Origin of the sequence: Rhodococcus aetherivorans, from assembly GCF_011058165.1 — a bacterium.
GTDB classification, from domain to species: Bacteria; Actinomycetota; Actinomycetes; order Mycobacteriales; family Mycobacteriaceae; genus Rhodococcus; species Rhodococcus aetherivorans.
In genome coordinates this window covers 1-50340 of sequence record NZ_JAALEG010000041.1, presented here as the reverse complement: position 1 = coordinate 50340, position 50340 = coordinate 1, and the positions used below count along the sequence as shown (strand labels likewise).

At 72.1% G+C, this 50340-nt stretch carries 53 protein-coding genes, 2 pseudogenes and 1 riboswitch; of the genes and pseudogenes, 32 read left to right on the top strand and 23 right to left on the bottom strand.

The window, feature by feature from the left end:
* Positions 1-957, top strand: a 957-nt coding sequence (locus tag G6039_RS17080; RefSeq protein WP_164528088.1) for a S1C family serine protease, incomplete at its 5' end; no start/stop codon positions are given.
* A gap of 109 nt (positions 958-1066) precedes the next feature.
* Here G6039_RS17080 and G6039_RS17075 read toward each other — a convergent pair.
* A complete protein-coding gene (locus tag G6039_RS17075; protein ID WP_006936055.1) occupies positions 1067-1573 on the bottom strand; it encodes a pyridoxamine 5'-phosphate oxidase family protein in 507 nt (168 codons plus the stop codon).
* A 148-nt stretch (positions 1574-1721) separates the two neighbouring features.
* The gene (locus G6039_RS17070) at positions 1722-2546 is read right to left on the bottom strand and encodes an aldo/keto reductase (protein WP_029541875.1); all 825 of its coding nucleotides are present in this window, start codon (positions 2544-2546) and stop codon (positions 1722-1724) included.
* A gap of 86 nt (positions 2547-2632) precedes the next feature.
* On the opposite strand from G6039_RS17070, the gene G6039_RS17065 reads away from it, so the two are divergent.
* From G6039_RS17065 to G6039_RS17030, 8 genes are all read left to right on the top strand, one after another.
* Positions 2633-4270 carry an ABC-F family ATP-binding cassette domain-containing protein gene (locus G6039_RS17065; RefSeq protein WP_043797771.1) on the top strand — a complete coding sequence of 546 codons (1638 nt, stop codon included), beginning with the start codon at positions 2633-2635 and terminating at the stop codon, positions 4268-4270.
* Complete coding sequence (locus G6039_RS17060; protein WP_006936062.1) at positions 4267-4641, top strand: RNA-binding S4 domain-containing protein; 375 nt, start codon at positions 4267-4269, stop codon at positions 4639-4641. The genes G6039_RS17065 and G6039_RS17060 overlap by 4 nt, the downstream gene beginning before the upstream one ends.
* Before the next feature lie 101 nt (positions 4642-4742).
* Positions 4743-5033: a helix-turn-helix transcriptional regulator gene (locus tag G6039_RS17055; RefSeq protein ID WP_029541869.1), complete on the top strand. Its 291-nt coding sequence runs from the start codon at positions 4743-4745 to the stop codon at positions 5031-5033.
* Entirely contained in the window at positions 5030-5575 is a 546-nt protein-coding gene (locus G6039_RS17050; RefSeq protein WP_006936065.1) for a hypothetical protein, read from the top strand. The genes G6039_RS17055 and G6039_RS17050 overlap by 4 nt, the downstream gene beginning before the upstream one ends.
* Positions 5576-5607: 32 nt before the next feature.
* A complete protein-coding gene (locus G6039_RS17045) occupies positions 5608-6498 on the top strand; it encodes an ABC transporter ATP-binding protein (RefSeq protein WP_006936067.1) in 891 nt (296 codons plus the stop codon).
* Entirely contained in the window at positions 6495-7685 is a 1191-nt protein-coding gene (locus tag G6039_RS17040) for an ABC transporter permease (protein WP_029541861.1), read from the top strand. Before G6039_RS17045 ends, G6039_RS17040 begins: the two co-directional genes overlap by 4 nt.
* Before the next feature lie 61 nt (positions 7686-7746).
* On the top strand, positions 7747-9249 hold the full coding sequence (locus G6039_RS17035; RefSeq protein WP_029541857.1) for a carboxyl transferase domain-containing protein: 1503 nt from the start codon (positions 7747-7749) through the stop codon (positions 9247-9249).
* A gap of 127 nt (positions 9250-9376) precedes the next feature.
* Entirely contained in the window at positions 9377-11269 is a 1893-nt protein-coding gene (locus G6039_RS17030) for a propionyl-CoA synthetase (RefSeq protein WP_006936070.1), read from the top strand.
* Between the two features lie 91 nt (positions 11270-11360).
* On the opposite strand, the gene G6039_RS17025 is transcribed toward G6039_RS17030, so the two are convergent.
* Both G6039_RS17025 and G6039_RS17020 read right to left on the bottom strand, forming a co-directional pair.
* Complete coding sequence (locus G6039_RS17025; protein ID WP_006936071.1) at positions 11361-11666, bottom strand: DUF3618 domain-containing protein; 306 nt, start codon at positions 11664-11666, stop codon at positions 11361-11363.
* Positions 11663-13216 (bottom strand): YhjD/YihY/BrkB family envelope integrity protein, encoded by a 1554-nt coding sequence (locus G6039_RS17020; protein ID WP_006936072.1) that lies wholly within the window; start codon positions 13214-13216, stop codon positions 11663-11665. Before G6039_RS17020 ends, G6039_RS17025 begins: the two co-directional genes overlap by 4 nt.
* Positions 13217-13299: 83 nt before the next feature.
* On the opposite strand from G6039_RS17020, the gene G6039_RS17015 reads away from it, so the two are divergent.
* Together G6039_RS17015 and G6039_RS17010 are read left to right on the top strand one after the other, a co-directional pair.
* Entirely contained in the window at positions 13300-13794 is a 495-nt protein-coding gene (locus G6039_RS17015) for a flavin reductase family protein (protein ID WP_006936074.1), read from the top strand.
* 37 nt (positions 13795-13831) lie between these two features.
* Complete coding sequence (locus G6039_RS17010; protein WP_029541854.1) at positions 13832-14587, top strand: pyrimidine reductase family protein; 756 nt, start codon at positions 13832-13834, stop codon at positions 14585-14587.
* Here the strand turns inward: G6039_RS17010 and G6039_RS17005 are convergent.
* Positions 14559-15614: a carboxylate-amine ligase gene (locus G6039_RS17005; RefSeq protein WP_029541850.1), complete on the bottom strand. Its 1056-nt coding sequence runs from the start codon at positions 15612-15614 to the stop codon at positions 14559-14561. The genes G6039_RS17010 and G6039_RS17005 overlap by 29 nt on opposite strands.
* Positions 15615-15694: 80 nt before the next feature.
* Between G6039_RS17005 and G6039_RS17000 the strand changes: the two genes are divergently transcribed.
* Positions 15695-16183 carry a CinA family protein gene (locus G6039_RS17000; RefSeq protein ID WP_006936080.1) on the top strand — a complete coding sequence of 163 codons (489 nt, stop codon included), beginning with the start codon at positions 15695-15697 and terminating at the stop codon, positions 16181-16183.
* Here G6039_RS17000 and G6039_RS16995 read toward each other — a convergent pair.
* Positions 16152-16766 carry a TetR/AcrR family transcriptional regulator gene (locus G6039_RS16995; protein WP_029541848.1) on the bottom strand — a complete coding sequence of 205 codons (615 nt, stop codon included), beginning with the start codon at positions 16764-16766 and terminating at the stop codon, positions 16152-16154. The genes G6039_RS17000 and G6039_RS16995 overlap by 32 nt on opposite strands.
* An 82-nt stretch (positions 16767-16848) precedes the next feature.
* Here G6039_RS16995 and G6039_RS16990 point away from each other — a divergent pair, with 82 nt between their 5' ends.
* The gene (locus G6039_RS16990) at positions 16849-17436 is read left to right on the top strand and encodes a dihydrofolate reductase family protein (protein WP_029541846.1); all 588 of its coding nucleotides are present in this window, start codon (positions 16849-16851) and stop codon (positions 17434-17436) included.
* A 32-nt stretch (positions 17437-17468) separates the two neighbouring features.
* Here G6039_RS16990 and G6039_RS16985 read toward each other — a convergent pair whose 3' ends face one another.
* Positions 17469-19268: an acyl-CoA dehydrogenase gene (locus G6039_RS16985; protein WP_029541844.1), complete on the bottom strand. Its 1800-nt coding sequence runs from the start codon at positions 19266-19268 to the stop codon at positions 17469-17471.
* Between the two features lie 123 nt (positions 19269-19391).
* On the opposite strand from G6039_RS16985, the gene G6039_RS16980 reads away from it, so the two are divergent.
* From G6039_RS16980 to G6039_RS16965, 4 genes are all read left to right on the top strand, one after another.
* Complete coding sequence (locus tag G6039_RS16980; RefSeq protein ID WP_006936086.1) at positions 19392-20027, top strand: TetR/AcrR family transcriptional regulator; 636 nt, start codon at positions 19392-19394, stop codon at positions 20025-20027.
* On the top strand, positions 20024-20719 hold the full coding sequence (locus G6039_RS16975; RefSeq protein ID WP_029541841.1) for a response regulator transcription factor: 696 nt from the start codon (positions 20024-20026) through the stop codon (positions 20717-20719). The genes G6039_RS16980 and G6039_RS16975 overlap by 4 nt, the downstream gene beginning before the upstream one ends.
* Entirely contained in the window at positions 20716-22044 is a 1329-nt protein-coding gene (locus G6039_RS16970; protein WP_029541838.1) for a sensor histidine kinase, read from the top strand. The genes G6039_RS16975 and G6039_RS16970 overlap by 4 nt, the downstream gene beginning before the upstream one ends.
* Positions 22045-22132: 88 nt before the next feature.
* Positions 22133-22420 carry a hypothetical protein gene (locus tag G6039_RS16965; RefSeq protein ID WP_029541836.1) on the top strand — a complete coding sequence of 96 codons (288 nt, stop codon included), beginning with the start codon at positions 22133-22135 and terminating at the stop codon, positions 22418-22420.
* A 77-nt stretch (positions 22421-22497) separates the two neighbouring features.
* On the opposite strand, the gene G6039_RS30685 is transcribed toward G6039_RS16965, so the two are convergent.
* The 5 genes and pseudogenes from G6039_RS30685 to bla all read right to left on the bottom strand — a co-directional run bounded on the left by G6039_RS30685 (position 22498) and on the right by bla (position 26705).
* Positions 22498-22851: an FKBP-type peptidyl-prolyl cis-trans isomerase gene (locus G6039_RS30685; RefSeq protein WP_373867492.1), complete on the bottom strand. Its 354-nt coding sequence runs from the start codon at positions 22849-22851 to the stop codon at positions 22498-22500.
* A gap of 21 nt (positions 22852-22872) precedes the next feature.
* Positions 22873-23223, bottom strand: a pseudogene (locus G6039_RS30680) (FKBP-type peptidyl-prolyl cis-trans isomerase); the annotation flags it as partial.
* A 26-nt stretch (positions 23224-23249) separates the two neighbouring features.
* Positions 23250-24548: a citrate synthase gene (locus G6039_RS16955; protein WP_037200579.1), complete on the bottom strand. Its 1299-nt coding sequence runs from the start codon at positions 24546-24548 to the stop codon at positions 23250-23252.
* A 273-nt stretch (positions 24549-24821) separates the two neighbouring features.
* Entirely contained in the window at positions 24822-25760 is a 939-nt protein-coding gene (locus tag G6039_RS16950; protein ID WP_006936095.1) for an aldose 1-epimerase family protein, read from the bottom strand.
* A 24-nt stretch (positions 25761-25784) separates the two neighbouring features.
* Complete coding sequence (bla, locus tag G6039_RS16945; RefSeq protein ID WP_037201458.1) at positions 25785-26705, bottom strand: class A beta-lactamase; 921 nt, start codon at positions 26703-26705, stop codon at positions 25785-25787.
* A gap of 198 nt (positions 26706-26903) precedes the next feature.
* On the opposite strand from bla, the gene G6039_RS16940 reads away from it, so the two are divergent.
* The 3 genes from G6039_RS16940 to G6039_RS16930 are packed head-to-tail and all read left to right on the top strand — an operon-like array spanning position 26904 to position 29615.
* Positions 26904-27779, top strand: coding sequence for a LysR family transcriptional regulator (locus tag G6039_RS16940; RefSeq protein ID WP_029541831.1), 876 nt, complete (start codon positions 26904-26906; stop codon positions 27777-27779).
* Positions 27776-28675, top strand: coding sequence for a serine hydrolase (locus tag G6039_RS16935; protein ID WP_006936115.1), 900 nt, complete (start codon positions 27776-27778; stop codon positions 28673-28675). Before G6039_RS16940 ends, G6039_RS16935 begins: the two co-directional genes overlap by 4 nt.
* Positions 28676-28697: 22 nt before the next feature.
* On the top strand, positions 28698-29615 hold the full coding sequence (locus G6039_RS16930; protein WP_006936116.1) for an MBL fold metallo-hydrolase: 918 nt from the start codon (positions 28698-28700) through the stop codon (positions 29613-29615).
* Between the two features lie 4 nt (positions 29616-29619).
* On the opposite strand, the gene G6039_RS16925 is transcribed toward G6039_RS16930, so the two are convergent.
* Positions 29620-30888 (bottom strand): MFS transporter, encoded by a 1269-nt coding sequence (locus tag G6039_RS16925; RefSeq protein WP_006936119.1) that lies wholly within the window; start codon positions 30886-30888, stop codon positions 29620-29622.
* A complete protein-coding gene (gene pdxH, locus G6039_RS16920) occupies positions 30885-31538 on the bottom strand; it encodes a pyridoxamine 5'-phosphate oxidase (RefSeq protein ID WP_029541828.1) in 654 nt (217 codons plus the stop codon). The genes G6039_RS16925 and pdxH overlap by 4 nt, the downstream gene beginning before the upstream one ends.
* 245 nt (positions 31539-31783) lie before the next feature.
* On the opposite strand from pdxH, the gene G6039_RS16915 reads away from it, so the two are divergent.
* The 4 genes from G6039_RS16915 (at position 31784) to G6039_RS16900 (ending at position 36045) form a co-directional block, all read left to right on the top strand.
* Complete coding sequence (locus G6039_RS16915) at positions 31784-32911, top strand: citrate synthase 2 (protein WP_006936122.1); 1128 nt, start codon at positions 31784-31786, stop codon at positions 32909-32911.
* 114 nt (positions 32912-33025) lie between these two features.
* Positions 33026-34147, top strand: coding sequence for a phosphoserine transaminase (gene serC, locus G6039_RS16910; protein ID WP_029541824.1), 1122 nt, complete (start codon positions 33026-33028; stop codon positions 34145-34147).
* A gap of 245 nt (positions 34148-34392) precedes the next feature.
* The gene (sepH, locus tag G6039_RS16905) at positions 34393-35280 is read left to right on the top strand and encodes a septation protein SepH (protein ID WP_174824772.1); all 888 of its coding nucleotides are present in this window, start codon (positions 34393-34395) and stop codon (positions 35278-35280) included.
* A gap of 15 nt (positions 35281-35295) precedes the next feature.
* Complete coding sequence (locus G6039_RS16900; RefSeq protein WP_029541820.1) at positions 35296-36045, top strand: DUF6928 family protein; 750 nt, start codon at positions 35296-35298, stop codon at positions 36043-36045.
* A 45-nt stretch (positions 36046-36090) separates the two neighbouring features.
* Here G6039_RS16900 and G6039_RS16895 read toward each other — a convergent pair whose 3' ends face one another.
* The 4 genes from G6039_RS16895 to G6039_RS16880 form a co-directional block, all read right to left on the bottom strand.
* On the bottom strand, positions 36091-36372 hold the full coding sequence (locus G6039_RS16895; RefSeq protein WP_006936132.1) for a DUF2537 domain-containing protein: 282 nt from the start codon (positions 36370-36372) through the stop codon (positions 36091-36093).
* On the bottom strand, positions 36369-37175 hold the full coding sequence (locus G6039_RS16890) for a TrmH family RNA methyltransferase (RefSeq protein ID WP_006936134.1): 807 nt from the start codon (positions 37173-37175) through the stop codon (positions 36369-36371). The genes G6039_RS16895 and G6039_RS16890 overlap by 4 nt, the downstream gene beginning before the upstream one ends.
* A 104-nt stretch (positions 37176-37279) precedes the next feature.
* Positions 37280-37711 carry an Rv0880 family HTH-type transcriptional regulator gene (locus tag G6039_RS16885; RefSeq protein ID WP_029541818.1) on the bottom strand — a complete coding sequence of 144 codons (432 nt, stop codon included), beginning with the start codon at positions 37709-37711 and terminating at the stop codon, positions 37280-37282.
* Between the two features lie 43 nt (positions 37712-37754).
* Positions 37755-39239 (bottom strand): NCS2 family permease, encoded by a 1485-nt coding sequence (locus tag G6039_RS16880; RefSeq protein WP_006936143.1) that lies wholly within the window; start codon positions 39237-39239, stop codon positions 37755-37757.
* A 75-nt stretch (positions 39240-39314) separates the two neighbouring features.
* Here G6039_RS16880 and G6039_RS16875 point away from each other — a divergent pair, with 75 nt between their 5' ends.
* Positions 39315-39563, top strand: a complete 249-nt coding sequence (locus G6039_RS16875) for a DUF2530 domain-containing protein (protein WP_006936145.1) — start codon at positions 39315-39317, stop codon at positions 39561-39563.
* Between the two features lie 37 nt (positions 39564-39600).
* On the opposite strand, the gene G6039_RS16870 is transcribed toward G6039_RS16875, so the two are convergent.
* From G6039_RS16870 to G6039_RS16860, 3 genes are read right to left on the bottom strand one after another with little or no spacing between them, the layout of a single operon-like run.
* Positions 39601-40140: a phosphatase PAP2 family protein gene (locus tag G6039_RS16870; RefSeq protein ID WP_006936149.1), complete on the bottom strand. Its 540-nt coding sequence runs from the start codon at positions 40138-40140 to the stop codon at positions 39601-39603.
* Positions 40137-42905 carry a sacsin N-terminal ATP-binding-like domain-containing protein gene (locus G6039_RS16865; RefSeq protein WP_164528087.1) on the bottom strand — a complete coding sequence of 923 codons (2769 nt, stop codon included), beginning with the start codon at positions 42903-42905 and terminating at the stop codon, positions 40137-40139. The genes G6039_RS16870 and G6039_RS16865 overlap by 4 nt, the downstream gene beginning before the upstream one ends.
* Before the next feature lie 2 nt (positions 42906-42907).
* Positions 42908-43927 carry a DUF3027 domain-containing protein gene (locus G6039_RS16860; protein WP_029541812.1) on the bottom strand — a complete coding sequence of 340 codons (1020 nt, stop codon included), beginning with the start codon at positions 43925-43927 and terminating at the stop codon, positions 42908-42910.
* A gap of 49 nt (positions 43928-43976) precedes the next feature.
* On the opposite strand from G6039_RS16860, the gene G6039_RS16855 reads away from it, so the two are divergent.
* The 3 genes from G6039_RS16855 to G6039_RS16845 all read left to right on the top strand — a co-directional run bounded on the left by G6039_RS16855 (position 43977) and on the right by G6039_RS16845 (position 46997).
* Positions 43977-44771, top strand: coding sequence for a glutaminyl-peptide cyclotransferase (locus G6039_RS16855; protein ID WP_029541809.1), 795 nt, complete (start codon positions 43977-43979; stop codon positions 44769-44771).
* A 61-nt stretch (positions 44772-44832) separates the two neighbouring features.
* A complete protein-coding gene (locus G6039_RS16850) occupies positions 44833-46530 on the top strand; it encodes an MFS transporter (protein WP_029541807.1) in 1698 nt (565 codons plus the stop codon).
* Positions 46530-46997: a DUF2771 family protein gene (locus tag G6039_RS16845; protein WP_006936161.1), complete on the top strand. Its 468-nt coding sequence runs from the start codon at positions 46530-46532 to the stop codon at positions 46995-46997. Before G6039_RS16850 ends, G6039_RS16845 begins: the two co-directional genes overlap by 1 nt.
* A gap of 82 nt (positions 46998-47079) precedes the next feature.
* On the opposite strand, the gene G6039_RS16840 is transcribed toward G6039_RS16845, so the two are convergent.
* Entirely contained in the window at positions 47080-47490 is a 411-nt protein-coding gene (locus G6039_RS16840) for a cold-shock protein (RefSeq protein WP_029541805.1), read from the bottom strand.
* 167 nt (positions 47491-47657) lie between these two features.
* Between G6039_RS16840 and G6039_RS16835 the strand changes: the two genes are divergently transcribed.
* The 3 genes from G6039_RS16835 to G6039_RS16825 all read left to right on the top strand — a co-directional run bounded on the left by G6039_RS16835 (position 47658) and on the right by G6039_RS16825 (position 49329).
* A complete protein-coding gene (locus tag G6039_RS16835) occupies positions 47658-47900 on the top strand; it encodes a hypothetical protein (protein WP_006936164.1) in 243 nt (80 codons plus the stop codon).
* Positions 47897-48289, top strand: coding sequence for a YccF domain-containing protein (locus G6039_RS16830; protein ID WP_006936165.1), 393 nt, complete (start codon positions 47897-47899; stop codon positions 48287-48289). Before G6039_RS16835 ends, G6039_RS16830 begins: the two co-directional genes overlap by 4 nt.
* Positions 48290-48500: 211 nt before the next feature.
* A riboswitch (cyclic di-AMP (ydaO/yuaA leader) is annotated at positions 48501-48726 on the top strand.
* Between the two features lie 9 nt (positions 48727-48735).
* A complete protein-coding gene (locus G6039_RS16825; protein ID WP_029541802.1) occupies positions 48736-49329 on the top strand; it encodes a transglycosylase family protein in 594 nt (197 codons plus the stop codon).
* A 64-nt stretch (positions 49330-49393) separates the two neighbouring features.
* Here the strand turns inward: G6039_RS16825 and G6039_RS16820 are convergent, their stop codons facing one another.
* On the bottom strand, positions 49394-49582 hold the full coding sequence (locus G6039_RS16820) for a hypothetical protein (RefSeq protein ID WP_006936172.1): 189 nt from the start codon (positions 49580-49582) through the stop codon (positions 49394-49396).
* Between the two features lie 59 nt (positions 49583-49641).
* Here G6039_RS16820 and G6039_RS16815 point away from each other — a divergent pair.
* A pseudogene (locus G6039_RS16815) lies at positions 49642-50340 on the top strand (helicase-associated domain-containing protein); the annotation flags it as partial.

The following is a 50340-nucleotide window of genomic DNA, read 5'->3' as shown; positions in this document are numbered from 1 at the left end:
CCCGCCCCGCCCGTCGTGCCTACCACCGAGGAGGTGGCGGCACGGATCACGCCGGCCGTCGTCACCCTCTCCGCCAACCGCGGCTGGCGCGGCATCTCGGGCACCGGCATCGTCCTCACCGCCGACGGCACGGTGCTCACGAACCACCACGTCGTCACCGGCGCCACCGACATCAGCGCGGTCAGCCCCCACACGGGTGCGAGTTACGACGTCGCGGTGCTCGGCTACGACACCACCCTCGACATCGCCGTACTGCAACTCGGCTCCGCCGCCGGCCTGCCGGTCGCGGCCGTCACCGAGAGCCCCCTTCCGCAACCGGGAGCGCCGGTGACCGCCTTCGGCAACGCGGACGGCGGCGGGGTCGTCGTGCCTGCGCCCGGCACGGTCGTCGCCGTCGACAAGACGGTGTCGGTGCGCGATTCGATGGACGGATCCCTGCGCCGGCTCAGCGGAATGCTGCAGGTCGACGCGGCGATCCGGCCCGGGGACTCCGGGGGTCCGCTCGTCGACGCGTTCGGCACCGTCGTGGGGGTGAACACCGCCGGGGCCCTGGAACCGGATCCGGCCGTCGTCCCCGACCCACCCGAGGCGTACGCGGTGCCCATCGGGATCGCCCTCGACGTGGTGGACCAGGTCCGTACCGGCACGAGCGCCGGGACGGTGCACGTCGGCCCGACCCCGCTGCTCGGCGTGAGCGTCACCACCGGCCGGACCGGCGGCCAGGAGACCGGCGCCGAAGTGCTGTGGGTCGGCTACGGCACCCCGGCCGCCGGCACCGACCTCGAGATCGGCGACGTCATCGTCGCGTTCGACCGGCGCCCGGTCTCGTCCACGGCGGACCTCGAGGAAATGCTGATGGCGCGACGGCCGGGCGACAGCGTGGAGATCGGCTGGCTCGACGCCGCCGGGCAGCGACGCACCGCCACGCTCACGCTGGACGCCGGCCCGCCCCGCTGACAGGCGACCGGCGCGGTGCTCGCGCGGTTGTGTGGCCGAATGTGACATGCGTTTGATCGGATCGAAGCAATGTGACATCCGGCCGGAAACGGGCCGTCGGCACGGGCGGTCAGGCGAACCGGTGCGTGGTCTGCCCGAACGGCCCCTTGGCGAAGACGAGCACCTTGCTCGGCTCGACGCGGAAGACCCAGCCCGGGTCGTCCACCGGCCCGACGGCGTCGCCGTGGACCTCGAACCGCCACTGCTGGCCGTACTTGACGTAGTACGCCTCGGCGACGTCGCGCAGCGCGTCGCCGTCGGTGACGCGCCGGGCCCGCCCCTCGACCACGACGTCCGTGCCGGCCGCCCACGTCGCGACGCCCGTGGTGACAGCCACCGCATCGTTGTGCCGGAGGTTGTGCGTCTTCTGCTCGCCCGGGCCCGTGCAGAAGACGAATCCGCCCGCGTGCCACAGTCCGATCAGCGGTGTCACATGCGGTACGCCGTCGCGCCGGACCGTGCTGAGCCAGTACAGCTGCGCGGACTCGAGAAGCTCCTCCGTGTCGGTCCACGGCAGGGGCGGCTCCCCTTCGTCCCCGAAGCGGGCATCGACGGTGGTGGTGACAGGTGTGCTCACGACGACTCCTCTCCCGGCTCCGGCCGGAGCCCGTATCGATACGGACCGGTCGGACCGGGAGAACTCATCGCCCGCCCGGGCCGAATGTCACACTGCGTCGATCAGATCGAACGCGTGTCACATTCGGCCACCGCCCCGGCCCCGCGGATCAGGAGAACGTGGCGGGATCGCCGCCGATGCGGCCGCCGTCGTCGTGCAGCTCGCGGATGCGGTCGAGGTCGTCCGCGGTCAGCTCGAAACCGAAGACGTCGAAGTTGCTCGCGATGCGCTCGGGCGTGACGGACTTCGGGATGACGATGGTGCCGAGCTGGATGTGCCAGCGCAGGATCACCTGCGCGACGGTGCGGCCGTGCGCCTGCGCGATCGACCTCAGCGTCGGGTCCTCGAGCACGGTGCCCTGGCCGAGGGGGCTCCAGGCCTCGGTGGCGATGCCCTTGCCGGTGTGATACGCCCGCAGCTCGGCCTGGTTGAACCGCGGATGCAGCTCGATCTGGTTGACGGCCGGGACCTCGCCGACGGCGTCGATCAGCCGGTCGAGATCCTCGACCCGGAAGTTGGAGACGCCGATCGAGCGGGCGCGGCCCTCCGCCTTGATCTTCTGGAAGGCGCGGAAGGTGTCGATGTAGCGGTCCTGGGCCGGCGCCGGCCAGTGGATCAGGTACAGGTCGACGTAGTCGAGGCCGAGCCTGCCCAGGCTCGTGTCGAAGGCGCGCAGCGCCGAGTCGTAGCCCTGGTCGCTGTTCCACAGCTTGGTGGTGACGAACAGCTCGTCGCGGGGGACGCCCGAGTCGCGCAGCGCGCGGCCGGTGCCGGCCTCGTTGCCGTAGAGGGCCGCGGTGTCGATGCTGCGGTAGCCCACCCGCAGCGCCTCGGTCACCGCGTCGTAGCTCTGCTCGTCCTCGACCTGCCACAGGCCGAAGCCGAGCTGCGGAATGGTGTTGCCGTCGTTGAGGGTGATCGTGGGAACGGTCATGATCGGCCCAACCCGTTCCGGCCGCCCGGTGTTCCCCGCATCCCACCATCCGGAAACCCCGCGACGCGCGTGGGGATAATCGAGAGGTGACTGCAACACTGCGCATCAGCGGCCTGTCCGCCTCCCGGGGCGAACGCACCCTGTTCACCGACCTGAGCCTGACCGTCGCGCCCGGCGACGTGATCGGCCTGGTCGGCGCCAACGGCGCAGGCAAGTCCACCCTGCTCACGACGCTCGCCGGGGTCGGCACCGCCGACGTCACCGGCACGGTCGTCCTCAGCCCGCCCGACGCCACCGTCGGGTATCTCGCCCAGGAACCCGAGCGCGTCCCGGGCGAGACGATCCTCGGCTTCCTCGGCCGACGGACCGGTGTCACCGACGCCGAGCACGCGATGAACGCCGCGGCCGAGGCGCTGGGGACCACCGATGTCGACGACTACACCCCCGCCCTGGAACGGTGGCTCGCGCTCGGCGGCGCGGATCTCGCCGAACGCGCCGAGAAGGTCGTCGCCGACCTGGGCCTCGAGGTCGGGCTGGACGCGCCCATGACGGGGCTCTCCGGGGGACAGGCGGCGCGGGCCGGGCTGGCGGCCCTGCTGCTGTCCCGGTACGACGTGCTGCTGCTCGACGAACCCACGAACGACCTCGATCTGGCCGGCCTCGATCAGCTCGAGCGATTCGTCGCCGAGACCCGCACCCCGCTGATGGTGATCAGCCACGACCGCGAGTTCCTGGCCCGCACGGTCACCGGGATCGTCGAACTGGATCTGACGCAGCAACAGATCGCGGTGTACGACGGCGGTTACGAGGCCTACCTCGTCGAACGCGAGGTGGCTCGGCGGCACGCCCGCGAGACCTACGAGGAGTACGCGGACACCAAGCAGGAGCTCGAGGATCGCGCCCGGATGCAGCGCAACTGGCTCGAGCACGGGGTCCGCAACGCCCGCCGCAAGTCCAAGGACAACGACAAGCTCGGCAAGAAGTTCCGCGCCGAGGCCACCGAGAAGCAGGCGGCGAAGGCGCGGCAGACGCAGCGCCGCATCGAGCGGCTCGACGTCGTCGAGGAGCCGCGCAAGGAGTGGGAGCTGCGCATGTCGATCGCGGCGGCGCCGCGCAGCGGTGCGGTGGTGGCCACCCTGAACGGCGCACGCGTCGACCGCGGCGACTTCGTGCTCGGCCCCGTCACGACGCAGGTGCAGTGGGGCGACCGGATCGTCGTCACCGGCCCGAACGGCGCCGGGAAGACGACGCTGCTGCGCCTGCTGCTGGGCCGGATCCGGCCCGACACCGGCACCGCGGCCCTCGGGTCGGGCGTGAAGATCGGCGAGATCGACCAGGCACGTGCGCTGTTCGAGGGCGACGAGCCGCTCGTGGACGCCTTCGCCGCGCAGGTGCCGGATTGGCCGGACGCGGAGGTGCGGACGCTGCTCGCCAAGTTCGGGCTCAGGGGCCACCACGTGCTGCGGTCCGCGTCGTCGCTGTCACCGGGCGAACGCACCCGGGCCGGACTGGCCCTGCTGCAGGCCCGCGGGGTGAACCTGCTGGTGCTCGACGAACCGACGAACCACCTGGACCTGCCCGCGATCGAGCAGCTCGAGCAGGCCGTCGACAGCTTCGAGGGCACGCTGCTGCTGGTCACCCACGATCGCCGGATGCTCGCCAACACCCGTTCGACCCGCCGGTGGCACCTCGACGAGGGGCGGCTGACGGAGGAGCCGGCATGACGGCGGGCAGCGTCCGGGTGGACAGCTGGACCTGGGCGGTGCGCCTGTTCAAGACGCGGTCCGCCGCCGCGGCCGCGTGCCGCGGCGGGCACGTGCGGGTCAACGACGCCCCCGCGAAGCCGTCGCAGCCCGTGAAGGTCGGCGACGAGGTGCGGGTGCGCGTGGCCGGGGCGGAACGGATCGTGCGGGTGACGCAGCTGCTGGCCAAGCGGGTGGGGGCGCCGGTCGCCGCCCAGGCGTACGAGGACCACAGTCCCCCTCCCCCACCCAAGGAGATCCTCGCCTCGATTCCCCGCCGCGACCGCGGCACGGGCCGGCCCACCAAGCGGGACCGGCGCGAGCTCGACCGGCTCCGCGGGCTGCTCGAGTAGGACTCCCGCGGGTCTTTCGGCGGCGCGCCGGGGTGCTGCCTGCCGCGCGGACGCGTCGACACCGCTTGACCGTTCGTTGGGTTTTTACAATACTTCGTTGTATGAGTCCGGTACGTCGGGGGGAAACCCTGCCGATCCACAACCGCATCCGCGTCCTGCGCGCGGAACGCGGGATGAGCCGCGCGCAGCTCGCGCAGCTCGTCGAGGTCAATCCCCAGACCGTCGGCGCCCTCGAGCGTGGCGACCACTACCCGAGCCTCGACCTCGCCTTCCGCATCTGCGACGTCTTCGGCCTCCCGGTCGAGGCCGTGTTCTCCCGCACCGAGTTCGGGCCGCTGTCCACCGAGGTGTACCGGATCCGCACCGCAACCGAAGGACGTGACGCACAGTGACCGAGATGCCCGTGCACGACGCCACCCTCCTCGAACGGTACGAGGCCTTCCGCACCCGGCGCTTCCTGAGGAACGAAGAAAAGTTCCGGAACATGTTGCCGCGCTGGCGCACTCGTCGACGCCGCCGAATCCTGGTCGTGGCCCTCGCCGCGACGTTCGTTCTCATGTTCACCGTGGGCGTGCTGTGCCACTTCTTCGAACGGGGACCACTGCTGTGGCTGCCGGCGTGCCTGGCGTTCTTCCCCCTCTGGATCTCGCTGCAGATCGTCTCGGGCCGGCAGGGCGACGCACCGCGCGCGGCCCTCGACGAGCGGGAGATCCAGGAACGCAACAGCGCTCGCTCGATCGCCCTGACCGTGACCCAGTCCCTGGTGATGATTCCGGTGCTCTACCTCGTCGTCGGCAGCGTGCTGACCGACGGCATGCATCCCAGGATGGCCTATGCGGGCGGGCTCATGACGCTGACCGCGACGCTGATCGGCGGTTGCCTGCCCGCGATGATCCTCGCCTGGAACAACCCCGATCCCGACGAAACCGACTGACGCAGAGAACAACCCGAGAAGACGGAGGAAACGTGACGCTCACGATCAACAGTGTCTCGAAACGATACGGTGACGTCGTCGCGCTCGACGACGTCACCTTCGACGTGCGGCCCGGTGAGCTGTTCGGCTTCGTCGGCAGCAACGGCGCCGGGAAGACCACCACCATGCGGATCGTCCTCGGGGTGCTCGCCGCCGACTCCGGTGAGGTCCGGCTCGACGGCCGGCCCGTCGACCTCCAGGTGCGCCGCACCATCGGGTACATGCCGGAGGAACGGGGGCTGTACCCCAAGATGCAGGTCGGCGCGCAACTGTCGTACCTCGCTCGGCTGCACGGACTCTCCCGTTCCGAGGCCGATGCCGCCGTGACGCGCTGGACGAGCCGGCTGGGCATCGCCGAGCGGGTGGACGACGCCGTCGACGCGCTCTCCCTCGGTAACCAGCAGCGGGTCCAGCTCGCGGCCGCCCTGGTGCACGACCCGAGGGTGCTGGTCCTCGACGAGCCGTTCTCGGGCCTGGACCCCGTCGCCGTCGACGTCATGAGCGACGTGCTGATGGAGAAGGCCGAAACCGGTGTCCCGGTGATCTTCTCGAGCCACCAGCTCGATCTCGTGCAACGGCTCTGCCACCGTGTCGGGATCATTTCCAAGGGAACGATGCGCGCCGTCGGCACCGTCGACGAACTGCGCGGCCACGGTGAGGCTCGGCTCGAGGTGCACGCCCCACAGGCCCCCGAGGGCTGGGCCGCCGGGCTGCCCGGCGTCACCACCGTCGCGCACGGCGGCGGGCGCACCGTCCTCGTCCTCGGCAACGGCGCCGACGACCAGCAGATCCTCCGGGCCGCGCTCGCCACCGGCCCGGTGCACGAGTTCTCCGTTCGTCGGCCGACATTGACCGACCTGTTCCGAGAGGTGGTCGCCGCGTGAGCGCCCCGTTGAGTCCCGCCCGCGCCGTCGCGCTGGTGGCCCGCCGTGAGTTCCTCACCCAGATCCGCAAGAAGAGCTTCCTGATCAGCAACGCGATCATCCTGCTCGCGATCGTCGGCGGCATCGTCGCCGTGTCGCTGTTCTCCGGCGACGACGAACCCGCCACCGTCGGCGTCGTCGGCGACCCGGCCCTCGGCGCCGCCGTCACCGCCGTCGGAGAAGCCACGGGCAGCCCGGTCGACGTCACGGAGATCCCGGACGCCGGCACCGGCCGCGACCGGGTACGCGACGGCGAGCTCGACGTCGCGCTGGTCCCGGGCCCGGCGGGTTCCGTCACCGCCGTCGCCGAATCGGAGATCGACCCGGCCGTGCGCGCGACGATCGACACGGCCGTCGCGCAGCAGGCGCAGGTCGACGCCCTCACCGCGCGCGGCGTCGACCCGTCCGCGCTGGCGGCGGACACCGCCCGCGCCACCGTGACCGTCGAGGCCCTCGACCCGCCGGACCCGGAGCAGGCGCAGCGCACCACCCTGGCGATCGCGGCGGTCGTGTTGCTCTACATGCAGATCATGATGTTCGGGATGTACGTGGCGATGGGCGTGGTCGAGGAGAAGTCGTCGCGCGTGGTGGAGCTGCTGCTGTCGACGCTGCGCCCGCTGCAGTTGCTGTGGGGCAAGATCCTCGGCATCGGTGCGGTGGGTCTGCTGCAGCTCACCGCATACGGGGTGGCCGGGGTGGGGGCCGGTCTCGCCACCGGCACACTCACCGTCACCGGCGCGGCCCTGGGCACGCTCGCCGGCACACTGGGCTGGTTCGTCCTCGGGTTCGCGTTCTTCGCGGTCCTCTACGCCGCGGCCGGCTCGATGGTGTCGCGCCAGGAGGACGTGAACGCCACCGCGTCCCCGCTGATGGTGCTCATCGTCGCGATGTTCTTCGCGGCCTTCTCGTCCGTGGACGACCCCGAGTCGACGTGGAGCACCGTGCTGAGCTGGATCCCGCCGTTCTCGGCGATCCTGATGCCGCTGCGCATCGCCTCCGGCGTGGCGACCCCGCTGCAGATCGTCGGCACGATCGTGCTGATGCTGCTCGTGACCGGCGCCCTGAGCGTGGTCGGGGCGCGGATCTACCGCCGGTCCATCCTGCGCATCGGCCGCGTGGTCACCTGGAAGGAGGCGATCGGCCGGTAGGCGCCGGTGCGTCCTTCGGGAGCCTGGAGGCGCCCGAAGGACGCACGGCTAGGGTCGTGCCATGGCCCTCAGGATCTCGGCGCAGGAGTTCATCGACAGCGTGCTCGACGCGGGCAGCTTCCACTCCTGGGACACCGCCCCCGTCGACGTGCACCCCGACGAGCAGTACCGCGCCGAGCTCGAGGCCGCGGCGGCGAAGTCCGGCGTCGACGAGTCCGTGATCACCGGCGTCGGAACCGTGCACGGCCGGCACGTCGCGGTGATCGCCTGCGAGTTCGCTTTTCTCGCCGGGTCGATCGGGGTGGCCGCGGCCGAGCGCATCGTCCTCGCCGTGGAACGCGCCACCCGCGAGAAGCTGCCGCTGCTGGCCTCCCCCACGTCCGGCGGCACCCGGATGCAGGAGGGCACCCTCGCGTTCGTGCAGATGGTCAAGATCGCGGCGGCCGTCACCGCTCACAAGGCCGCGCACCTCGGCTATCTGGTGTACCTGCGCAACCCCACCACCGGCGGGGTGTTCGCGTCGTGGGGTTCGCTCGGGCACGTCACCGCCGCCGAACCCGGCGCGCTCGTCGGCTTTCTCGGCCCCCGCGTCTACCAGGCGCTCTACCACGAGGCCTTCCCGGAGGGCGTGCAGACCGCCGAGAACCTGTCCCAGAAGGGCGTGATCGACGGGGTGGTGCCGCTCGCCGGGGTCCGCCAGCTCGTGCACCGGATGCTCCGCGTGCTCACCGAGCCGACGGTCATCGATGCGTCCGCAGGTCCCGCGGTCACCTCCGCCGACGACGTGCCCGACGTGCCGGCGTGGCAGTCGGTAATGCTCTCCCGCCGGACGGAGCGTCCCGGCATCCGGCAGTTGCTGCGGCATGCCGCGGCCGCGCAGGTCCCGCTGTCCGGCACCGGGCAGGGCGAGTCCGACCGCACCGTGCTGGTCTCGCTCGCCCGGTTCCGCGGCGCGTCGTGCGTGCTGTTCGGCCAGGACCGCAGCGGGCAGTCCGCAGCGCGGACGATGGGTCCGGGCGCGCTGCGCGAGGCGCGGCGCGCGATGCGGCTGGCCGACGAACTCCGCCTTCCCCTCGTGCTGGTGATCGACACGCTCGGCGCCTCGCTGTCCAAGGAGGCCGAGGAACGCGGACTCGCACCGGAGATCGCCCGCTGCCTGGCCGACCTGGTGACCCTGCCGACGCCCACGGTGTCGGTGCTCCTCGGGCAGGGCACCGGCGGTGGCGCGCTGGCGCTGCTGCCCGCCGACCGGGTGCTGTGCGCGCAGAACGGCTGGCTCGCCCCGCTGCCGCCCGAGGGCGCCAGCGCGATCGTGCACCGCGACACCACCCACGCCCCGCAGATGGCGGCGGCTCAGGGCATCCGCTCCCGCGACCTGCTGCGCGACGGTGTCGTCGACGGTGTGATCCCCGAGTTCCCCGATGCCGCGGAGGAGCCCACCGAGTTCGCCAAGCGTGTCGGTGCCGCCGTCGCCCGCGAACTCGGCGTGCTCGTCGGCCAGGACCCGACGCTGCGATACCGGCGGCGGCTCGAGCGCTACCGGAAGCTGGGGCTGCCCCGGTAGCCGCGTGCCCGCTCACCGACGCCGAGGCGCCGCCCGGCGCACCGGCCGAACGGGCAGTGCCTCACCCCGGGGGCTCTCGAATAGGGTGGTCAGCGTCACAGGCTGTGGTCAGAGAGGATGCGAATCGATGAGCTCGTACGCGGAGGCCTTCCGGCAGAGCGTGGAGGACCCCGAGGGGTTCTGGCTCGAGGCGGCCCGCGCCGTGGACTGGGTGAACACGCCGACGCGCGCCCTCGACGGCTCGCAGGCCCCGTCGTTCCGCTGGTTCCCCGACGGCACGCTCAACACCAGCTTCAACGCCCTCGACCGGCACGTGCAGGCCGGACACGGCGACCGGCCCGCCCTGATCTGGGATTCGGCGATGGTCCCCGCCAAGCGCACCTACACCTACGCCGAGCTGCTGGACGAGGTCGCGGCCTTCGCCGGGGTGCTGCGCGATCAGGGCGTCGTCGCCGGCGACCGCGTCGTGATCTACATGCCGATGATCCCGGAGGCCGCGATCGCGATGCTCGCGTGCGCCCGCATCGGCGCCGTGCACTCGGTGGTGTTCGGCGGTTTCGCCGCCAAGGAACTCGCCACCCGCATCGACGACGCCCGGCCGGTGCTGCTCGTCACCGCCTCCGGCGGCCTCGAGCCGGGCCGCACCGTCGAGTACCTGCCCATGGTCGAGCAGGCACTGTCACTGTCGCAGACCCCGCCGCACACCGTGATCGTCAAGAACCGGGAGATGATCCCGGGCTCGGCCGCCGACTACAAGGCCTCCGTCGCCACGTGGTTCGACTGGGACGAGCTCACCGCCGACGCGGACCCGGCCGGGCCGGTCACCGTCGCGGCCACCGACCCGCTGTACATCCTCTACACCTCCGGCACCACGGGGAAGCCGAAGGGCGTGGTGCGCGACAACGGCGGGCACGCGGTGGCGCTGACCTGGTCGATGCGCAACATCTACGACATCTCCCCCGGCGACGTGTGGTGGACCGCGTCCGACGTGGGCTGGGTCGTCGGCCACTCCTACATCGTCTACGGCCCGCTGCTGATCGGCGCGACCACCGTCATGTACGAGGGCAAGCCGGTGGGCACACCGGATGCCGGCGCGTTCTGGCGGATCATCAACGAGAACAGCGTCGTCGCGTTGTTCACCGCGCCCACCGCGATCCGCGCCGTCCGCAAGGCCGACCCCGAGGCGAAGGAGCTGGAGAACTACGACATCTCCTCCCTCCGTACGCTCTTCGCCGCGGGCGAGCGGCTCGACCCGGACACCTACGAGTGGGCGACGAAGGTACTCGACCGGCCCGTCGTCGACCACTGGTGGCAGACCGAGACCGGCTGGGCGATCGCCGCGAACCTGCGCGGCCTGGACCCCATGCCGATCAAGGCGGGCTCGCCCACCGTGCCGGTACCGGGCTACCGCGTCGACATCGTCGATGCCGAGGGCAAGCCCGTCGAAGCCGGCACCGAGGGCAACATCGTGATCGCTCTGCCGCTGCCCCCGGGCACCCTGACCGGGCTGTGGCAGGACGAGGACCGCTACCGGCGGTCGTACCTGGAGACCTTCCCGGGCTACTACCTCACCGGCGATTCCGGCTACGTCGACGAGGACGGCTACGTGTTCGTCCTCGGCCGGTCCGACGACGTCATCAACGTTGCCGGCCATCGGCTTTCGACCGGAAGCATGGAGGCCGTGGTGGCGTCGCACCCGGCCGTCGCCGAGTGCGCGGTCGTCGGCATCCGCGACGAGCTCAAGGGCCAGCGGCCGTCCGGTTACGTGGTGCTCAAGTCCGGCGTCGAGATCGACCCGGAGACGCTGCGGCAGGAACTCGTGGCGATGGTGCGCGAGCAGATCGGCGCGGTCGCCACATTCCGTGACGTGACCGTGGTGCAGGCGCTGCCGAAGACCCGCTCCGGCAAGATCCTCCGCAAGACGATGCGGCAGATCGCCGACCACGAGCAGTACACCGTGCCGTCGACGATCGAGGACCCGTCGGTGCTCGAGGCGCTCGAGCAGCAACTGCGCGGATAGCTCGCCGCTCGCAACGTCGAGAGGGAGGTTGTTGCGGAGCCCTTTCGGGCGATGCCGCAACAACCTCCCTCTCGATAAGGAGACCTCCCGCTCAGTGCTTGCGGCGGCGGCGCACCACCTTGCGCTTGCCGTTGCGCTTGCCGCGGCGGCGCGCCACCCGGCCCACGACGAGGGCCGCGACGATGCCGCCGACGACGGCCGCGACGATCTGGGGACGTTCCTGCGCTTTCACCTGGACTTCGTGCACCTTCTCCTGGGCGGCCGACTTCGCGCGGGCCGGGACGTCGACCTTGTGGGCGAGGGCCTCCACCGTCTCGGCGAGCTCGGCGCGTTGCTGCTCGACGCTGGGCACCGCGTCGGCGGCCTCGGTGTTGCGTGCGGGGTCGGGACCGGTCATCGCACATGCTCCTTCACGGTGTTCACGTCCTTGCGGATACTCTCCGCCGTCTCGCTGGGTACCGGTGGGGCCGAGTTCTTGGCCCGCGACCTGCCGACGGCGGCCAGGGTGCCGCCGACAGCCAGGACGATCAACGAGACGATCAGCGCGGCCAGCCACGGGGAGAGCACGGTGGCGAGCCCCAGGATCGCGGTCGCGATGAGGGCGCCGACGCCGAGGTAGATCAGCATCAGCCCGGCACCGGCGATGCCGACGCCGACGCCCATCCGGGTGCCCTTGGCCTTCACCTCGTCGAGGGCGTGGGTGACCTCGGTGCGCACCAGGGTCGGCACCTGGGTGGTGAGCCGCTCGATCAGTTGCGCGGTGGACAGTTCGCTGGGGTCCGTGGCACTGTGCGTGCCGCCGGGGGACGCGGTCATCGTCGAGTCCTTTCGGTGTGGTGCGACGTCTCGGTCCGATCTGTCGCCCTCCGCATCGTCGTCGGCGCCCTCGCGGGCCGACGCGGTGTGCGCAAGGCGGAGTTCACGGCCGCGGTCGATGTCCTCTTGCCGCTTCTCCTCGTTCTTCTCGATGTTGCGGGTGTCCCGCGGCGGCAGCTGCAGCGTCTCCTCCGCCTCGATGCCGGCCTGCAGCTGACGTCCACGCTCGAGCTCGGCGTCGAACTCCGCGCCGAACAGCAGCGCGAGGTTGGTGATCCACAACCACAGGAGAAACACGATCGCGCCGGCGAGGGAGCCGTAGGTCTCGTTGTAACTGCCGAAGTTGGAGACGTAGAACGCGAACGCGACCGACGCCACGATCCACGCGAGGATCGCGATGGCGGCACCCGCACTGATCCAGCGGAACTTCGGCTGCGTCACGTTCGGCGTCGCGTAGTACAGCACGGCGACGATCATGATCACCAGGATCAGGATCACGGGCCACTTCGCGATGTTCCAGACCGTCACCGCAGTCTCGCCGAGCCCGATCACGTCCCCCATCGCCCGGGCCACGGGACCGCTCACGACGAGCATGAGGGCCGTCGCGCCCATCGCGATCAGCGCGAGGGCGGTGATGAGCAGCATCCACGGCCGCAGCTTCCAGATGGGGCGTCCCTCGTCGACCTCGTAGATGCGGTTCATGGCGCGGCCGAACGCGCCGACGTAACCCGACGCCGACCACAGCGCACCGGCGATACCGACGACGAGCGCGAACCCGGCCGCCGGCGCCTGCACGAGTTGTTCGACCGGGCCGCGGAGCGTGTCCACGGCGGTGGCCGGGCCGAGATCCTCGACGATCTGCATCACCGCGTCCACGGTGCTCTGTCCCTGGCCGAACACGCCGAGCAGGGACACGACGACGAGCAGCGCCGGAAACAGGGACAGCACGGCGTAGTACGTCAGCGCGGCGGCGAGGTCGGTGCACTGATCATGACTGAACTCGCGAGCGGTCTTGCGCAGCACGAACTTCCACGACGGTTTCGTCAGGTCGGTCGGCGAGTCGGGTTTGCGAGAATCGTCCGGTCGCGGGAAGTCCTCCGCCACGTCGGGGTCGCCGTGTTTGGCCGTCATGTTGCCGCGATTACCCGTACACGGTGGGGACCAAACGCCGCAACCGGCCGGAACAGGAGGCCGGGCGGCGTAGGAATGAAGGCATGACGAGTGCACACAAGGTGTTCCATTCGATCGTCGGCCGCCTGGATCAACCGGTGTTCGTCGTCACCACCCGGGTCCTCGAGGAGCGCACCGGGTGCCTGGTGGGGTTCGCCACCCAGGCCAGCATCGACCCACCCCGGTTCCTGGTGGGGTTGTCCACCTCGAACCGCACCTTCCGGGTGGCCACCGCCGCCGAGCATCTCGTCGTCCACGTACTGGGACGGGACCAGCTCCCCCTGGCGCGCCTGTTCGGCGGCGAGACGGGCGACGAGGTGGACAAGTTCTCGCGATGCGCGTGGCACGACGGCCCGCACGGCCTGCCCGTCCTCGACGGCGTCCCGGCGTGGTTCATCGGACGGGTCGTCGGCCGGGCCGCGCTGGGCGACCACGTCGGATTCCTGCTCGACCCGGACGGCGGGGAGTGCCACGGCGAACTGAACGACGTGATCCGGCACGGCGACGTCCGTGACCTCGACGCCGGGCACGCGCCCTGATTCCCCACGGCGCCGCGACGCGTGGTGTGATCGAGCGATGCGGCGCCTCGACGATCCGACCTGCCCGGCCCGTCCGCTCGACGACGACGAACTGCGGGCCCTCTACGCGTATCCGGCCGATCTGCGGTCGCCATGGGTCCGGGTCAACTTCGTCTCCTCCCTCGACGGGGCTGTCGCCGTGGAGGGACGCTCGGGTGGGCTCGGCACGCCGTCGGACAAGAAGGTGTTCGGGCTGCTGCGGGGCCTGGCCGACGTGATCGTCGTGGGCGCGGGCACGGCACGCGGCGAGAACTACGGCGGTGCCCGCACCAGCGCGGCGCTGCGGGAGCGGCGCCTCGAGGCGGGCCTGAGCGAGGTGCCGCCCGTCGCGGTCGTCACCGCCACATGCCACCTGGACCCCGGGTGCCGGTTGTTCACCGACACCACCGTCGCGCCGGTCGTCCTCACGTGCGAGACCGCGCCCGGGACCCGTCGTCGCTCTCTCGCCGCCGCCGGCGCGGACGTGCGGGTGATCGCCGAGCATTCGATCGACGGGCACGCGGTGCGCGACGCGCTGGCCGCGGCGGGCTGGACCCGCGCGCTGTGCGAGGGCGGGCCGCGGCTGTTCGGTCAGCTGATCGCCGACGGCGTGGTCGACGACCTGTGCCTCACGCTGGCGCCGCTGCTCGCCGCAGGTCCGGAGGGACGCATCGCCACCGCCCCGCAGACGGCGGTGACGTCGATGCGGCCCGCCCACGTCCTCGCCGACGACGACGGCACGGTCCTCACCCGGTGGATACGCGGGGAGCGGTGACGGGGCGGGGCCCCGCCAGGAGCTTCTGCACCACGTCGAGATCGCCGTGGTCCCGCAGCGTCGGCGCGACGCGGTCCAGCAGGCGGGCGAGCATGTCCCGGGCCGGGATCCGGGTGCCGGTGTGCACGTCCACCGCCGGGCCGTCGAGACCGTACCGGGCGGCGCTCCACACCGCCGCCGCACCGAGGTCCGGCTCGACCGGCCGCACCTCGACGCCACGGCGCAGATCGTCGAGTGCGGCGCCGACCAGGCCCCGGCCCAGGGCCGCCTGCAGGACCGTGCCGTCGACCGTTGGGGCGGTGTCGGCCGCGCGGATCTCCACCGTCGGCACGTGGACCGACGGCCGGGCGAGCCAGAACGTCATCCGGGAGTCGAGCAGCACCCCGGCGTCGACCAGGCGGGCGACGAGAGCGGCGGCGTGCTGCGCCGAACGCAGGTACGGGGGCAGACCGAAGCCGGGAAACCGGCTCTGCTGCACGATGCGCCAGCTCGCGTAGCCCGTGTCGCGGCCGCCGTGCCGCGGGGAGTTGGCGCCGAGCGCGACGAGCGTGGGCAGCCACGGGGTCAGATGGTTCACCACGGCTGCCGCGGTGTCGCGGTCGGCGACGCCGACGTGCACGTGGCAGCCGCAGGCGTGGTAGTCGTCGACCAGCGCGCGGTACCGCTCGGCGATGGCGGCCCGCCGACCCGCCGCGACGAGGGTGCCGGGTCCGGCGTCGGACTCGGGGACCCCGACGGCGGCGAACCGCAGCCCGCATCGGCGGGCTGCGGCGTCGAGCGCGGAGCGGGACGAGGTCAGCCGGGTCCGCAGCTCCGCGAGGGTCCGGCACACCCCGCCCACGGCCTCGATCTGGGTCGGGTGCAGTTCGCCGACGAACGTCACCCCGGGTACCCCCGGAAGCCGGCCGCACACCGCGTCGAACCCCGGCGCGGGGTGACCCGTCGCCGGGTCGACGAGGAGGAATTCCTCCTCCACGCCCATGGTGACGCCGTCGCCCGGCGCCGCGCCGGAGGTTTCGGGGTTCATGGTTGCGGGCTACCCGTTGCCGCCGGCGGCGACACGCCGGCCGGTAGAGTCCGGACAGCATCCGGCGGAAGGAGTTCCCCATGCCCGACGACGTTCCCGAAGGATCCGCACGGTCCAGCGCGACGGCCGAGCGGATCGGCGAGCTCGCCGCCGACCGCGATCTGACCGTCGCGTGCGCGGAGTCGCTCACCTCCGGCGCCCTGGCCGCCCGGCTGGGCGCCGCGCCGGGCAGCGCAGGGTGGTTCCGGGGCGGCATCGTCGCCTATTCCCGGGCCGTGAAGCACTCGCTGCTGCGGGTGCCGGAGGGCCCGGTGGTCTGCGAGGCGGCGGCGCGCGCCATGGCCGAGTCGACGGTCGAACTGCTCGGCGCCGACCTCGCGGTGGCGGTGACCGGGGCGGGCGGCCCGGACAGCCAGGACGGGCAGGAGCCGGGCACGGTGTGGTTCGCCGTGGCCGGGCGCGGGCCGACGCACGCCGAGGAGAAGTTCTTCCCGGGGGAGCCCGAGGACGTGCTGGCCGAAACGGTCTTTCACGCGCTCACTCTGCTCGCGGACCGCGCGGCGAGCTGAGCGGGCCGGTGCCCGCCCGGCCGAGCAGGCGGGTGACGAGTTCGGTGACGAGTTCGTCGGGTGTGGCGTCGGCACCGATCGAGGTGGTGAGCAGGTCCAGCAGCAGCCCGTCGACCGCGTAGTGCAGCAGGGCGACCTCGAGCGCGGTGGCGGGTAACTGTGCGGCGTCGTTGAATTCGACGTCGAGCCGATAGTTGCGGGAGAGCGTCGCGCCGAGCACCTCGGCGAGTCCCGGGCTTCTGCGGGACTCGAGGCGCAGTTCCATCAGGGCGACGGTCAGGTCCGGCTGGGCGGTGGTGCGCTCGACGAGGTATCGCATGTAGTCGATGTAGAGGTCGACGCTCGGGGTCCGGCCGGCGAGCGCCTCGAGCCGGTCCGGGTCGGGGGCGAGCCGCTCGAAGATGCGCGCACCGAGGGCGCCGAGCAGTTCGTCCCGCGTCGGAAAGTAGTTCGCGCAGGTGCCCAGGGGCACTCCTGCCTCCCGGTCGACGGCGCGGTGGGTCAGCTTGCGGGCGCCGTCCGCGCCGAGCACGCGCAGGCCGGCATCCGCGAGCTGTGCTCGGCGCTCCGGATTCGCTGCCATGAAAAAACTCTAGCATCGACTACAACACCTGTTGTAGTTTGACCACCACAGGTGTTGTAGTCGACGATCCGAGGAGCCCTTCGTGCGAAAACTGACCTACTACGTCGCGACCACGCTCGACGGCTTCGTCGCCGACCCGGCCGGCGGATTCGACTTCTTCCCGGTCGAGGGCGACCACATGGGATACCTCCTGCGGGAGTTTCCGGAGACGTTTCCGGTCCACACCCGCGGACCCCTCGGAATCGAGGGACCACCGAAGCACTTCGACGCCGTCGTGATGGGCCGGCGCACGTGGGAGCCCGCCCGCGCCGCCGGGCTGACGAGCGCGTACCCGCACCTGCGGCAGTACGTGTTCACGACGACGATGACCCAGGCGCCGGACGAGACGGTCACGCTCGTGGCCACCGATCCGCTCGAGTACGTCCGCGACCTCAAACGCCAGGAGGGACTGGGAATCTGGCTGTGCGGCGGGGGCTCGCTCGCCGGGGCGCTGTTGCCCGAGATCGACGAACTGGTGCTGAAGGTGAACCCGATCGTCGTCGGCGACGGAATCCCGTTGTTCCGCCGCGGGTTCGAGCCGCACCGCTTCACCCGGCTCGAGACGAAGACCTTCGACAGCGGCGTCACGGTGTGCCGCTTCGCGTCCGGTGTGTCCTTTGGGCGGCCCTGACCGCCCAAAGGACACACCGGCGGCGCAGCCGCCTAGAGCCAGGCGGGATCGGTGTCGAGCGTGGTCCGGTCCAGGCTGTCGAGCAGGTCGAACTGCGGACCCGTCTTCGGCAGTTCGAACGCGAAGAAGTACCGGGCGGCGGCACGCTTGCCGTCGTAGAAGCCGCCCTCCCGGGTCCCGGCCGCGAGGAGCTGTTCGAGCCACATCCACGCGACGATCACATGCCCGACGGCCTCGAGATACACCGACGAATTCGCCAGCGCCACCTCGGGATCGCCGGTCGACCACAGCCGTGCGGTGGTCGCCGCGACACGCGTCACCGCCGCCTGCAGCTGCCCGGCGTAGCGGGCCGCGTCGCCCCCGGCGTCGACGGCCCGCGCGACGGTCCGCCCGATCGTCTCGCCGAGCAGCGCCAGCCCCGCCCCGCCCTGCATGACCACCTTGCGCCCGAGCAGGTCCAGCCCCTGGATGCCGTGCGTACCCTCGTGAATGGGGTTGAGGCGGTTGTCCCGGTAGAACTGCTCGACGTCGAATTCGCGGGTGTAGCCGTAGCCCCCGTGCACCTGGATCGCCAGGCTGTTCGCCTCGAGGCACCACTGCGACGGCCAGGACTTCGCGACGGGGGTGAGCATGTCGAGCAGCAGCCCGGCGCGGGTGCGGGCCTCCTCGTCCTCGGCGGTCTGCTGCTCGTCGACGAGCGTCGAGCAGTACAGCCCCAGCGCCAGCGCGCCCTCGACGTAGGCCTTCTGCGCGAGCAGCATCCGGCGCACGTCGGCATGCTCGATCAGCGGCACGGGCGGCGACGACGGGTCCTTGTCCCCGAGGGGGCGGCCCTGGGTGCGGGTGCGGGCGTACTCGAGGGACTGCAGGTAGCCGGCGTAGCCGAGCGACGTGGCGAGGAACCCGACGCCGATGCGGGCCTCGTTCATCATGTGGAACATGTACGCCAGGCCCTTGTGCGGCTCGCCGAGCAGGTAGCCGACGGCGCCGGCGCGACCGCCGGGGGTGAAGGTGCCGTCGCCGAAGTTCAGCAGCGTGTTGGTGGTGCCGCGGTTGCCCATCTTGTGGTTGAGACCGACGAGGGCGACGTCGTTGCGCTCGCCGAGCTGCCCGTCCCCGCCGACGAGGATCTTCGGGACGATGAACAGCGAGATGCCCTTGACCCCCGCCGGACCACCGGGAATCTTCGCGAGCACGAGATGGACGATGTTCTCGGACAGCTCGTGGTCGCCGCCGGAGATCCACATCTTGGTGCCGGTGAGCCGGTAGCTGCCGTCGTCCTGCGGCACGGCCTTGGTGGTGATGTCCGCCAGCGACGATCCGGCCTGCGGCTCGGACAGGCACATGGTGCCGAAGAACCGGCCCTCGAGCAGGGACGGCACGTACGTGGCGATCTGCTCCTCGCTGCCGTGGGTGGCGATGAGGTTGGCGTTGCCGACGGTGAGGAACGGGTAGGACGAGGTGCCGGCGTTCGCGGCCTGGAACCAGGCCATCGCCGCACGCAGCACGGTGACCGGCAGCTGCATGCCGCCGAGTTCCTCGTCGAACGAGGACCCGATGAGCCCGGCCTTGGCGAACAGCTCCAGCGCCGCCTTGACCTCGGGGATGATCTCGACCTTGCCGTCGTCGCCGATCCGCGGCTCCTGGGCATCCGCCTTCTTGTTGTGCGGCGCGAAGTGCTTGGTGGCCATGTCCGCACTGAGGTCGAGGACGGCGTCGAACGTCTCCCGTGAGTGCTCGGCGAACCGCGTCCGCGCGGTGAGGGACTCGACGTTCAGCCACTCGTAGAGCAGGAAGTCGAGGTCACGCCGGGACAGGACGGGAGCGGGCATGGAGGTTCCTTTCACAGTGCCACGGATTCACTCAGCGGCCACAGATTCACTAAGCGCTCACTTAGTACAGCAACGACGGTGCATGATGTCAACGGACCAGCACGGCGACGGAGAGACCCCAGCATGATCGACACGCCCATCACCGACCGGGACGACCTCACCGGCATCTTCACCGAGGTCGAATCCGACGTCGCGCGTCGTCTCATCGGCTCGGCCGTGGAGTCCTTCGCCCGTCGCGGCTACCACGCCACCACCACCCGTGACATCTCCGTCGGCGCAGGCCTGAGCCCGGCCGCACTGTACGTGCACTTCAAGTCCAAGGAAGAGGTGCTGTTCGAGGCCAGCCGCATCGGGCACCAGCACGTCCTCGACGCCGTCGTCGCCGCGGCCGCCTCCGCCACCGAGCCGGCCGACCGGATGCGCGCGATCGTGGACGGCTTCGTGCGCACCCACGCCGTGCACCACACCGTCTGCCGGGTGGCGCAGTACGAACTGCACGCCCTCACCCCGGAGCACTACCGGACGATCGCCGCGATCCGCCGCGACACCGACGCCGTGATCCGTGCCGAGATCGAGAACGGCATCGCGGCCGGGGTGTTCACCGTCCGCGACGTGCCGACCACCGCCCTCGCGATCCTGTCCCTCGGCATCGACGTCGCTCGCTGGTACCAGCCGGGCCGTATCGACGTCGACACGCTCGCGGGCAACTACGTCGAGCTCGTCCTCGGCATGCTCGGCGCGGGCACAATGCAGGGGTGACCGAGCCAGCCACCGTCCTCGTCGTCGACGACGACGAGGACGTCCTCGCCTCCCTGCAGCGCGGGCTGCGCCTGTCGGGGTTCGACGTGCTCACCGCCGCGAGCGGCACCCAGGCGCTCGACGTCGTCGCCCGGCAACGCCCCGATGCGATGGTGCTCGACATGAACATGCCGGTCCTCGACGGCACCGGCGTGGTCACCGCCCTGCGCGCCGGCGGTCACGACATCCCGATCTGCGTGCTCAGCGCGCGCAGCACCGTCGACGACCGCATCGCCGGGCTCGAGTGCGGCGCCGACGACTACCTGACGAAGCCGTTCGTGCTCGCCGAGCTCGTCGCGCGGATCCGGGCGATGCTGCGGCGCAGCGTGCCGGGCGCTCCCGGCGCCGGCTCCGTCGTCCGGGTCGGCGGGCTCGAACTCGACACCGCGGGCCGCCGGGTGCGCATCGACGGCAGCGACGTGGAGCTGACCAAGCGCGAGTTCGAACTGCTCGAGGTGCTCGCCCGCAACGCGGGCATCGTCCTGAGCCGCGACCGCCTGCTGACCCTGGTGTGGGGCTACGACTTCGACGCAGACACCAACGTCGTCGACGTGTTCGTCGGCTACCTGCGCCGCAAGCTCGAGGCCGGCGGGCGGCCACGGCTGGTGCACACCGTGCGCGGGGTGGGCTTCGTGTTGCGGGATCAGGCGTGACACACCGTTTCTCGCTGCGTGCACGGGTCGCCGCGGCCACGGCGCTCGGCACCACGCTCGTCGTCGCGGTCCTGGGCGTGCTCGTCGCGCTGGCGATCACCCGGAACAACCTCGCGCAGCTCGACCGCCGCCTCGAGACGGCGACACAGGTGCTGGTCGCCAACGCCGGCACCGCCGGTCTGTTCCTGCCCGCCCTGGGCGACGCCGGCGCCTTCGCCGTCACCATCCGCACCGAGTCCGGGCGGTTGCTCAGCAGCACCCCGACCGAACTGCCGGTCCTCTCCCCCGGCGCCCACACCGTCGACCTCGGCGGCACCGCCTACCGGACGTACACCGCGCCGACCGACCGGGTGCCCTCGCTCCTGTCCGTCGCCGTGCCCTACGCCGAGGCGCAGGACATCACGACCGAGCAGCACCGGCAGCTCGCCGTCGCCGGTGCGATCGCCGTCGCGGTCGCCACGGCCCTCGGCTGGGTGTTCGGCGGGCGGGCCGTGCGTCCCCTGGTGGACCTCACGCGCCGGATCGTGGCCCGCGAACCGACGCTCGCGCCGCGGCGCTCCGGCATCCGCGAGGCCGACGAGCTCGCCGCCGCGGCCGGCGACATGCTCAGCGACGTCGCCCGCGCCCAGGCCGCCACCGACGCCGCCCTCGCCACGGCGCGGGACTTCGCGGCTGCCGCCGCCCACGAGCTGCGGACCCCGCTGACCGCCATGCGCACCGACCTCGAGGTGCTCTCCACCCTGGACGCGACCGGCGACGTCCTGAGCGTCGAGGAGCGCACCCAGATCCTCGCCGACCTCACCCGGACGCAGAGCCGCGTCGAGTCCACTCTCGCCGACCTCGAGCGGCTCGCCCGCGGCGACCTGTCCACCTCCCGGGACTTCGTGCCCACCGACCCGGTGGAGATCTGTGACGCCGCGGCCGCCGATGCGATGAGCCGGCATCCCGGCGTGCAGATCGAGGTGGTCGGCGAGACGGGACGCGAGATCCGGGCGCTGCCGAGCGGACTGCGGCTCGTCGTCGACAACGCCGTGGCCAACTCGGTGCGGCACGGCCACGCCCGCCGGATCCGGCTGGCGGTCACCGCCGACGGCACCGACACCGTGCTCACCGTCGACGACGACGGCCGCGGGGTGCCCGCCGACGAGCGCGGCGTGGTGTTCGAGCGGTTCCGCCGGGGCAGCGGCGCCGCCAGGGGCGGCTCCGGGCTGGGGCTGGCGCTGGTGGCGCAGCAGGCGGCGCTGCACGGCGGCGCGGCGCGGCTGGAGGCGAGCCCGCTCGGCGGGGCCCGGCTGACGGTGCGGCTCGCCGGATCGGCGGGGTGAACGTTTTCCACCCCTCGGGTCACTACGACGCGGGACGGGGCGGGCGCAGGATCGTAGGCAGCCCCTCCACCGATCCCAGGAGATCCGAATGTCGAAGAGCCGCAAGCTGATCGTCACCGCCGCGCTGATCGTCCTGCCGGTCCTCGGCGGTGCCGGGACCGCAGCCGCGTCCTCGGACCACCGCGACGACCACGACCGCCGCGACCGTCACGACCGCGGTTGCGCCATCACGCATTTCGACAGGAACGGCAACTTCCAGCGCACCGAGTTCCGCAACCACGGCTCCCGGTTCGAGGGGCGGATCTGCCGCAGCGACGACCAGTGGCACTTCCTCGACAGCGGCGACATCGCCCCCACCCCCTTCGTCCGGCACTGACTCCCGCGGGAATCCCCCGCATGCGACGGAGCCCCGCATCGCGACAGGCGATGCGGGGCTCCGGCCGTGGGCGGGACCTACTCGGTGCCGAGGAGGTCGATGACGAAGACCAGGGTCTTGCCGCCGAGCGGGTGCCCGGACCCGGCCGGGCCGTAGGCGAGCTGCGGGGGCACCGTCAGCTTGCGGCGACCGCCGATCTTCATGCCGGGGATGCCCTCCTGCCAGCCGGGGATGAGCCGGCCGAGCGGGAACTTGACGGACTCGCCGCGGGCGAACGAGGAGTCGAACACCTCGTTCGTGTCGTACTCGACGCCGTGGTAGTGCACGTCGACGACCGACCCGGGCTGCGCCTCGGTCCCGTCCCCGACGGTGATGTCCTCGATCACGAGCTCGGCGGGAGCCGGGCCGGTCGCCGGCTCGATCTCCGGCACCTCGGGCTTGGCCTCCACCCCGAGCAGGTCGATGACGAAGACCAGGGTCTTGCCGGCGAGACGGTGACCCGAGCCGGCCGGGCCGTACGCCATCTCCGGCGGGATCGTCAGCTGCCGGCGGCCACCGACGCGCATGCCGGGGATGCCCTCCTGCCAGCCGGCGATCAGGCCGCTGAGCGGGAAGGTGATGGATTCGCCGCGGCTCCACGACGAATCGAACTCCTCGCCGGAGTCGAACTCGACGCCGACGTAGTGGACCTCGACCTTGGCTCCGGGCGTCGCCTCGGCGCCCTCGCCGACGGTGAGGTCCTTGACCACCAGGCCGGTCGGGGCGGGACCCTCCTGGAACTCGATCTCGGGCTTGCTGCTCATGTATCGGTCTTCCGGTAGGGGACGGGTCAGCGTGCGTCGATGCTGTTGTAGTCGCGCTCGGTGTAACCGGTGTAGATCTGCCGCGGGCGGCCGATCTTCAGCGTCGGGTCGGAGTGCATCTCGCGCCAGTGCGCGATCCAGCCCGGCAGGCGGCCGAGTGCGAACAGCACCGTGAACATGCGGGTCGGGAAGCCCATCGCCCGGTAGATCAGACCGGTGTAGAAGTCGACGTTCGGGTACAGCTTGCGCTCGATGAAGTAGTCGTCGGTGAGCGCGGCATCCTCGAGGGCCTGCGCGATCTGCAGCAGGTCGTCGTCGCCGCCCAGCTTGGCGAGCAGGCTGTCGGCGGTCTTCTTCACGATCGCCGCCCGCGGATCGTAGTTGCGGTAGACGCGGTGTCCGAAGCCCATGAGCTTGACGCCGTCTTCCTTGTTCTTGACCTTGCGGACGAACTCCTTGACGTCGCCCCCGCTGGTCTTGATCTCGTTGAGCATCTCGAGCACGGCCTGGTTGGCGCCACCGTGCAGCGGGCCCCACAGCGCGTTGATGCCGCCGGAGATCGAGGTGAACAGGTTGGCGTCGGAGGAACCGACGAGCCGCACCGTGGAGGTCGAGCAGTTCTGCTCGTGGTCGGCATGCAGGATCAGCAGCATGTCGAGGGCCTGGGCGATCTCGGGATCGACCTGGTACGGCTCCGCCGGGAAGCCGAAGGTCATGCGCAGGAAGTTCTCGACCAGGTTCAGCGAGTTGTCCGGGTACAGGAACGGCTGACCGACGGACTTCTTGTAGGCGTAGGCCGCGATGGTCGGCAGCTTGGCCATCAGCCGGATGGTGGACAGCTCCACCTGCTCCGGGTCGTCGGGATCGAGCGCGTCCTGGTAGTACGCCGACAGGGCGTTGACGGCGCTGGAGACGACGGGCATCGGGTGCGCGTTGCGCGGGAAGCCGTCGAAGAAGCGCTTGAGATCCTCGTGCAGCAGCGTGTGCCGGCGGATCTTGTCGGTGAAGACCTCGAGCTGCTCCGCGGTGGGCAGCTCACCGTAGATCAGCAGGTAGCTGACCTCGATGAACGTGGACTTTTCCGCCAGCTGCTCGATGGGGTATCCGCGGTACCGCAGGATGCCCTTCTCCCCGTCGATGAAGGTGATGGCCGACGTGGTGGAGGCGGTGTTGACGAAACCGGGGTCAAGGGTGGTGTACCCGGTCTCCGCAAGGAGCTTGCCCAGCTCGATGCCGTCGTTGCCTTCCGTCGCCTTGGCGATAGACATTGTGTGCTCGCCACCGGGGTAGCTGAGGGTGGGTCGGGTGTCATTCTCAGCGGGCACGAAGGATCCCTCTCAAGCTCAGATCAACGCGATTCTTCCGAACATTCACGTAGAACCTAGCCCTTGCGCAGGCCATGTGCCCAGGGAGGGTCCGTCGAAGGTCCCGGATCGCGCCGGATCGGCGGTGTGCCACGAGGGCACCGAAACCGTCGGTCGTGCCCCCCGCAACGGCGCTCACCTGCGTCGATATTGCATATCACGTTCCCTGCGCCGTCGCGGTGAGCGCCCGTCGGCGTGTCCGCACCACCGGTGCACCGGCGGTGCGGGAACCGGTCAGGCGGCCGGCAGGGCGGTCAGGCCCCACCGGCCCGTCCACGTCTCCCCGGGCTGCAGCACGACGAGATCGATGCCGAGATTGAAGGCGTCCGGCGGACACGTCATCGGCTCGAGCGCCAGGGCCCGCCCCCGCCCCGGATATTCGAGCTCGGGGACGGCACCGGCGGTGAACACCTGCAGCCAGGCGAACTCGCGCCCGGCCCACAGTTGCACGCCCCTGCCGTCCGGGCCCCGCAGGTCGTGCCGGGCCCGGCCGTCCACGTCCACGTCCAGCGCGCTGTAGGGGGCCTCGAGCTCGACCCCGCGCAGCGGCCGCGGCGCGGTGAAGTCGAACTCGGTGCCCTCGACCGGCTGGGAGTACGCGTTCGGCAGTCCGCGCCCGGGGTCGAGCGGCAGCCGGGTGCCGGCGGCCAGGCGCAGCGTGCACTCGTCGAGCGGGGCGTCGCCCGCACGCACGTAGGGATGCACCCCGAGCCCGAACGGCGAGTGGTAGCCGCCCACGTTGGTGGCGGTGTGCGTGACGGTGAGCCCGTCGTCGCCCACCTCGTGGGTCGCGGTGAGCCGCAGCTGGTACGGCCACCCCTTGTGCAGCCCCACATCCAGCGCCTGCTCGATGCGAGAATCGTTGTGGGAAACCAGAACCCAGTCTCGATGCCAGGCGAACCCGTGCACCGCGTTGCCGCGTTCGGGTTCGGTGAGCGCGAGCTGATGCTCGATGCCGTCGAAGTAGAAGTGCCCGTCCCGGATGCGGTTCGGCCACGGGGCGAGTACCGTGCCGGAGCGCAGCGGGGGCCGCTCGTTCTCCGGCCAGCTCTCCGTCAGCCGGTACGGCCCGGTCGCCGATTCGTGCTCGAGCACCCGCAGGGCCGCCCCCGAGCTGGAGACCTCCGCGCGGTACCCGCCCCCTCGGATCCGGTAGTTCTTCGGATCGGACATGGGCCCAGTGTCCCGCGGACGGACTCAGCGGGTCAGGGATTCGACGATCACGGCTGTGGCCTCGGCGATCGCGGCGTTGTCGTGCGCGGCGTCCGGCAACCCGGTGACCGAGTCGCTGAGGAGCACGAGCACGAGCGGCGAACCGTCCGGGGACCACAGCACCCCGGCGTCGTTCACGGTGCCGTACCGGCCGGCCCCGGATTTGTCGGCCGCGGTCCAGCCGGCCGGCAGCCCCGCCCGGATGCGCTGCCCGGAGGTGACACTCGCCCGCATCCAGTCCGTCAGGGTCTGCTGTCCCGCCGCGGGCAGGCCGGACCCGAGCAGCAGCTCCCGGTAGCCGCGCGCGAGACCGGACGCGGTGGAGGTGTCGCGCACGTCGCCGGGCTCGGCGCTGTTGAGCTCGGGCTCCCAGCGGTCGAGGGTCGTGGCGGTGTCGCCGAGCGACCGGGCGAAGGCGGTCACGGCGGTGGGCCCGCCCAGCCGCCGCAGCAGGAGGTTGCCGGCGGTGTTGTCGCTGCGGGTCAGGGCGGCGTCGCACAGTTGCGCCAGCGTCAGAGTCCTGCCCTGCGCCTCGGAGGTGACGGGCGAGTTCTCGACGATGTCCGCAGGATCGACCGGAACCGTGTCGTCGAGCCGCAGACTGCCCTGCGATTCGAGCCGCAGGATCGCGGCGGCCGCGTACACCTTGAACGTCGAGCACATCGCGAACCGGTCGTCGGCCCGGCGGGCGTACGTCAGCCCGCGCCCCGGATCGTGGGCGAGCACGCCGAGCCGGACCCGGCGACGCTCCTCGAGGTCGGCGAGCACCGCGTCGAGCCGGGCGAACCGAGCGCCGGCCTCCGGCCCCGGCGGCGGCACCGTCGCCTCGGTGCGCGCCCCGCACGCCGCGGCGGCGGAGAGCGCCGAGGCCGCCAGCGCGGAGACGAGGAACCGGCGGCGGGTCAGCGGAGAGGAATGGTCGCGTCGAAGTGGAGTCACCGCCGCACAACAGCATCGCGGCCGTGGCGGACGCCAATACCGAACGCCGCCACCATCGAGTCGGCTGCGCTATCGCCGCAGGTGGCCGGGCCGGATTCGACGGCGAGACAGGGGCCGGTTCGCCGTCGCGACTGCCGGCCCGGATCCCGCTGGTTCAATGACGCCATGGACCTGATCCGCCATCTCCGCTTCTTCGTCTCCGTGGCGGACGAGCGGCATTTCGGCAGGGCGGCGGCCGCACTCGACATGACCCAGCCGCCGCTGTCCCAGGGACTGCGGCGGCTCGAGCAGCACCTCGGCGTCGAGCTGATCCACCGCGCCCGCCACGGTGCGGTGCTCACCCCCGCCGGCGTGCAACTCCTGCCGCGCGCCCGTCTGCTCGTCGACGACGCCGAGCGCTTCCTCGCCGAGTCGGAGCGGATCGCGCACACGCGCGGCACCGTGCACTGGGGCGCGGCCGCGGCCCTCCCGGACCGGCTGGTGACCGCGTGTGTGACGGCGCTGCGCGGGGCGGTCGGTGCGGACGGCGCCGTATCCACCACCGTCGGCACGACCGTCGACCTCGTCGCGGACGTGCGGTCGGGCCTGTGCGACGTCGCGGTGATCGAGCATCCGGCCCTCGTCGACGGTGTCGAGCCGGGACCCGTCGTCAGGCTGCCGCGCTGGGTGGTCGTGCCGTCGGATCATCGCAGCGCCGGCGCCGAGCGCCCCACCTTCCCGATGCTTGCCGGGCTGACGTTCGCCGCCCCGCCCCGTGCCGCCAACCTGCCCGCGTTCGACGCCGTCCGCGACCTGCTGCGCGAGCGCGGCCTGGACGCGACGATCACGACCGCCCGCGACGATCGCGCGCTGCTCGCCGCCGTCGCCGCCGGCGCGAGCTTCGGGCTCACCACCACGCCCCCCACCGCGACGCCCGGGGTGGCGTGGCTGCGGATGGCGCCGGAGGCGGTCGCGCTACGGGTCCGAGTCGTCCGTCGCCCGGGGGCCGACGCGCACGCGGACGCGCTGGACCGGGTCCTGTACCGGGAGCGGCTGAGATGAGGAGCGCCGAGGACAGGATCCGCGACGTGTTCGCCGACGCCGGCTGCACCGGCTGGGTGCACGCCCGCCGGTGCGACGACTCGGCCGACGAGGTGACGGTGGGCGGTCGCGAGCGGGTGGTCACCGCGTCGGTGTACAAGCTGCCGCTGTTCGTCGCGTTCTGCCGATGCGTCGACGCCGGGCTGGTCGATCCCACCGCGCCGCTGACCGTGACACCCGCCGAGTGCACCCCCGGCCCGACGGGCATCGCCGTGCTGCACGACCCGGTGACCATGAGCCGGCGCGACCTGGCGACATCGATGATGACGGTGTCCGACAACGCCGCCGCCGACGTGCTGCTCGGCGAGATCGGTATGGGCCCGCTCGACGGCCTGCTCGACCACCTGGGACTGACACAGACGAAGATCGTCGGCGGCACCGCCGACCTGCACCGGAGTCTGGTGTGCGACACCGACACCCACACCACCGCCGAGGCGTTCGCGGCGCTCGCGGACAACGACGAGGCGTGGACGGTGTCCGCGTACGACCCGGCGTACACGAGCGCGACCACGCCCGAGGAGATGACCCGGTTCCTGCGGGAGGTGTGGGCGGGGCGGGTGCTGTCCGCGGAGCAGACCGAGTTCGTCCGCGCCGTCATGCGCCGGCAGATCTGGCCGCACCGCATCGCGTCCGCGTTCCCACACCGCGGCGTGTCGGTGGCGGGCAAGACCGGCACCGTCGGCGTGATCCGCAACGAGGTCGCCGTCGTCGAGTTCCCGCACGAACAGCCCGTCGCGGTGGCGGTCTTCACCCGGGCCGCGCGCGTGGACCCGGTACTGCCGGTCGTCGACGCCGCGATCGCCGAGGCCGCCCGCATCGCGGTCACCGAGCTGCGTCGTCCGGCGCCGCACGAGTGATTCCCGCGCCTACGATGACCGGATGCGACTGCGCCTCGGCCGCCCGGACCTCGCCGCCTACGCCGACCGGTTCGACGTCCCCGCAGCGACGGCGGCGTCCCGCCCGGCCGTGACGTTCCTCGGCGTTTCCACCCTGCTCGTCGACGACGGCACCGACGCGCTGCTCACCGACGGCTTCTTCACCCGGCCGGGCCTCGGCGCCGTCGCGCTGGGCCGGCTCGCACCCGACCCGGCCCGGATCGACGCGTGCCTGGCCCGCGCCGGCGCGTCCCGGCTCGCGGCCGTGCTGCCCGTCCACAGCCACTTCGATCACGTGCTCGATTCCGCGGTCGTCGCCGAGCGGACGGGTGCGGTGCTCGTCGGCGGCGAGTCCACCGCGAACGTCGGGCGCGGGCACGGCCTTCCACCGGAGCGGATCGTCGTCGCCACCCCCGGTGAGCCGCTGCGGTTCGGCGGGTTCACCGTCACCCTCGTCGCGTCGGAGCACTGTCCGCCCGACCGGTACCCGGGCACGATCGACGCGCCCGTGGTCCCGCCCGCACGGGCTGCGGCGTATCGGTGCGGCGAGGCGTGGTCGACGTTCGTCGCGCACGCCGACGGCCGTACCCTGCTGATCCAGGGCAGCGCCGGATTCCGGCCCCGGGCGCTGGCCGGCCGGCGCGCCGACGTCGTCTATCTCGGCGTCGGTCAACTCGGCGTGCAGAGCGAGGAGTACATCCGCACCTACTGGGCGGAGACCGTCGGCACGGTCGGCGCGCGGCGGGCGGTGCTCGTGCACTGGGACGACTTCTTCCGCCCGCTCGACCGGCCGCTGCGCGCGCTGCCCTACGCCGGCGACGATCTCGACGTCACCATGCGGGTCCTCGGCGGGCTCGCCGAACGCGACGGCGTACGCCTGCACCTGCCGCAGGTGTGGCGGCGCGAGGATCCCTGGAGGTAACCGATCAGCGGATCGTGCGGTCGACCCGGTACCGCACGAACGCGGGGAAGGCGAGCACGCACACCAGCACACCGACCACGACGAGCACTCCCCCGCCCGCCGCGGCGATCGCGGTGCCCACCAGCGCGGCCGCGCCGCCGTGCAGGACGTCGCCGATGCGGGGTCCGCCGGCGACGACGACGATGAACACGCCCTGTAGCCGGCCGCGCATCTCGTCGGTGGCGACGGACTGCAGCATCGTCGAGCGGAACGCCGCCGAGACCATGTCGACCGCGCCGCCGAACGCCAGGAACGCCAGCGCGATCCACAGCCACACCGCGGTGCCGCCCGGTTCGGCCGCGCCCACCGCGACGCCGAAGCCGATCATCGCCAGGCCCCAGGCGACGATGCACACGATCACCGCCAGGCCCTGCCGGCGCACCCGCGGCAACCACCCCGAGAACACGCCGCCGAGCACCGCGCCGACCGACATCGCCGCGAACAGCAGGCCGAGCGCGAGCCCGCCCTGCGCGGGATCCCCGAACGAATCGTGGGCGATCTGCGGGAACAGTGCCCGCGGCATGCCGAACACCATCGCGACGATGTCGACGACGAACGAGGCGAGCAGGATCTTCTGTGTGGACAGGTAGCGGAACCCGTCGAGCACCTCGCGCAGGCCCGCCCGCCGGGCCTGCCCGGTCGGCGGGATCGGCGGCAGCGCGAGCACCGCCCACAGCGTCGCGAGCAGCGCGACGGTGTCGATCAGGTACAGGGTGGGCAGGCCGAGCACGGGGATCAGGGCGCCCGCGAGCAGCGGCCCGGCGATGGCGCCGAACTGCATCACCGTCATGTTCAACGAATTGGCCGCCGCCAGTTGGCCCTTCGGGATGAGTCGCGGGATCACGGCGCCGCGCGTCGGCTGGTTGACCGCGAAGCAGGCCTGCTGCAGCGACAGCAGCACCAGCACCAGCCACACGTTCCCGAGGCCCGCGGCGGCCTGCGCCCACAGCAGCAGCGACGTCACCCCCATGCCCACGGTGGTGAGCGTGAGCAACCGGCGCCGGTCCATCACGTCGGCCAGGGCCCCGCCCCACAGCCCGAACACCACGAGCGGCACGAGGGCGAACACGCCGGTCAGGCCCACGTACGCGGAGTTGCGGGTGATCTCGTAGATCTGTTGCGGCACGGCGACCACGCTGAGCTGGGCACCGATGACCGTGACGATGCCGGCGGTCCACAACCGGCGGTAGTCGCGATTCTCGAGCGGTGTGGTGTCGGCGAGCAGTCGCCTCACGGCTGCAGACGCTCGGTGATCCACCGCCCGTCGACCAGCCGGGTCCGGACCCGGTTGTGCAGGCGGTTGGGGCGGCCCTGCCAGAACTCGGCCGACTCGGGACGGATCCGCAGCCCACCCCAGTGCGGCGGCACCGGGATCTCGGCGTCCATGCCGTAGCGCTCCGCGACCTCGATGAGGGCGTGCTCGAGCGCGGCCCGCGACTCGATCGGCCGGGACTGCTGCGACGCCCACGCGCCGAGTCGGGAGCCGCGGGGCCGGGAGTGCCAGTACTCGGTGGTCTCGTGCTCGCCGACCCGCTCGACGGGTCCGCGCACGGTGACCTGGCGGAAGATCGGGATCCAGGTGAACGTGGCCGACGCGTAGGGCGTCGCGGCGAGCTGCCGGCCCTTGTCGGAGTCGTAGTTGGTGAAGAAGGTGACCCCGTCCGCGTCGACGCCCTTGCACAGCACGGTGCGGGTGACGGGCCGCCCGTGCTCGTCGACGGTGCCGAGCACCATCGCGTTCGGCTCGGGCAGCCCGGCCGCGGCGGCGTCGACGAGCCAGCGGCGCAGCAGCGGCAGCCACCCGTCGGCGAGCCACTCGGGCTCGAGATCCTCGTCGGCGGCGGAGGCGCCCTGCGGGCCGGCGGGGGTGTAGTCGACACGCATCGAGGCCAGGTCGGCGTGCTCGGCCGCACCCGGAGGCAGTCCCTCGGCGCTCTCGGCGCCGGGCTGTGGATCGGTGGACACGATGCTCGACGCTACTCCTGGGTATCCCATCGCTGAGCGTCCAGTCCGGGGGACTACAGTCGCACCGACGAACGGAGTGGGGCGCCGATCACATCCGCCGAGTCCCGCTTCACCGGCAGTGCTGCCCGGACCGGGTTGCACCGAACGAGGAGAGCCCAACCGTCATGGCATCGCGCGCGTCTGTACCCGAGGATTTCGTCGCCGGCCTCGAAGGCGTGGTCGCCTTCACCAGTGATATCGCCGAACCCGACAAGGACGGCGGTTCGCTGCGCTACCGCGGCGTCGACATCGAGGACCTCGTCACGCGCGGGGTGACGTTCGGGGACGTGTGGGCGCTGCTGGTCGACGGGAAGTTCGGCCAGGGCCTGCCCCCGGCCGAGCCGTTCCCGCTGCCGATCCACACCGGCGACGTCCGCGTCGACGTCCAGGCCGGCCTGGCGATGCTCGCCCCGATCTGGGGCTTCGAGCCGCTCCTCGACATCGACGACGCCACCGCCCGCGAGAATCTCGCCCGCGCCGCCGTGATGGCACTGTCCTACGTCGCGCAGTCCGCGCGCGGCATCTACCAGCCCGCCGTGCCGCAGAAGCGCATCGACGAGGCCGCGACCGTCACCGAGCGGTTCATGGTGCGGTGGAAGGGTGAGCCCGACCCGGCGCACGTCGCCGCGATCGACGCGTACTGGGTCTCGGCGGCCGAGCACGGCATGAACGCCTCCACCTTCACCGCCCGCGTCATCGCCTCCACCGGCGCCGACGTCGCCGCCGCGCTGTCCGGTGCGGTCGGCGCGATGTCCGGCCCGCTGCACGGCGGCGCCCCCGCCCGCGTGCTGCCGATGATCGAGGAGACCGAGCGCACCGGCGATGCCCGCGCGCTGGTCAAGGGCATCCTCGACCGCAAGGACAAGCTGATGGGCTTCGGCCACCGCGTCTACCGCGCCGAGGACCCGCGGGCGCGGGTGCTGCGCGACACCGCCAAGCGGCTGAACGCCCCGCGCTACGAGGTCGCCGCGGCGCTCGAACAGGCCGCCCTCGCCGAGCTGCGCGAGCGTCGCCCCGATCGCGCCATCGAGACCAACGTCGAGTTCTGGGCCGCGGTGATCCTCGACTTCGCCGAGGTCCCGGCCGCGATGATGCCGGCGATGTTCACCTGCGGCCGCACCGCCGGCTGGTGCGCGCACATCCTCGAGCAGAAGCGCCTGGGCAAGCTGGTGCGCCCGGCCGCGATCTACACCGGCCCGGACCCGCGCAGCCCCGAGAGCGTCGAGGGCTGGGACTCCATCACCCACAACTGACCCGCGAGCCGGGCGGACGGCCCCTGCGCCGGGCGCCCGTCCGTCCGGCCGCCCGACGGGGGCCGTCTAGACTACCGGTGCACTCGTTCCTCGACGTTTAGGACACGCATACCGATGGCTGACGCTACACCGATCATTCCCGCCGACCTCAAGCCCGCAGACGGCCGCTTCGGCTGCGGCCCCTCCAAGGTTCGCCCCGAGCAGCTGCAGTCCCTGGTCGAGGTCGGTGCCTCGGTGTTCGGTACCAGCCACCGGCAGAAGCCCGTCAAGGACGTCGTCGCCCGCATCCGCTCGGGTCTGCGCGAGCTGTTCTCCCTGCCCGACGGTTACGAGGTGGTGCTGGGCAACGGCGGCACCACCGCGTTCTGGGACGCGGCCGCGTTCGGCCTGATCCGCGAGAAGTCGCAGCACTTCACCTACGGCGAGTTCTCGTCGAAGTTCGCCACGGTCGCCAAGAAGAACCCGTTGATCGGTGACCCGATCGTCGTGGACAGCGCGCCGGGCACCGCACCGGAGATCGTCGCCGACGGCTCGGCCGACCTCATCGGCTGGGCCCACAACGAGACCTCGACCGGTGTCGCGGTGCCCGTCACCCGCCCGGCCGGCTCCGGGAACGCCCTCATCGCCATCGACGCGACGTCCGGTGCCGGCGGTCTGCCCGTCGCCGCGGAGGACTTCGACGTCTACTACTTCGCGCCGCAGAAGTGCTTCGCCGCCGACGGCGGCCTGTGGATCGCGCTGATGAGCCCGGCCGCGCTCGAGCGGGTGGACGAGATCAAGGCCTCGGGCCGCTTCACCCCCGAGTTCCTGTCGCTGCCGATCGCCGTCGACAACAGCACCAAGGATCAGACGTACAACACCCCGGCGGTGGGCACGCTGCTGCTGCTGGCCGACCAGATCGAATGGATGAACGGCAACGGCGGCCTGGAGTGGACCACCGCCCGCACCAAGGACTCGTCGTCGCGGCTGTACGAGTGGGCCGAGGCCTCCGAGTACGCCACCCCGTTCGTCGCCGATCCGGCGCTGCGCTCGCAGGTGGTCGGCACCGTCGACTTCGCCGACTCGGTGGACGCCGCGAAGGTCGCAAAGATCCTGCGCGCCAACGGGATCGTCGACACCGAGCCGTACCGCAAGCTGGGCCGCAACCAGCTGCGCATCGGCATGTTCCCGGCCATCGACCCCGAGGACGTCACCCAGCTGACCAAGTGCGTCGACTGGGTGGTCTCGCAGATGTAGGGCGGTAGCGCAACCGTTCGGGGCGGGGTCGGATCCGGGTCGGGTCCGGCCCCGCTCGCCGTCCCGCACACCTCCCAAACTCTCGACGAGTAGTAGAGACTTTCGGGGAAACCTTGGACAATAGCGCCACGTCGACGGATTCGTGCCACAGGGTCCCCCGGCGTGTCGGCGTGTCCTGCTCCGCAGGGGTCACGAGTCCGTTACAGTCGGGCGGGTCAATCGCGATTCCCCGCGAGGAGGTCATGGTGCGAGAGCTTCGAGTGGTCGGCCTCGAGCCCGACGGAACGCACGTCGTGCTTGCCGATCCCGAAAACGGCGACAGATTCCGCATCCCGATCGACGACACGCTCCGCGCCGCCTCCCGCGGTGACCTCGCCCGCCTCGGGCAGATCCAGATCGAGACCACCAGCCAGCTGCGCCCCCGCGAGATCCAGGCCCGCATCCGCTCCGGCGCGTCCGTCGAGCAGGTCGCCGAGGAGGCCGGGATCCCGCTCGCGAAGGTGGAGCGGTTCGCCTACCCGGTGCTGCTCGAACGCTCCCGCGCGGCCGAGATGGCCCAGCAGGGACATCCGGTGCGCCCGGACGGCCCGGCCGTGCACACCCTCGCCGAGATCGTCGCCCAGGCGTTCCGGGCGCGAGGGCACAGCATCGACGCCGCCACGTGGGACGCGTGGCGCGACGACGAGGGCCACTGGGTGGCCCAGCTGCAGTGGGCCGCCGGCCGGTCCACCAACACCGCGCACTGGCGCTACCAGCCCGATGCGCACGGCGGCACGATCCTCCCGCTCGACGACACCGCCACCGAGCTGATCGACCCGGACTGCGGGCGGCCGCTGCGCTGCCTCACGCCGGTGTACACGGCGCGCGACGTCGACGACAGCGGAGACAACGACGGGCCCGACCGGGAGGACGTCGTCGCCGAGGCGATCACCCTCGATCCGCCGCCCGCGGTGATCGACGCGGAGGTCGAGGAGGTCCGGCCCATGGCGGCGGGCCTGCCCGAGCCCGACGCGGAGGAGGACCGGCCGAAGCTGGCGCCGCAGCAGAGCCCGGGCAAGGACAAGCGGGGCAAGCCCGCCCTCCCCTCGTGGGACGACGTGCTGCTCGGCGTGCGCAGCAACGGGCGCGTCTGAGGTTCGGGCCCACCGATGGTGGCGGCGGCCGTGTCGACCATCTGGTACGTCGACGCCCCCGACCCCGGTGCGGTGCTGCGCGCCGCGCGGGCCGACCGGAAGACGGCCCACGCACTCGTCGGGCGGCTGCACCCCGGGATGTCGTCCGAGCCGCTGGACCGGGTGCCGCTCGCGCAGGCCGCGGCCGGTGACCCCGGCCGGGTCTACGTGGGCAGCTTCCCCGGGGTGACGGTGGTGTGCAGCCCGGACCTCGCAGCCACGCGTCCGTCGCAGCTACCCGAAAGCTGGAGGCGCACCGTCGCTTCCGAGAACACCTACCTCGTCGTGTCGGACCCCACCGGGGCGCGCGGCGCCGTCGGGGCCTGGCGGCGCGGCATGCTGCGACGGGCGTTCGACGCCACGCCCGTCGACATCGCCGAGGACGACGGCCTGCCGTTCGTGTGGGAGCGGCCGTTCTGGGGTGGGGAGTTCCCCATCCGCTGGCCGCTGGACGTGCTGCCCGATCCGCAGGCGCTGCCGTTCCACCCCCGCCGGTTCGCCGAGGCCGCCAACGCCGCGTGGCTCGGGTTCCGCTACACGGGCCGCGCCGGCGGCGAGCTCGACCCCCACGAGATCGAGGTGTGGGGCTTCGAGTTGTACCGCGAGGGCGAGCGACCGCCCACCGCACGCGACGAGCCGGCTCGCCCGCCCGCGCGACGGTGGTGGTGGCCGCGACGGACCTCCGCACGCGGTCGCGCGCTGTCCGGTCACCCGCACGCCGAATAGCCAGCCGGCGGGTCCGTCCGGTGTCGCGCGCGGCTGCGGAGCCGCTCAGAACGTCGTCACGCCGAGCAGCACGATCCAGCCGACCGGAACTCCGGCCGCGACACCTGCGACGATCCACCGCCACAGCGGCACCCGCCGCCACCACCACAGGGTCGGGGCGATCCCGGCCGCGGCGACGAGGTTGACGATCACCGCGAGCAGGGGGTGCACGCGCCCGAGCTCGAGCCCGAACGCGACGATCGTGACGACGGTGACGACGAGGGCGAAGCCCGTCAGCGTCAGCCCCGTCGACCACGGCGTCGACGGGGCGCGCAGGGGTGCGGTCACCGCGGGAGCCGTACCCGCTCGTAGAACGCCATCGCCGCGGCCGTGGCGACGTTGAGCGAGTCGGTGCCCGGCGCCATCGGAATGCGTGCCCGCACGTCCGTCGCGCGCATCGCGTGCTCGGTCAGCCCCGGGCCCTCGGCGCCGAGGAGCAGGGCGACCTTCTCCCCCGTCATGGCCTCGGCCAGCGGCACGGCCTCGGGGTTCGGCGTGAGCGAGATGAGCTGGAAGTCCCGCGCCCGCAACCGGTCCAGGTCGTACGGCCACCGCTCGACGTGCGCGAACGGAACCCGCAGCACGTGCCCCATCGACACCCGCACCGCCCGCCGGTACAGCGGGTCGGCGCAGCCCTTGCCGAACAGGACGGCATCGACGCCCAGGCCGGCGGCGTTGCGGAACATCGAGCCGAGGTTCTCGTGGTCGTTCACGCCCTCGAGCACCGCGACGGTGGTGGCCTTCTCGAGGACGTCGTCGAGGTCGAGCGCCGGCGGCCGGTGCGCCGCGGCGAGCACCCCGCGGTTGAGATGGAAGCCGACGACCTCGGCCATCACCTCGGCCGAGGTGCGGTAGAACGGCACGTCGACGTCGCGCAGGTCGTCGGCGAGTTCACCGAGACGGCGATCCACCCCGAGCAGGCCGCCCGGCGCGAACCGCGAATCGAGCATCCGCTGCACGACGAGCACGCCCTCCGCGATCACCAGGCCCTTGCCCGCGGGCAGGTCCGGCCGGCGATCCGACGAGTTGAGGTCTCGGAAGTCGTCCAGCCGGGGGTCGGCGGGATCCTCGATGTCGATGACGTGAACCACGCCGTCGATTCTCCCAGGTCACACCGGAGTCTCGTCGGCGGGTTCTCGCTCCGCGCTACCCCGTGCCGTCCGGGCGCAGACTCGCCCTACGGGCCCGGACCGGCTCACTCCGCTTCGCTGACCAGCTTGTTGATGATGCCCACGGCGTCCTGCAACGTGGCGAGGTGGTCCTCGTCCAGCGTGGCCAGCCGTTCGGTCAGCCACGCCTCGCGGGCCTGCTGCTCGTCGACCAGCAGTGCCAGGCCCGCATCCGAGAGCGAGACGATGACCTGCCGGCCGTCCGTGGGATGCGGAGTCCGCTCGACGAGCCCGAGCTCGTCGAGCGATGCGATCACCCGCGTCATGGACGGCGGCTGAACCTTCTCGCGCGCGGCCAGCGCGCCGGGGGTCATCGCTCCCTCCTGCCTCAGCGTGGTCATTGCCGACAGCTGAGTCAGGGAAACCCGGGAATCGGAGCGCCGCCCCCGCAAATGGCGCGTCAGGCGCACAACTGCCAACGAGAGGTCGCCGGCGAGCGTGCGATGTTCCGATGTCATGGCGTGCACAATACGGGACCGACCGGACACATCGCGCCGTGTGTCAGGTGAGCAGTTCGGTGATCGGGTCCACCGCGAAGTAGGCGACGAACAAGCCCGCCACCACCCACAGCAGCGGGTGCACCGCCCGCGCCTTCCCGGCCGCCGCGTGCAGGACCACCCACGTGATGAAGCCGACGCCGATCCCGTTGGCGATCGAGTACGTGAACGGCATGACGACGATCGTGAGGAACGCCGGCAACGCGACGGCGAACTGCGTGAAGTCGATGTCGCGGACCTGCCCGATCATCAGGGCACCCACCACCACGAGGGCCGGGGCGGCGGCCTCGACGGGCACCATCTCGTAGAGCGGGGTGAGGAACATCGCGGCGAGGAACAGCACGCCGGTCACCACGTTCGCCAGGCCGGTGCGCGCACCCTCGGCGATGCCGGAGGCGGACTCGACGAACACCGTGTTCGACGATGCGGATCCCACGCCGCCGGCGATGGCCCCGGTGCCTTCGACGACGAGGGCACGGCCGATACCGGGCAGGTTGCCGTCCTTGTCGGCGAGACCGGCCTCCTTACCGAGACCGGTCATCGTGCCCATCGCGTCGAAGAAGTTGGCGAGGACGAGGGTGAACACGAGCAGCGTCGCGGCGATCACGCCGATCCGGGTGAACGCGCCGAAGAGGTCGACGTTGCCCACCAGGCTCAGATCCGGCACGCCGGCCACCGTGTCCGGCACCTCCGGCGTGCTCAGATTCCAGCCCTTCGGGTTGGTGCCCTGCGACGGCCCGACCCCGGCGACCGCCTCGACGATCGCGGCGACCACCGTGGTCACGACGATGCCGATCAGCAGCCCGCCGGGCACCCGGCGCACGATGAGCACACCCATGAGCAGCACACCGAACACGAACACGGCGGTCGGCCACGACGCGATCGAGCCGTCGATGCCCAGCCCGACGGGGACGGTGGTGCCGGCCGCGTCCGGCAGGCGGCGCACGAATCCGGCGTCGACCATGCCGATCAGGGCGATGAACGCGCCGATGCCGGCCGCGATGGCCGCCTTCAGCTCGGGCGGGATCGCGTTGAACACGGCGGTGCGGAAGCCGGTGAGGGCGAGGACCACGATGATGATGCCGTCGATCACCACGAGGCCCATCGCTTCGGGCCAGGTGACCTGGGGTGCGATGGTGACCGCCAGCAGGGTGTTGATACCCAGGCCGGCCGCGATGGCGAACGGATAGTTGGCGACGACGCCGAAGACGATGCTCATCAGTCCGGCCACCAGCGCGGTGACGGCGGCGACCTGGTTGATGGGCAGTATGTTGCCGAGCACGTCGACCTTGGCCGAGGCGTCGTCCGGGGAGAAGCTGCCCAGGATCAGCGGATTGAGCACCACGATGTAGGCCATCGCGACGAACGTGACGACGCCGCCGCGCACCTCCCGCGAGACCGTCGATCCCCGTTCGGTGATCTTGAAGTAGGTGTCGAGGAACGAGGTGCCGACCGCCGTGCCGGACTTCCGCTCTGAGGATTGGGCCATATCGACTTCCGCTCTGGGATGGGGGCTGCGTCGCAACGGGAGATTATTGCAATCGGGCTGGACTAGCCTGAAATCGTGAACGACGCGCAAACGGTTGCCGAGCGGACACGGCGCCTCGCCGATCCCCGTCCCGCGCTGGCGATCGGCACGGCACTGTGGACGGTGGCGACGATCGTCGTACTTGCCACGGGCGACCGGTGGCCGGCCGCCCTGCCCGTGTGCGTAGCGGGAATCATCGTGGGGCTCTTGGGATTCGCCGTCTACCTCGTGCAGCGCCGGGCCGCCCGGCTGGGTCGGCGCGGCGCGCAGGTCGGACTGGACTGACGAGCGGGTCCCACGCCGCCCGGCCCCACGGCCGCGGTCACAGCCGGGCCCGCACCCGCGTGATCAACCCCACCCACAGCAGCGCCCACAACGACCCCAGCAGCCACCCGGCGACGACGTCGGTCAGCCAGTGGGCCGCGAGATAGACCCGCGAGAGCCCGACCGCGAGCGTGTAGGCGCCCAGGGCGCAGTACGCCACGAGCGCCCGGCGGCTGCCGGGCGGCGACTGCCGGGCGATCACGACGGCGAGCACCGTCGCCAGCATCGCGGTCATCATGGCGTGGCCGGACGGGAACGAGTGGGTGGTCAGCTCGACGAGGCGCGCGGGCTGCGGCGGGCGCTCCCGCCCGAACTGCAGCTTGAGCAGGCTCATCAGCGGCCAGCCCGTCAGGATCGTCGCGGACAGGAGCAGCGCATCGTCGCGACGGCCCGCGCGCAGCATGAGCATCGTCAGCGCCGTCGTGACCACGGCGACGGCGACGGTACCGCCGGTGTGGGTGACGGCGGTGACGACGGCGGTCAGCGCGGGTTCGCGGAGCTCCACCACGCCGTCGAGGGTCGTCGTGTCGATGCTCATCGTGGCTCCGGCGGCGAGAGCGCCGCGACGGCGGCGGCCAGTCCCGGGCCGGTGCAGTGCGTCGTACCGCTCTCGTCGACCCACCACGAGACGTCGCGCTCGCCGGTGACCGCGCCGGAGCAGCGCACGGTCAGTCGCTCGTGCACGACGAGGGGTCCGCGCGGCAACGGCCGCTGCGCGACGGCCGCCGCGAGCACCGCGGCGGGCTCGTTCCGCCACCCGGTCGCGCGGCCCGGGCCGGTGACGTGTCCGGACACCTCGGCCGAGGCGAGGGCGACGTCGAGGAGGTCGGCGAGGACCGCTGCGGTCGGCAGGGCGCCGAGCACGAGCCGGTCGGCGGGCACCACGGCGGCGAGCCACGGCCGGTCCAGCACCAGCGCGTCCGCCGCGTCGACGATCGACCCGGCGAGGCTGCGGACGGCGTCGGGCAGGTGCAGGGCGTCGAGGTCGAGCATGCCGGCGGCACTCGCCGCGGCCAGGGCGGCGTGGGCGCGGGCGGTGACGGCCGGGGCGGGGGTGCGGTCGGGGGCGGCGAGGCGGTCGAGAAGCAGCGCGGCCGTCTCCGTGCTCTCGACGCCCGTCGCGGCCAGGCACGGCCGCAGACGGTCCGCGTCCGGGTGCGGGCAGGGGTCGAGCAGACCGGCGAATGCCTCGTCGTCGGGGGCGCGCAGGTGCCCGAGGGTCCGGCCGCCCAGCGACGCGTAGGTGCGCAGCCACCAGGCGGTGTAGCCGCGCCGGTCGCCGAGGGCCGCAGCCGTGCCGGGTTCGGCGACGAGGAGCGACAGGGCCCGATCCCAGCGGGCGTCGTCGACGAGGTCGAGGTCGCGCACCGCCACGAGCGACTCGGGGTCCTCGTCGAGGGTTCCCCACCACTGCTCCTCGTCGGGCAGGTCGTGATCGGGACCGGTGGGCAGCTCGGCACGCAGCACCGTGAAACCCCATCCGACGCCGACGGCCCGCAGCGCCTCGGCGTCGTACTGCTCCGCCACCTGCGGATCGAGGGTGGCGAAGGGCGCGTCCTCGACCAGCACATCCGCGAGGGGCGCCCCCGGCAGCAACAGCTCGTCGGCGGGCACGAGTTCGCCGTCGGCATCGGGCAGGAGCAGCGCCCCCAGCTCTCGGGGCACCGCTTCGGCCGGTACCTGCGCCGCCAGCCGGAGCACGACCTCGGCGAGCTCGGCCGTCGCCTCGTGGTCGTCGACGTCGACGTCCTCGACCGCCGCGAGCAGCGCCGGGTCCGCGAGCAGATCCACCGCCGTGACCGTGCCGGCGCCGAGCCGGGTGAGCAGGGGATGCGCGGCGTCGGGGTGCACGAGGCGCACCCACGGCATGCGCAGATGCCCGACGTCCGTGCCCAGCACGGCGGTCCGCGGCCCGGTGACGGTGCGGCCGTCCGACAGCGGCACCGGGATCGCGGCGAGTTCCTCGGCCACCACCGAGTCGACGACCAGCGGGGTGAGCGCCTCGTACAGCCGGTACCACCACGCAGGCTCGCGCTCGACCCCGGCGAGCAGCTCGGCGATCCGCGCCGGCCCGAGGCGGTGCACGTCGACGGCGCCGAGCGCCGCAGCGTACCGCGGCCCGCACAGATCGGGCCGGATCAGGCCGGGCACGACGTCGGCGAGGACGGCGGCGAGCTCGTCGGTGAGACCGGTCAGCGCGGTGGCCCGGTCCGGGACCAGATCGTCGCCACCGCCGGCCGGGGGCAGCCACGGATGCGCGCGCAACTCCTGCAGCACGGCCTCACGCAGCAGCGCGTCGACCTCGCTGCGCGCGAAGCCGGGAACCGGAACCATCGCCGGCCGCTGCCGCGGCGGCAGCGCCGCGACGAAGCCGGCGTAGCCGCGCGCGAGGCCGGCCACCGGGGCGCCGGGGAGCAGGCGGCGCCGGTCGGGCTGCATCGGTACGTCGGCGATCACCAGCGCGGGCAACGAGAGTTCCTCGTCGGAGCGGGTGGGAGCGCGCAGCACGTCCTGCGGCACCGGCACCGCCACCCCGTCCACGACGGGAACGAGCCAGCGGGCGTGGGGCCCGGCGTACTCCCACCAGGTCCGCTCGCCGACGGCGACGACGCGCAGTCCGGACTCGGCTTCGGTGCAGGTGCGGGTGAGCTCGCGGCCGCCCACCGTGACGGCGGCCAGTGCGGGCAGCTCGAGGAGCAGGTCGACGGCCTCCGCGGCGAACCCGTCGAGCAGCGTCTCCGCGTCGATCCCGGGACGCAGCCGCAGCACCACCTCGGTGTCCCAGCCGGGCGCCGGCGGCATGGACGCGGGCCACGCGAGACGCAGCACCGGGATGCCGGACTCCGGGGCGGGCACGCCGCGGTCGGCCAGCGCGTCCCGGGTGTGCGCGGCGGAGAAGCGGATCGAGCCGGACCGCGAACGGATCTCGATGTCCTCGCTCACCGCGGCCGCGGCGGTGAAGCCGACCCCGAACCGGCCGACCCCGCCGGTCTTGCTCGACGCCCGCAGCGCCGTCAGCGCCTGCACGCCGGCTTCGTCGAGCGGCGCGCCGGTGTTCGCGACGTGCAGGTCGTCGCCGTCGCGCCACAGGCACAGCGCGCCCGGCACGCCCGCGCGCGCGGCCGCGTCGGCGGCGTTCTGCGCGAGTTCGGTGAGCACCCGGTCCCGGTAGCCGGCCCGGACGAGATCGGCCTCGGTGGCGGCATCCTCCCGCAGCCGCGTCGGGGACGACGCCCAGGCCAGCAGGGTGCCCTCGCGCAGCGCCGCGGTCCCGAAGGGGTCGGCGGGGTCGGGGCGCGGCATCCTCAGTCGGTCTGTTCCGGCGGCGCGACCGCGGCCGGCTCGGCAGTCGTGTCCTCGGTGCTCTCGGTGTTCTCGGTGCTCTCGGTGTTCTCGGCGCTCTCCGTGTCCCCGGCGCTCCCGGACCCGGTCTCCTCCGAGGCCTCCGGGACCGTGCCTTCCGCGTCCGTCGGGGCGGCGTCGCGACCGTCCGCGTCGGCGCCGGCCTGGGCGTGCGCCTCCGCACCCGCCTCGGCCGGCGGCAGGGCGACGACCTCCACAGCGGAGTCGTCGTACGCCTCGTGGACCGGGGAGCCCGCGCCGGTCGGCAGGGTGGTGTCCGAGTGGGCGCCGCACCCGTACGCCGAGTGCACCACGTGGCCGTCGGCGGCGAACTCGTTGCCGCACACCCCGAACGCTGCCCGCAGGGAACCCGCGAGGGGAAGGTAGAACCCGCACAGCCGACACGTCGAGGGCGCGGCCTTGGCCATCTCCGAGTCGGGGCCGTAGTCGCCGTCGTACCAGCGCTGGGCTGCCTCGAGGCGGCCCTCGAGGCTCATGACCTGCGTGCGGCCGAGGCCGATCTCGAGGGCCGTCTCGTCGATCTCGGGGTCGCCGGTGGCGACGTAGCCGGGCACGAGGCGCGGATCCCCCGCCGGGGGCGCGAGCAGGTCGCCGGGACCGAGGTCGCCGGGCCGGATCCGCTCGTTCCACGGCACCCACCGCGGCGCGACGAGCGCGTCCGGTCCGGGCAGCAGCGCCAGCTCGCTCACCGTCACCCGGTCCGAGCCGGGTGCGGCGGCGACGACGACGGCCCACTGCCAGCCCCGGTACCCGGGCAGTTCCGCGGCGAACCGGTGGGTGGCAGCGCAGTCGTCCTCGGCCGCGACGCCGAGGTACGCGCCGACGCCGGTCTCTCCCGCGTCCAGCAGCGCGGCCCGCGCGACGTCGACGGCGTCGGCCAGCAGAGGCTGCACGAGCTGTTCGGTAGAGGCGGACGCGGAGCCGGACGCAACTGAGGAAGGCACACCACTCACGGACCCCATTCTGCCGCACGGAACCGCCGCCGCGACCCTCGGCTGCCATCATGTGGGCATGCGCCGCCGTCCGCTCTCCGTCGCGGCCGCGGTCGCCGCCTGCGTCGCGGCAGCCGCGTGCGACTCCGCCCCGGCGGATCCGGGTCCGCCGCCCGAGCGCCTGCGGGCCGAGGTCGTGGCCGTGCATCCGCACGATCCCGCCGCGTTCACGCAGGGCCTCGAGGTGTCCGGCGACGAGTTGCTCGAGGGCACCGGCCTGTCCGGCCGGTCGTGGATCGCGGCGCGGTCGCTGGCCACCGGCGCCGAACGGGTCCGGGTGCCGGTGCCGGACGGCATGTTCGGCGAGGGCATCACCATCGCCGGCACCACGGTGTGGCAGCTGACGTGGCGTGATGGGGTCGCGGTCGCCCGCGACCGGGACACCCTGGCCGAACGCGGCCGCGCCGGCTACGACGGGGAGGGCTGGGGGTTGTGCGCCCAGGACGACCGGCTGGTGATGAGCGACGGCACCGCGGAGCTGACGTTCCGGCACCCCGGGACCTTCGCGGAGACGGGCCGGGTGACGGTCCTGCGCGAGGGCCGCGCCGTCACCCGCCTCAACGAACTCGAATGCACCGACGACGGTGCCGTGTACGCCAACGTGTGGAAGACCGACGAGATCCTGCGCATCGACCCGGACGAGGGCCGGGTGACCGCCGTGGTGGACGCCGGGGCGCTGCGCGAGCGGCTCACCGACGGGCAGCGCGAGCGTATCGACGTGCTCAACGGAATCGCGCACCTGCCCGGTACCGATCGCTTCCTCGTCACCGGCAAGTACTGGCCGTCGGTGTTCGAGGTGCGGTTCGTGCCGTGATCGCGCCGCAGGTGGGGCACGCCACCGAACACCGATCCGCCCGGTGCGACAGAATTGTGCCGTGACCGATTCGGACGAGGAACGCGCACACGACGACGCGGGCCGTGGCGCCGACGTCGGCGGTCGTCCCCGCCGGTCGGCCCGGGCCCCGCACCCCGGCAACGGCAACTATCCGCCGCCGCGGCGCACGTCTGCGCGACGTACCCCCCTGCCGCCGCTGCACCCGGTCGAGGACGCCCGCAGGTACCGGGGCGACGACTTCTCCCGCGAGGAGCGCGCCGGCGCCCCGCGGGCCCCACGGATGCCGCGGAAACTGACGGTCACCCGCGTCGCGGCGCTGCGCAGCCGTGAGCTCACGAGCAAGGGCATCGCGACATTCCGCCGGGCCGCCACCGCGGACGGTGCGGACCGCTCGGGCCTGACGGCCCTGACCTACGCGACGATGGCGAACTTCGCGAGCGACGCGGCGGTCGCCGTGGCCCTGGCCAACACCCTGTTCTTCTCGGCGGCCACGGGCGAGGACAAGACCAAGGTCGCCCTGTATCTGCTCATCACGATCGCCCCGTTCGCGGTGATCGCCCCGCTGATCGGTCCGTTGCTCGACCGGTTGCAGCACGGTCGCCGGCTGGCGCTGGCCACGTCGTTCGCCGCGCGCACCGTGCTCGCCGTGGTGCTGGTGTTCAACTTCGACAGCTGGGGGCTGTACCCCGCCGCGCTGGCGATGATGGTGCTGTCCAAATCGTTCGCGGTGCTCAAATCGGCGGTGACGCCGCGGGTGCTGCCGCCCGAGATCGATCTGGTCCGGGTGAACTCCCGGCTCACGGTGTTCGGCCTGGTGGGCGGCACGATGGGCGCCGGGGCCGTCGCCGCCGCCGCGGCCTGGCTGTTCGGATCGTCCGGCGCACTGTGGCTGTGCGCCGTCATCACGGCGTTCGGCGCGTACCTGAGCATGCGGATCCCGTCGTGGGTCGAGGTCACCGAGGGCGAGGTGCCGGCCACGCTGTCGTATCACGGCGCCGAGGCCCGCACCGAGGTCACCGGGACCCGCACCGAAGTGATTGCGACGCCCGCGCGCGCCGGCGGCGCGAAGAGCCGTCGGCAGCCGCTGGGGCGGGCCGTGCTCACCGGTTTGTGGGGCAACGGCACGATCCGGGTGCTGACCGGCTTCCTGACCTTGTTCATCGCGTTCGTCGCCAAGTCGAAGACCGAGCACGAGCCCCTGGTCCAGGCGGGGATGCTGGGTCTGGTCGGCGCGGCCGCCGCCATCGGCAACTTCACCGGCAACGCGACCGGCGCGCGGCTCACGCTGGGCCGTCCCGCGCTGATCGTGGTGCGGTGCACCGCGGCCGTGACGGTGATGGCGGCGCTGGCCGCCGCGACCGGCAACCTGATCACGGCGGCCCTCGTGGCGCTGGTGGGATCCTGCGCGAGCGCGCTTGCGAAGGTGTCGCTGGACGCGTCGCTGCAGCAGGACCTGCCGGAGGAGTCCATCGCGTCCGGGTTCGGTCGCTCGGAGACGGTGCTGCAGCTGAGCTGGGTGTTCGGCGGGGCCCTGGGGGTCCTGCTGCCGACCGAGTACTGGCTCGGGTTCACCGTGGTCACCGTCGTGCTGGCCCTCGGTCTGACGCAGACGATCCTCACCTACCGTGGAGGCACCGTCGTTCCGGGCTTCGGTGGCAAACGCCCGGAACACGCCACCCAGGAGACCACCGGTCGCATCCCGCGGCCAGGCGGACGTACGACGAGAAACGGAACGTGATGAGACTGCAGCCCCGGACGAAGAAGACGATCGCGATCCTGGTGATCGTGGCGCTGGTCGCGATCGGCGGGCTCACCGCGGTCGTGGTCTCCCTCGTCCGTTCCGCACCGCCGAGCGTGCCCACGGTGACGGCGTACGCGCAGGGCCGTACGGTCACGGTCGAGCCCGGCCTGTGCAGCGCCGACGGCACGTGCGCCGGCCTCGAGGCCGTGATGCTCGAGGTGCCGGCGGGCCGGCCGCTGCAGCTGTCGTTGCCGTCGGAGATCACGGACTCGGACTGGCGGCTGAACGTCACCTACGGTGATCCCCGCACCGGCGAGATCTTCGAGGGGTTCCGCGACTACACGCCCGGTCAGGCCCGGGCCGTGACGGTGCCGTCCGACCCCGGCGCGCAGTTGCTGAATGTGGTGCTGCAGCTTCCCGCCACCGGGGAGCAGGCGCCGGTGTGGGCGATCCAGACGTTCTGATCCCCGTCCGGCATGCGAGAGGGGCCCTCCGGGTGCTGTCCCGGAAGGCCCCTCTCGCGTCGGGTCGGCCCGACGCCAGGCGTCAGGAGTCGAGCTCGCGGGCGACGGCCCGCATCACCTCGGAGATCCGCTGGGCGGTCTTGCGCTCGGGATGGCGGCCCTTGCGCAGCTCCGGCTGCACGGTGGCCTCGAGCAGCTTGATCATGTCCTCGACCATGCCGTGCAGCTCGTCGGGCGTGTGCCGCTTCTGGGGGGCCGCCTCACGCCGCCCTCCTTGGCGCACCGACGGCAGCGGATCGAGCAGTTTCAGGCTGAGCGCCTGCGGTCCGCGACGGCCCGCGGCCATGCCGAACTCCACCCGCTGACCCGGCTTGAGGCCCTCGACCCCGGCCGGGAGCGCGGAGGCACGCACATAGACGTCCTCGCCCTCCTCCTGGGACAGGAAGCCGAAGCCCTTCTCCATGTCGTACCACTTCACCTTGCCGGTAGGCACTGCGTTCACCCGCTCCTCGACAGCCGTGCCCCGGTGGGCACGAGTGGATATGCAAAACAACGCGCCCCGCTTCGAGTGCGGGACGCGCAGACATGCGTCAGTGTACCCGCGGCGGAGTCCACCTTCGAAAGTCCGGCGGCGGCGCGGGCGGGTGGGGAAGCACTACGGTGGAACCCGTGGGCACCTCCAGTTCTTCCGCACCGGGCAACGGCCTGCTCAAGGCCGCGCTGGCATGTTTCCTGGTCGGGATCGTCGCCGTGGTGGCGATCTTCCTGACCCCCGCCGTCACCGACGGCCGGCCGGGCCTGGTGCTGTATCTGCTGACTCTCGCCTGGCCGCTCGGCTTCGTGCTGGCATTGACCTTCGCGCTGCGCTCCGGCCGGCGCTCCCGCGGAAGGGATCGCACGTGAGGATTCTGCTCAACATCATCTGGCTGGTCTTCGGCGGCCTGTGGCTGGCGCTGGGGTACTTCCTGGCAGGCCTGATCTGCTTCGTGCTGATCATCACCATCCCGTTCGGCATCGCCTCGTTCCGCATCGGCATGTACGCGCTGTGGCCGTTCGGCAAGACGGTGGTGGACAAGCCCACGGCGGGGGCCGGGTCGCTGATCGGCAACGTGATCTGGGTCGTCGTCGCCGGCATCTGGCTGGCCCTCGGTCACGTCGTGACGGCGATCGCGATGGCGATCACGATCATCGGCATCCCCCTGGCGCTCGCGAACCTGAAGATGGTGCCGATCTCGCTGCTGCCGCTCGGGAAGGACATCGTCCCGGTGGACAACCGCCCGAGTTACATGTGACGTTCCTCACATAACACGGGCATAACGGCGAGGTCGCGAACCGGCACCGGCGATGGACTTTGGTCCCTACCTGCGACTTCATCCCGCCACACGCGCCACTCACGCGCCGCCCTCGCCGCGCTCGGCGTTATCAATTGGTGACAATCCCCGCCTCGAGCCGTTACCGTCGTCTCCGGCCGGTTGGTTCGGCCACCCCGGGTCCGTCGCGCCAAATCCTGCTCCGCGGATTCCGGGTGTCCCGACGAACGATCCACGGGAGCAGGAAGCGGGGGACCCAACGGTCTCCCAGGGAACACCGATTCCCAGGAGGCACCCGGATCGCCGCCCACGGCGACGGTCCTTGGGGTGAAGCCGAATCGCCCACCGGCGAGGAGGCCGGGCTACCTCTTCAGCCCGAACCCGACAGCTGACCTCGTAGGCGCGTACGGAGAGGAACCGGAACCGACATGAGCGGACGCCATCGCAAACCCACCAACACCGGCCGCACCGTCGCCAAGTTCGCGCTGACCAGCGCGGTTCTCGGCGTCACGGGCGTCGCCTTCAGCGGCACCGCCAACGCCGCTCCCGACTCCGACTGGGACCGCCTCGCGCAGTGCGAGTCCGGCGGCAACTGGGGCATCAACACCGGCAACGGCTACCAGGGTGGCCTGCAGTTCTCCCCCAGCACGTGGAACGCCTACGGCGGCGGCGAATACGCGGCGACCGCCAACCAGGCCACCCGCGAGCAGCAGATCACCGTCGCCGAGCGCGTGCTCGCCGGCCAGGGCTGGGGCGCGTGGCCGTCCTGCTCCTCGAGCCTCGGCCTGAGCAGCGCTCCGACGCAGCGCAGCGCCCCGTCCACGAGCGCCGACACCCTCGCCGGCGTCGACGTCGACGAGCCTGCGGCTCCCGTGCTGAAGGCCACGCCCCCGGTGGTCACTCCGCTCCCGCAGCAGAGTGCCCGTGCCGGGTGGACGAACGGTGTCGAAGCGCTGCGCGCCGCCGGCATCCCGGTCGACCAGGGATTCGTCGATGCGGTCAACGCCGCCCTGCCGAACTGACACTCGGCACAGAAGCACGAAAGAGCCCCGCACCGTTCCGGTGCGGGGCTCTTTCGTGCTTCGATCAGCGGTTGATGACGGTGCGGGGGTGGGTGTACGGCAGGGAGTCGACCGGCAACGGGAACTCCATCTCCTCGCCGTACGGGGACAACGGGCCGGAACGAGTCGAGGACAACTCGGTGACGGCGTGGTCCCCGTCCGCCACCTTGGGCCACCCCGGATCGACATACTGCTTCTTCGAATTGTCAGCCATGCGCTCATTTTGGCAGGCAGGTTCACGGACAGCTACTTCAGGTCTCTAATCTGGTCTCGATGACCGCCACCGACCCCGCCGCGCCGGAGACCGGGCCGGAGTCGCTCGCGCGCTGGCTGAGCGACCGCCGCGACGCCGACCTCGCCGAGCTGCTGCGCGCGCGCCCCGACCTGGTGGTCCCGCCACCCGCGACGATGGCCGTCCTGGCCGGCCGCGCGCAGCAACGTGCCTCGGTGTTCCGCGCCGCCGACGAACTCACCGTCCTCGACTTCGGTGTGGTCGACGCGCTGACCCGGCTGGGCGCCGACCGGGAGCCGGTGACCCGCCGGGCGCTGCTCGACTCCGTGTCCGGCCGCGTCACCGCCAAGAACGTCGACCGGTCCCTCGACCGCCTGCGCCGCCTGTCGCTCGTGTGGGGTCCCGCCGACGGGCTGCGGCTGGTCAAGGCCGCGGCCGAGGCGGTGCCGTGGCGAATCGGCCGCAGTCCCGACCCCGAGCAGCTGCCGGCCCCGGCCGAGGTCGGCGCCCTGCTCGCCGACCTCGATCCGGCGCAGCGCAGCCTGCTCGACACCCTCGCGCGCACCTCGCCCGTCGGGCGTACCCGCGACGCCGCGGCGGGCACACCCGCCGACCGGCCCGTGCAGCGCCTGCTCACCGCCGGGCTGCTGATCCGGCTCGACGACGAGACCGTCGAGCTGCCGCACCGGGTCGGTCAGGCGCTGCGCGGCGAGGCCCCCTTCGACCCCGCCGCCCTCACC

What these genes read in the sequence shown, in the direction of transcription:
- G6039_RS17070 (WP_029541875.1), bottom strand. Translation starts at nt 2,546, where the DNA reads ATGACCGTTCCCACGATCACCCTCAACGACGGCAACACCATTCCGCAG.
- G6039_RS17060 (WP_006936062.1), top strand. Translation starts at nt 4,267, where the DNA reads ATGACGGCGGGCAGCGTCCGGGTGGACAGCTGGACCTGGGCGGTGCGC.
- G6039_RS17055 (WP_029541869.1), top strand. Translation starts at nt 4,743, where the DNA reads ATGAGTCCGGTACGTCGGGGGGAAACCCTGCCGATCCACAACCGCATC.
- G6039_RS17035 (WP_029541857.1), top strand. Translation starts at nt 7,747, where the DNA reads ATGGCCCTCAGGATCTCGGCGCAGGAGTTCATCGACAGCGTGCTCGAC.
- G6039_RS17030 (WP_006936070.1), top strand. Translation starts at nt 9,377, where the DNA reads ATGAGCTCGTACGCGGAGGCCTTCCGGCAGAGCGTGGAGGACCCCGAG.
- G6039_RS17025 (WP_006936071.1), bottom strand. Translation starts at nt 11,666, where the DNA reads ATGACCGGTCCCGACCCCGCACGCAACACCGAGGCCGCCGACGCGGTG.
- G6039_RS17020 (WP_006936072.1), bottom strand. Translation starts at nt 13,216, where the DNA reads ATGACGGCCAAACACGGCGACCCCGACGTGGCGGAGGACTTCCCGCGA.
- G6039_RS17015 (WP_006936074.1), top strand. Translation starts at nt 13,300, where the DNA reads ATGACGAGTGCACACAAGGTGTTCCATTCGATCGTCGGCCGCCTGGAT.
- G6039_RS17010 (WP_029541854.1), top strand. Translation starts at nt 13,832, where the DNA reads ATGCGGCGCCTCGACGATCCGACCTGCCCGGCCCGTCCGCTCGACGAC.
- G6039_RS17005 (WP_029541850.1), bottom strand. Translation starts at nt 15,614, where the DNA reads ATGAACCCCGAAACCTCCGGCGCGGCGCCGGGCGACGGCGTCACCATG.
- G6039_RS17000 (WP_006936080.1), top strand. Translation starts at nt 15,695, where the DNA reads ATGCCCGACGACGTTCCCGAAGGATCCGCACGGTCCAGCGCGACGGCC.
- G6039_RS16995 (WP_029541848.1), bottom strand. Translation starts at nt 16,766, where the DNA reads ATGGCAGCGAATCCGGAGCGCCGAGCACAGCTCGCGGATGCCGGCCTG.
- G6039_RS16985 (WP_029541844.1), bottom strand. Translation starts at nt 19,268, where the DNA reads ATGCCCGCTCCCGTCCTGTCCCGGCGTGACCTCGACTTCCTGCTCTAC.
- G6039_RS16980 (WP_006936086.1), top strand. Translation starts at nt 19,392, where the DNA reads ATGATCGACACGCCCATCACCGACCGGGACGACCTCACCGGCATCTTC.
- G6039_RS16965 (WP_029541836.1), top strand. Translation starts at nt 22,133, where the DNA reads ATGTCGAAGAGCCGCAAGCTGATCGTCACCGCCGCGCTGATCGTCCTG.
- G6039_RS16950 (WP_006936095.1), bottom strand. Translation starts at nt 25,760, where the DNA reads ATGTCCGATCCGAAGAACTACCGGATCCGAGGGGGCGGGTACCGCGCG.
- G6039_RS16940 (WP_029541831.1), top strand. Translation starts at nt 26,904, where the DNA reads ATGGACCTGATCCGCCATCTCCGCTTCTTCGTCTCCGTGGCGGACGAG.
- G6039_RS16935 (WP_006936115.1), top strand. Translation starts at nt 27,776, where the DNA reads ATGAGGAGCGCCGAGGACAGGATCCGCGACGTGTTCGCCGACGCCGGC.
- G6039_RS16930 (WP_006936116.1), top strand. Translation starts at nt 28,698, where the DNA reads ATGCGACTGCGCCTCGGCCGCCCGGACCTCGCCGCCTACGCCGACCGG.
- pdxH (WP_029541828.1), bottom strand. Translation starts at nt 31,538, where the DNA reads ATGCGTGTCGACTACACCCCCGCCGGCCCGCAGGGCGCCTCCGCCGCC.
- G6039_RS16915 (WP_006936122.1), top strand. Translation starts at nt 31,784, where the DNA reads ATGGCATCGCGCGCGTCTGTACCCGAGGATTTCGTCGCCGGCCTCGAA.
- serC (WP_029541824.1), top strand. Translation starts at nt 33,026, where the DNA reads ATGGCTGACGCTACACCGATCATTCCCGCCGACCTCAAGCCCGCAGAC.
- G6039_RS16900 (WP_029541820.1), top strand. Translation starts at nt 35,296, where the DNA reads ATGGTGGCGGCGGCCGTGTCGACCATCTGGTACGTCGACGCCCCCGAC.
- G6039_RS16885 (WP_029541818.1), bottom strand. Translation starts at nt 37,711, where the DNA reads ATGACATCGGAACATCGCACGCTCGCCGGCGACCTCTCGTTGGCAGTT.
- G6039_RS16880 (WP_006936143.1), bottom strand. Translation starts at nt 39,239, where the DNA reads ATGGCCCAATCCTCAGAGCGGAAGTCCGGCACGGCGGTCGGCACCTCG.
- G6039_RS16870 (WP_006936149.1), bottom strand. Translation starts at nt 40,140, where the DNA reads ATGAGCATCGACACGACGACCCTCGACGGCGTGGTGGAGCTCCGCGAA.
- G6039_RS16865 (WP_164528087.1), bottom strand. Translation starts at nt 42,905, where the DNA reads ATGCCGCGCCCCGACCCCGCCGACCCCTTCGGGACCGCGGCGCTGCGC.
- G6039_RS16860 (WP_029541812.1), bottom strand. Translation starts at nt 43,927, where the DNA reads ATGGGGTCCGTGAGTGGTGTGCCTTCCTCAGTTGCGTCCGGCTCCGCG.
- G6039_RS16855 (WP_029541809.1), top strand. Translation starts at nt 43,977, where the DNA reads ATGCGCCGCCGTCCGCTCTCCGTCGCGGCCGCGGTCGCCGCCTGCGTC.
- G6039_RS16845 (WP_006936161.1), top strand. Translation starts at nt 46,530, where the DNA reads ATGAGACTGCAGCCCCGGACGAAGAAGACGATCGCGATCCTGGTGATC.
- G6039_RS16825 (WP_029541802.1), top strand. Translation starts at nt 48,736, where the DNA reads ATGAGCGGACGCCATCGCAAACCCACCAACACCGGCCGCACCGTCGCC.
- G6039_RS16820 (WP_006936172.1), bottom strand. Translation starts at nt 49,582, where the DNA reads ATGGCTGACAATTCGAAGAAGCAGTATGTCGATCCGGGGTGGCCCAAG.